The sequence below is a fragment of the Streptomyces sp. WI03-4A genome (assembly GCF_033792105.1).
In the GTDB taxonomy this organism is placed as follows: Bacteria; Actinomycetota; Actinomycetes; order Streptomycetales; family Streptomycetaceae; genus Streptomyces; species Streptomyces collinus_A.
In genome coordinates, this window is record NZ_JARAUO010000045.1 from 1 (window position 1) to 57,168 (window position 57,168).

Consider the following 57,168-nt stretch of genomic DNA (forward strand, 5'->3'; position numbering starts at 1 on the left):
GTGCATTCGCCATGCCGGGGCGGGCGTCGCCGGTGGGCGGCCCCCGGAGCATCCGCCACCCGCAGGCCCTGCCGCGCACGCCGCCGCAGGACGGCCCCCGGGACGTTCACCGCCTCCCCGGGCCACCAGCACACGCCGCCGCCGCGATGCCGCCACCGCTCGAGCCGCCCGCACGGGCCGCATACGGCCGTCGCCCGGTCCGCTGGGCGGGCCGGGCGACGGGTGGGGTGGGGGCGGGGTCAGCCCTGGGGGCCGGCTCCCGTCATGCCGTGGACTGCCGGGACGGTGCCCAGGCGGCCCTTCTGGAAGTCCTCGAAGGCCTGCATCAGCTCGTCCTTGGTGTTCATGACGAACGGGCCGTAGTGGGCCATCGGCTCGCGGATCGGCTGTCCGCCGAGGAGGACGACCTCCAGGTCCGGGGTGTGCGAGTCCTGCTTCTCGTCCGCGCGGACGGTCAGCGAGGAGCCGGCGCCGAAGACGGCGGTCTGGCCCAGCCGGATCGGCCGGCGCTCGGCGCCGACGCTGCCGCGGCCCGCCATGACGTACGCGAGGCCGTTGAAGTCCTCGCGCCAGGGCAGGGTCAGTTCGGCGCCCGGGGCGAGGGTCGCGTGGATCATGGTGATCGGGGTGTGCGTGATGCCGGGGCCCTCGTGACCGTCCAGCTCACCGGCGATGACACGCAGCAGGGCGCCGCCGTCGGGGGTCGTCAGCAGCTGCACGTTGCCGCCGCGGATGTCCTGGTAGCGCGGGGCCATCATCTTGTCCCTGGCCGGGAGGTTCACCCACAGCTGGAGGCCGTGGAAGAGCCCGCCGGACACCACCAGCGACTCCGGCGGCGCCTCGATGTGCAGCAGGCCGGAGCCCGCCGTCATCCACTGGGTGTCGCCGTTGGTGATGGTGCCGCCACCGCCGTTGGAGTCCTGGTGGTCGAAGGTCCCGTCGATGATGTAGGTGACGGTCTCGAAGCCACGGTGCGGGTGCCAGGGGGTGCCCTTGGGCTCGCCCGGCGCGTAGTCCACCTCGCCCATCTGGTCCATCATGATGAACGGGTCGAGGTGGCGGTAGTTGATCCCGGCGAACGCGCGGCGCACCGGGAAACCCTCGCCCTCGAAGCCGCTCGGAGCGGTCGTCACGGTCAGCACGGGGCGGGCCACGGCGTCGGCGGGAGCGGTCACGCGGGGCAGCGTCAACGGGTTCTCGACGGTCACTGCAGGCATGGTGGGACCTCCTTGTACGCCCAGTTTAGTTGAGCGTTGAACTTTCTGCTACCCCACAACAGAGAGAGCCCGGAGGGCATTCCCTCCGGGCTCTCCATCGAGCGGGGCGGCCGGTCAGCCGTACATGCGGCGCATCGCGAAGTCGACCATCTGCTCGACCGCCTTGGCGTCGAACACCATCCGGTGCTCGCCCTCCATGTCCACGACGAAGCCGTAGCCGGTCGGCAGCAGGTCGATCACCTCGGCACCGGTGATCACGAAGTACTTGGACTCCTTGCCCGCGTACCGCCGCAGCTCCTTCAGCGAGGTGAACATGGGGATCACCGGCTGCTGGGTGTTGTGCAGGGCGAGGAAGCCCGGGGTGTCACCGCGCGGACAGTACACCTTCGACGTGGCGAAGATCTGCTGGAAGTCCTCGGCGGACATCTGCCCGGTGGTGAAGGCGCGCACCGCGTCCGCGAGCGAGGGCGGGGACGGCTCGGGATACAGCGGCGGCTGCTGCCCGTAGCCGCCGGCCATCGGCTGCTGGGGGGCGGCGTACTGCTGCTGAGCGCCGGCGTTCTGGTCGTAGCCGTACATGCGCAGAAGAGTACTCAGTCACAGATGACCGGATCGGGCTTGCGTCTTATTACCGACGGGTAGCATCATCGGAGAAACTTGTTGGTACGTGAACCAGATGCGAGGAGACAGTGCCTCGCCGAGTCCTAACGGAGCCGTCACCATGGGGCACTACAAGTCCAATCTCCGCGACATCGAGTTCAACCTCTTCGAAGTACTCGGCCGCGACAAGCTCTACGGCACCGGTCCGTTCGAGGAGATGGACACGGAGACCGCCAAGAGCGTCCTGGAGGAGCTGACCCGGCTCGCCGAGAACGAGCTGGCCGAGTCCTTCGCCGACGCGGACCGCAACCCGCCGGTCTTCGACCCCGAGACGAACACCGCTCCGGTCCCCGCGTCCTTCAAGAAGAGCTACAAGGCCTTCATGGACTCCGAGTACTGGCGGCTCGGCCTGCCCGAGGGCATCGGCGGCACGACGGCTCCCCCGTCCCTGATCTGGGCGTACGCGGAGCTGATCCTCGGCTCGAACCCGGCCGTGTGGATGTACTCCTCCGGCCCGGCGTTCGCCGGCATCCTCTACGACGAGGGCAACGACGTCCAGAAGAAGATCGCCCAGATCGCCGTCGAGCGCACCTGGGGCTCCACCATGGTGCTCACCGAGCCCGACGCCGGTTCCGACGTCGGCGCCGGCCGCACCAAGGCCGTCCAGCAGGAGGACGGTTCCTGGCACATCGAGGGCGTCAAGCGCTTCATCACGTCCGGTGAGCACGACATGGAGGAGAACATCCTCCACTACGTCCTCGCCCGCCCCGAGGGCGCGGGGCCCGGCACCAAGGGCCTGTCCCTCTTCCTCGTCCCGAAGTACCTCTTCGACTTCGAGACCGGCGAGCTGGGCGAGCGCAACGGCGTCTACGCCACCAACGTCGAGCACAAGATGGGCCTGAAGGCCTCCAACACCTGCGAGATGACCTTCGGCGACCGCCACCCCGCCAAGGGCTGGCTGATCGGCGACAAGCACGACGGCATCCGCCAGATGTTCCGCATCATCGAGTTCGCCCGCATGATGGTCGGCACGAAGGCGATCTCCACGCTCTCCACCGGCTACCTGAACGCCCTGGAGTACGCCAAGGAGCGCGTCCAGGGCCCCGACCTGGCGAACTTCATGGACAAGGCCGCGCCCAAGGTCACCATCACCCACCACCCCGACGTCCGCCGCTCGCTGATGACGCAGAAGGCGTACGCCGAGGGCATGCGCGCCCTCGTCCTCCACACCGCCTCGGTCCAGGACGCGATCGCCGTCAAGGAGGCGAACGGCGAGGACGCCAAGGCCGAGCACGCGCTGAACGACCTGCTCCTGCCGATCGTCAAGGGCTACGGCTCCGAGAAGGGCTACGAGCAGCTCGCCCAGTCGCTGCAGACCTTCGGCGGCTCGGGCTTCCTGCAGGAGTACCCGATCGAGCAGTACATCCGCGACGCCAAGATCGACACCCTCTACGAGGGCACCACCGCCATCCAGGGCCAGGACTTCTTCTTCCGGAAGATCGTCCGCAACCAGGGCGCGGCGCTGAACTCCCTCGCCGAGGACATCAAGAAGTTCCTGGCGCTCGGCACCGGCGGCGAGGAGCTGGCCGGCGCCCGCGAGCACCTCGCCAAGGCCGCCGTCGAGCTGGAGGCCATCGTCGGCCTGATGCTGACCGACCTCGCCGCCACCGAGCAGGACGTCAAGAACATCTACAAGGTGGGCCTGAACACCACCCGCCTGCTGCTCGCCTCCGGTGACGTGATCGTCGGCTACCTGCTGCTGCGGGGCGCCGCCATCGCCGCCGAGAAGCTCCAGACGGCCTCCTCCAAGGACAAGGCCTTCTACACCGGCAAGATCGCGGCGGCGAAGTTCTTCGCGGCCAACGTCCTTCCGGGCGTCACCCTGGCCCGCAAGGTGTCCGAGGGCGTCGACCTCGACCTGATGGAGCTGGACGAGGCCGCGTTCTAAGGATTCCGCTTCTTCCAGAAGGACCGGATCCGCCCCCCTCCACCGTCGCCGTGGGCCCGCTCCCGTACCGGGAGCGGGCCCTCGCACGTCGTTAAGGTAAGCCCCATGAGCGCACCAGCCCGCTTCGACCGCGGCCACACCGACGACCTGATGTCCTTCCTGGCGGCGAGCCCGTCGCCGTACCACGCCGTGGCGAACACCGCCGAGCGGCTGGAGAAGGCGGGTTTCCGGCAGGTCGCAGAGACGGACGCCTGGGACGGGACGAGCGGCGGCCGGTACGTGCTGCGCGGCGGGGCGATCATCGCCTGGTACGTCCCCGACGGCGCCGCCCCCCACACCCCCTTCCACATCGTCGGCGCGCACACCGACTCGCCCAACCTGCGCGTCAAGCCGCAGCCCGACAGCGGCGCCCACGGCTGGCGGCAGGTCGCCGTCGAGATCTACGGCGGCCCGCTGCTGAACTCCTGGCTCGACCGCGACCTCGGCCTGGCCGGCCGGCTCACCCTGCGCGACGGCTCCACCGTCCTCGTCGACGTGGCCCGGCCGCTGCTGCGCGTCCCCCAGCTCGCCATCCACCTGGACCGCACCGTCACCTCCGACGGCCTCAAGCTCGACAAGCAGCGCCACCTCCAGCCCGTCTGGGGCCTCGGCGACGACCCCCGCGAGGGCGACCTCATCGCCTTCCTGGAGGCCGAGGCCGGTGTCACGCCCGGCTCGGTGGCCGGCTGGGACCTGATGACCCACCCGGTGGAACAGCCCGCCTACCTCGGTCGCGACCAGGAACTCGTCGCGGGCCCCCGGATGGACAACCTGCTCTCCGTGCACGCCGGGGCCGCCGCCCTCGCCGCCGCCGCGACCTCCGGCGCCGCGCTCGGCCACATCCCGGTGCTGGCCGCCTTCGACCACGAGGAGAACGGCTCCCAGTCCGACACCGGCGCCGACGGCCCGCTGCTCGGCACCGTGCTGGAACGCTCGGTGTTCGCCCGCGGCGGCACCTTCGAGGACCGGGCCCGCGCCTTCGCCGGCACGGTCTGCCTGTCCTCCGACACCGGCCACGCCGTCCACCCCAACTACGCCGAGCGCCACGACCCCACGCACCACCCGCGGGTCAACGGCGGCCCGATCCTCAAGGTCAACGTCAACAACCGCTACGCCACGGACGGTTCGGGCCGGGCGGTGTTCGCCGCCGCCTGCGAGCAGGCGGGCGTGCCGCTGCAGACCTTCGTCTCCAACAACTCCATGCCCTGCGGCACCACCATCGGCCCGATCACCGCAGCCCGGCACGGCATCCGGACGGTCGACATCGGCGTCGCCATCCTGTCCATGCACAGCGCCCGCGAACTGTGCGGCGCGGACGACCCGTTCCTGCTGGCCAACGCGCTCACGACGTTCCTGGAGAGCTGAGCTCCCAGGCCAGCCGTCCCCCTCCGTTCCGGCCGCGAGGACTACGTCGACGTGATCTGAGCGCCCGTCAATACCGCCCCGAGCATGCTCGGGGCGGCACCGGGTACCCGGACGGCACCGGAAATCCCGGAACCGGAAGGGGAGGCGACGACTTATGGGCCTCGGCGGGTGCATCATCCTCATCGCCGTGGGAGCCATCCTCACGTTCGCGACCGACTGGCACATGCAGGGGGTCAACCTCGACCTCGTCGGCATCATCCTGATGGCAGTCGGTCTCATCGGCGTCGCCACGTTCAGCGGCATCGCCCGGCGCAGGCGGGTCGTCGTCCCGCCGACGACGCCGGTGGTCGAGGAGGAACCCCACCACCACCATCACCACGACGGCTACACCAACGGCTACGGCGTCTGAGACACCCCGGCTACCGCTCGTCCATCCCGGCGAGGACGAGCGGCAGCCGGTCGGTGCCGCCCTCGACGAGGCGCACCGGAACACCCCAGTCCTGCTGGTGCACATGGCAGGCGGGGTACTCGTTCGCCGGGTCGTCGTCGCACGAGGCCGCCATGGCCGACACGTGCAGCACGCCCTCCGCGACGGCCGGGTCCAGCTCCAGCTCGCGCGCCAGATCAGTGCCCGCGCCTTCGCCCCCGCTCAGCAGCCCGGGCGGCGTCGCGGAGACCAGCAACCGGGTCGAGGGACCGTGGCGGTCGTCCAGCTTCTGCCCGGCGGGCGCCCGGAAGACCACGTCGAGGCGCAATCGGCCCGGGGCGACCTCGGTCGCCTCGCGCGCGGTGCGGTGCGCGACCGCCTCCACCCGCACCGCCTCCTCGGGCAGCCGCAGCCGGGTCAGCCGGTGCCGGGCCGACTCCACGACCACGATGTCCTCACCGGCCACCACCGCGTCGCTGGGCTCGCGCAGATCCGTGGCCAGCGTGCTGACCTCGCCGGTGGCCGGGTCGTAGCGGCGCAGCGCGTGGTTGTAGGTGTCCGCGACCGCCACCGAGCCGTCCGGGAGCACGGTGACGCCCAGTGGGTGCTGCAACAGGGCCTGCCCGGCGGCGCCGTCGCGGTGCCCGAAGTCGAACAGGCCGGTACCGACGGCCGTGTGGACGACTCCGTCCAGGTCCACCCAGCGCAGGGCGGAGGTCTCGGAGTCGGCCAGCCAGAGCCGGTCCGCGGTGGCCGCGAGACCTGAGGGCTGCGCGAACCACGCCTCGGCTCCCGGGCCGTCCACCAGACCCTCGTTGGTGGTGCCGGCCGCCACCGCGACGGTCCCCGCCACCGGGTCGTACGTCCACAGCTGGTGGACGCCCGCCATGGCGATCCACACCCGGCCGCCGAAGACGGCCACGTCCCACGGCGAGGACAGGTCCACCTCACGGGCCGGCCCCGAGGTGGCGGAGCCCCGCCACCACTGCCGGCCGGTGCCGGCCGCCGTGGTCACCTCGCCGGTGGCCAGGTCGAGCCGGCGCAGCGCGTGGTTGACGGTGTCCGCGACGACCACTGCCGCCCCGTCCTCGGTCAGCGCGAGCCCCTGCGGCTCGCTGAAGGAGGCCCGCCCCGGACCGCCGTCGGCGAACCCGCGCGCCCCGTTGCCGATCCGCCGCACGACCGTCTCGGCGTCCGCGGCCAGCTCCACCAGCTGGTGCCGGGTGGTGTCGCTGACCAGGAACGTCCCGCCGGGCAGCAGCAGCGCCTTGCCGGGAAAGCGCAGCACCGTCGGCTCGGGCTCCGGCGGCACGTAGGGCCCGTCGCCGCGGCGCAGGGTGCCCTTGGCCGCGTGCTCGGCCTCCAGCTCCCCGACCAGCCGCTCGATGGCGTGCGCATGCCCCTCACCGGCGTGCTGGGCGACCACGTACCCCTCGGGATCGACGACGACGAGCGTCGGCCACGCCCGGACCGCGTACTGCTTCCAGGTGGCCAGCTCGGGATCGTCCAGCACAGGGTGCTCCACCCCGTACCGCTCCACCGCGTCCACGACCGCCTCGTGCTCGGCCTCGTGCACGAACTTCGGCGAGTGCACCCCGACCACCACGACCGTGTCCCGGTGCTTCTCCTCCAGCTCCCGCAACTCGTCCAGGACGTGCAGGCAGTTGATGCAGCAGAAGGTCCAAAAATCCAGTACGACGATGCGACCGCGCAGGTCGGACAGGGTGTACGGGGTGCCGCCCGTGTTCAGCCAGCCGCCCTTGCCGACCAGCTCGGGGGCGCGGACGCGGACGCGTCGGGGTGCGGAGTCGGTCATGGCTCCCAGGGTGCCACCCGGTGCCGGCAGCAGGGCCGGGCCGTGGCAGCGCGGGTCGCCCCGGGTCAGCCCTGGTGGACGACGTCCCTGCCGGGGCCGCCGGACAGGGTGTCACGGCCGGGGCCGCCGTAGAGCCGGTCGTCTCCGCTGTTGCCGTACAGGTGGTCGTCCCCGCCGTTGCCGTACAGGACGTCGTCGCCCCGGCCGCCGTGCAGCGTGTCGGTGCCCGCGCCGCCGAGGATCCCGTCGTCGCCGTCGTCGCCCCACAGGTCCTGCCCGGCCGCGCCGCCACGCAGCACGTCGTCGCCCTTGCCGCCGTGGGCGATGACCAGGTCGCCGGTCGCGTCGATCGTGTCGTCGCCGTCACCGCCCGAGGCCAGCCCCAGCTTGCCCACCGTGAGGGTGTCGTTCCCTGCGTCGCCCGCGACGGCGTTGCCGTCCAGGCGCCCGGTGTCGGTGAGCCGGTCGTCGCCGGGGCCCAGGGAGATCCGGGCGAAGCAGTACACCTGGCCGGTGGCGTTGGCGTAGGTGACGGTGTCCGCGCGGTCGCCGAGGTCCATCGTCAGGGCCGGGTAGGGGTCCTGGCTGTCCTCGGCGGTGACGGCGCAGGAGACCTTGGTGGCGTCGGAGCCGTCGGGGTGGACGCAGCCGCGGCCCGCCACGATCGGGACGACGTCGTCGATCAGGTAGGTGATGCCGGGGCCGCTTCCGCCGGTCAGGGACGCGGTGACGGCGACCTTGTTGGTCTGGCCGGCGGCGGCCCGGTAGGCGAGCTGCCAGCCGTACCGGTTGACCTCGGCCGTGGCCGGCCGCGTCGCAGCGCCGGCGGGTACCGCCGTGGTGAGCGGTACGGCCAGGGCGGTGCCGAGGGCGAGGGCCAGCGCCGGAAGGGCGCGGGCCGGCCCGCGGCGGGCGGGACGAGAGGACATGGGGGAACCTCCGGAAGAGCCGTACGTGTGCCGCCGTGTTCGGCGCGGTCGTCTCGTTCGACCCGAGGGTTTGGCCCATGGTTGGCCGGCCGGCGCGCGGGCACGGGAAGTTCACCGCGGGGCCACCCGGAGTCCCGGTGGACGGTGGCGGACGGTCAGCTCCGGCGGCGCGGGAACGTGTGACGATCACGCCTCGCCGGGGAAGCGCTATGGACATGAGATTCCTCGTGCGCGACCGGCTCCTCGGCATCGGTGACGACTACTGGATCGAGGACGAGCACGGCCGGAAGGTCTTCCTCGTCGACGGCAAGGCGATGCGGCTGCGGGACACCTTCGAGCTGAAGGACGCCCAGGGGCGCGTCCTGATCGACATCCACCAGAAGATGTTCGCCCTGCGCGACACGATGGTGATCGAGCGGGACGGCGAGGGGCTGGCCACCATCAGGCGCAAGCGGCTGTCCCTGCTGCGCCACCACTACCGGGTCTCCCTGGTCGACGGCACCGACCTGGACGTCAGCGGCCGGATCCTCGACCACGAGTTCGCCATCGAGTACGACGGGGAGCTGCTCGCCGTCGTCTCCCGCCGCTGGCTGACCGTGCGGGACACCTACGGCGTCGACATCGTGCGCGACGACGCGGACCCGGCGCTGCTGATCGCGGTGGCGGTGTGCGTGATCCACCTGGCGCAGAGGGAGCGGGACGACGACGACTGACCGCGCCCGGCGGCGGCGGACGAGGCCCGACGGCGGCTGAGGGTGCCTGACCGCGCGTCAGCGGCGCGGGGGTGCCAGGCCCAGGACCCGGTCCTTCAGGGCCGGGAACTGCTCGCGGGTGGCGGCCGGCTTCGCCGGGTCCAGGTCGACGGTGAGGACCTCCTCGCCGGCGCCCGCCTCGGCCAGCACCTCACCCCAGGGGTCCACCACGATCGAGTGACCCGCCTGGGGAACTCCGGCGTGCGTCCCGGCCGTTCCACACGCGAGCACGAACGCCTGGTTCTCCACCGCCCGTGCCTGGGCCAGCAGCGTCCAGTGCGCGCGTCGCCGCTCGGGCCAGCCCGCCGGGATCACCAGCGTCTCGGCGCCGGCGTCGACGAGGGAGCGGAAGAGTTCGGGGAAGCGGAGGTCGTAGCAGGTGGCCAGGCCGACGGTGGTGTCCGGCAGACGGACCGTCACCGGCCCGCGTCCGGCGCCCATCAGCACGGCCTCGCCCTTGTCGAAGCCGAACCGGTGGATCTTCCGGTAGGCGGCGGCGAGGTCACCGGAGGGCGAGAAGACGAGGGAGGTGTTGTAGAGCGGGCCTTCGGGGTCGCGTTCGGGGATCGAGCCCGCGTGCAGCCACACGCCCGCGTCGCTCGCGGCCTTGGCCATGACCTCGTAGGTGGGGCCTTCGAGCGGCTCGGCCTCGGTGGCGAACTCCTCGTAGGCGAAGGCTCCGGTGGTCCACAGTTCGGGCAGGACCACGAGGTCGGACCCGGCCTGGTCACGCACGAGCGAGGCCGCCCGCTGCCGCCGGGAGGCAACCGATTCGTCCTCGTCCACGGCGATCTGGATCAGCGAGGCGCGCACACTACCACCGTCCTGGCATTCGAGTTGTCCACACGGGCCTACGATCGTCACACGAAAGCACTGCCGGGGTGCCTCACAGCAGCGTAACTTGGGGGTCCCCCCGGTTCGAGCCCAGCCGAGAACTGGGGGAGTCCCAAGACACCGCCGAGTGCAGCCACCTCCCGCTGGCAACGCTGCCACAACCTGCCCGTGTACCGACCGCCGAGGGGTCCTGTTCCGTGAGTCTGCATCCCACCCTCCAGCCCTACGCCGACGCCTGGACCCACTCCATCGAAGCGATATCCGAGCTCGTGGTCCCGCTCGCGGAGGGGGAGTGGAACCGGCGGACGCCGTGCCCGGGCTGGTCGGTCCGTGACGTCGTGTCGCATGTGATCGGCCTGGACTGCGAGATGCTCGGCGACCCGCGGCCGATCCACACGCTGCCCCGCGACCTCTTCCACGTCACCAACGAGCACCAGCGGTACAACGAGATGCAGGTCGACGTCCGGCGCCACCACACGGCGCCGGAGATGACGTCCGAGCTGGAGTACACGGTCATCCGCCGCAACCGCCAGCTGCGCAACGAGTCGCGCGACCCCGGCACCAAGGTGCGCGGCCCGATGGGTTCCGACATCACCCTGGAACAGGCCATGCGGGCCCGCGCCTTCGACGTGTGGGTGCACGAGCAGGACCTGCGCACGGCCCTCGGCCGCCCCGGCAACCTCGACTCCCCGGGCGCGCTCGTCACCCGTGACGTGCTGCTGGCCGCGCTCCCCGACGTGGTCGCCAAGGACGCGGACGCGCCGCGCAGCTCGGCGGTCGTCTTCGACGTGCACGGGCCCGTCGAGTTCCTGCGCACCATCCGGGTCGACATCCAGGGCCGGGGCACCCTGGAGACCGCTCCCGCGCTCGGCCCGGCCGCGGCGCTCACCCTCGACTGGGAGACCTACGTCCGGCTGGCCTGCGGCCGGGTCACCCCGGAGGCGGTCGCGGACCGGATCAAGACGGAGGGCGACCCGGATCTGGCGGCGGCGATCCTGCGGAACTTCACGGTGACGCCGTAGGGCGGCGGTCCGGTGTGCCGCCACGGGCCCGCCCCCGGCGGAAACCGGGAGCCGGGGCCCCGGCCCGGCGCTCGGGTGCCACGCGCCCCCGCGGGGCCGTCCGCGGCGGAAAGCCGGTGCCGGCGCTCGGACCCGGCGCCCGGGCGCCACGTGCCGCCACAGGGCCGTCCGGGGTGCAGATCCAGTGCCGACGCCCCGGCCCGGCGCCCGGGTGCCACGTGCCGCCACGGGCCCGCCCCCGGCGGAAATCCGGTACCGGCGCCCCGGTGCCGGAACTAGCGTGCCCGGCATGACCGACAGCGCGGCGCTCCCGCCCACCGACGACCTCCCGCCCCGGCTGACCCGCCTCAGCTTCCACGGCCCGCTCTCGGAGGCCCGCGCGGGCGCCATGGTCCGGCGCCTCGCCGCCACCGGGCCCGGCCGGGTGCTGGACGTCGGCTGCGGCTGGGGCGAGCTGATGCTGCGCCTGCTGGAGGCGGTGCCGGGAGCGCGCGGGGTCGGCGTCGACCTGGGCGGCCAGGACCTGGAGCGGGGCCGGCGGAACGCGGCGGCGCGAGGTCTGGCGGATCGCGTGGAGTTCGTCCAGGAGTCCGCCACGGGCACCCGGCGGGGCCCGGCGGACCTGGTGCTCTGCCTGGGTGCGAGCCAGGCGCTGAGCACGGCCGAGCCGCCCACCGCGGAGGCGCTGCGGGAGCTGCGGCGGCTGGTGGCCGACGGTGGGCGGGTGCTGCTCGGCGAGGGGTTCTGGCAGCGGCCACCGACGGAGGCGGAGCTGGCCGGGATGTGGCCTGGCGCGTCCGCCGGCGACCACCACGACCTGGGCACCCTGCTCGATCTCGCGGTCGCGGCCGGTTTCCGGCCCGAGTGGACCGAGACGGCGGGCCCGGACGAGTGGGAGGAGTTCGAGTCGGCGTACCAGGCGGACGCGGAGGTATGGCTCGCCGGGCACCCGGACCATCCCCTGGCCACGACGACCCGCGAACGCCTCGACCGGCACCGGCAGCAGTGGATGACCTACCGGGGTGTCCTCGGCCTCGCCTACCTCACCCTCGTACCGGTGGCCGCCTGAGGCGTGGCGGCTGGGGGCGGCAGCAGGCCGCGAGGCGGCGGCCACGGGCCGGCAGCGGCTGAGCGGCTGGGTCACGCCGGCACCGCCCGCACCCGGCCGGCCACCGGACGCTCCCGCTCCCGCGCGGCACACCGCCCACCCGCGAGCCGGGAGAGCCGACTCAGCCCGGCACTGCGGGCCGGGAAGGCCAGACCATGCCGATACGGCGGGCCGGGAAGGCCGACCCACGCCGGCAGGCGCAACGCCTCCGCCCGGCGCTCTCACCTCCCCCGCGCGGCATTCCGTCCGCCCGCGCGCGGGGAGAGCCGACTCAGCCCGGCACTGCGGGCCGGGAAGACCAGACCATGCCGATACGGCGGGCCGGGAAGGCCGACCCACGCCGGCAGGCGCAACGCCTCCGCCCGGCGCTCTCACCTCCCCCGCGCGGCACACCGCCCACCCGCGCGCGGGGAGAGCCGACTCAGGTTGTACAGCGGGCCAGGGAAGGCCGGCTCACGCCGGCAGGCGCATCACCTCCACGCGCCGACGGCCCGGCACGCCCTCCTCCCGCTCGGGGCAGACCGCCCGCGGGCCGGGAGGGCCCGGCTCACGCCGGTACGTGTACCGCCTCCACCCGGCTGGCCACCAGGCGCTCCCGCTCGCGGCGGGCCGCGCGGCCGCGCAGGCGGAGGATCTGGCTGACGCCCAGCGCCTGGAGGAGGAACACGGCCGAGAAGGCCACCGTGTAGTCGTCGCCCGTGGCGTCGAGCAGGACGCCGATCGCGAACAGGGTCGTCATCGAGGCGATGAACCCGCCCATGTTGGTGATCCCGGAGGCGGTGCCCTGCCGCTCGGGCGGGTTGGCGGGGCGGGCGAAGTCGAAGCCGAGCATCGAGGCCGGGCCACACGCGCCGAGGACCACGCACAAGGTCAGCAGCAGCCCCATCGGGGCGTGGGCGCCGGGCCAGGCCAGGGTGAGCGCCCACAGCGCCGCGGTCGCCGCGACGGTGCCGAGGGCCAGCGGCAGCCGGGCCCGGTGGTGCCTGGCGACGATCTGGCCGTAGACCAGGCCGATCACCATGTTGGACAGCACGACCAGGGTCAGCAGGTCGCCGGCCTTGGCCCGGCTCAGGCCCTGTGCCTGGACCAGGAACGGCAGGCCCCACAGCAGCAGGAACACCATCGCCGGGAACTGGGTGGTGAAGTGCACCCACAGACCGAGCCGGGTGCCGGGCTCCCGCCAGGACGCCGCGATCTGCCGGCGCACGTAGGCGGAGCCCCGGTGCGGGAACGGCTCGGGCTCGTGCCCCTCGGGGTGGTCCTTGAGGAACAGCAGGGTCAGCACCAGGACGACCGCACCGGCCACCGCGCTGCCCGCGAAGGCGGGGGTCCAGCCGATGCCGTGCAGCAGCCGGGCGATGACGAGGGTGGAGACGAGGTTGCCCGCCATGCCGACCAGACCGGCGAGCTGCGCGACCAGCGGGCCGCGCCGGGCGGGGAACCAGCGGGTGCCGAGGCGCAGCACGCTGATGAAGGTCATGGCGTCGCCGCAGCCGAGCAGCGCGCGCGAGGCCAGGGCCGTGCCGTAGGAGGCGGAGAAGGCGAAGCCGAGCTGGCCCGCGGTGAACAGCACCGCGCCGATGCTCAGCACCCGCTTGGTGCCGAGCCGGTCCACCAGCAGGCCCACGGGTATCTGCATGCCCGCGTAGACCAGCAGCTGGAGGATCGAGAAGGTGGAGAGTGCGGAGGCGCCCACGTGGAAGCGGTCGGCGGCGTCCAGGCCGGCCACGCCCAGGGAGGTGCGGAAGATGACGGCGACGAAGTAGACGGCGACGCCTATGGACCACACCGCGACGGCGCGCCGGCCGCCCTCGGGGTCACCCGGCAGGGTGGCGTTGCTCATCGGACCTCACCCCGCGCGAGGTGCGAGAACCAGCCCACGTGCCGGTGCACGACGCCCACGGCGGCCTCCGCGTCCCCGGAGCGCAGCGCGTCCAGGATCTCCTCGTGCTCGGCGAGGGTCTTGGCGATCCGGTCGGGGTGGGAGTGCATGACCGCGACGCCCATCCGCAGCTGGCGGTCGCGCAGCTGGTCGTAGAGGCGGGAGAGGATCTCGTTGCCGCCGCTGCGCACGATCTCGGCGTGGAAGCAGCGGTCGGTCTTCGCGGCGGCAGCGAAGTCGCCGGCCGCGGCTTCACCCTTCTGCCGCTCCAGCAGTTCCGCCAGCCGTTCCAGCAGCGCGGGCGGGGCGGGTACGGCCTTGCGGGCCGCGTGCTCCTCCACCAGCAGCCGGGTCTCCACCACGTCGGCGATCTCCTGCGCGGAGACCGGCAGGACCAGGGCGCCCTTCTTGGGGTACAGCCGGATCAGGCCCTCCACCTCGAGCCGCAGCAGCGCCTCGCGGACGGGCGTGCGGGAGACCCCCACGGCGTCGGCCAGCTCCCCCTCGGTGAGCAGCGTGCCGCCCTCGTAGCGACGGTCCAGTACGGCCTGCTTGACGTGGGTGTAGACGCGGTCGGCGGCGGGGGGTTGTTTCACTGGCGTGGCCATGCCCACAGGATAGATACAACGCGTACGCATGCGTGAGGCCGGTCCGGCATGTGGACGTGACGCAGATCTCACCCAGCGCCCGTACAACCTTCTGTGCTACTTACGTGTCGCACACGTGCGGCCCCACTCGCTTGGCAGTCCAACTCGGCCGCATACCAGGGGCATTCGAAGACAATCGGGGTATTTCACTTTGATTACCGGCATCAAGGGCACCCGCCGTATCCGCCGAGCCACCGCCGTCGCCGTCACCTCGGCCGCGATGCTCGCCACCGGGGCCCTCACCGCGGCGCCCGCGCAGGCCGTCACCGCGCCCTCGATCGTGGCCAAGGGTGGCTACGTCATGAACAACTCGAGCGGCTCCAGCCTGTTCACCAAGGCGGCGGACACCAAGCGCTCCACGGGCTCCACCACCAAGATCATGACCGCGAAGGTCGTGCTCGCGCAGTCGAACCTGAACCTCGACTCGAAGGTGACGATCCAGAAGGCGTACAGCGACTACATCGTCTCGAAGGGCGCCTCGTCCGCGCACCTGATCGTCGGCGACAAGGTCACCGTCCGCCAGCTGCTGTACGGGCTGATGCTGCCGTCCGGCTGCGACGCGGCCTACGCGCTGGCCGACAAGTACGGCACCGGCTCGACCCGCGCCAAGCGCGTGGCCAACTTCATCGGCAAGATGAACACCGCCGCCAAGAACCTGGGTCTGAAGAACACCCACTTCGACTCGTTCGACGGCATCGGCAGCGGTGCCAACTACTCGACGCCGCGCGACCTGACGAAGATCGCCAGCAGCGCGATGAAGAGCTCCACGTTCCGCACGATCGTCAAGACGAAGTCGTACACGGCGAAGACGATCACCAAGACGGGCAGCACCCGCACCATGGGCACGTGGACCAACACCAACGGCCTGCTCAGCAGCTACAGCGGCACCATCGGCGTGAAGACCGGCTCCGGCCCCGAGGCGAAGTACTGCCTCGTCTTCGCCGCGACCCGCAACGGCAAGACGGTCATCGGCACCGTCCTCGCCTCCACGTCCATCCCGCAGCGCGAGTCGGACGCCAAGAAGCTCCTCAGCTACGGCTTCGCCAAGCTCGGCTGACACCCACCCAGCACACCCCGACGGGCCCGCCGCAACTCCGCGGCAGGCCCGTCGCGTTGCGGAACGCCAGCGGAATCGGCGATCTTCCCTCGGCCGGGTCTGACGACCCGGAGAAAAAGCCGGAGGGGGCGGTCGCAACTGGAACTTGCGGCCGTCCCCTCCAGGGCTTCGCTACTCCTCCTGGGGTATCAGGCCCAGGAGATCAGTCGCTTCGGCTGCTCCAGGATCGCCGCCACGTCGGCGAGGACCTTGGAGCCCAGTTCGCCGTCGACCAGGCGGTGGTCGAAGCTGAGGGCGAGGGTGGTGACCTGGCGCGGCTTCACCTTGCCCTTGTGGACCCACGGCTGGAGCTTGATCGCACCGACCGCGAGGATCGCGGACTCGCCGGGGTTGAGGATCGGCGTACCGGTGTCGACGCCGAAGACGCCGACGTTGGTGATGGTCACCGTGCCGCCCTGCATCGCCGCCGGGGACGTCCTGCCCTCGCGGGCCGTGCCGACCAGCTCGCCCAGCGACTCCGCGAGCTGCGGGAGCGTCTTGTCGTGCGCGTCCTTGATGTTGGGGACGATCAGGCCACGGGGGGTGGCCGCCGCGATGCCCAGGTTGACGTAGTGCTTGAGCACGATCTCCTGGTTCGCCTCGTCCCAGGACGCGTTGATGTCCGGGTTGCGCTTGATGGCGACCAGCAGGGCCTTGGCGATCAGCAGCAGCGGGTTGACCCGCAGCCCCTGGAACTCCTTGTCCTGCTTCAGCTCCTCGACCAGCTTCATCGTGCGCGTCACGTCCACCGTCACGAACTCCGTGACGTGCGGGGCCGTGAAGGCCGAGCCGATCATGGCCTGCGCCGTCGCCTTGCGGACGCCCTTGACCGGGATGCGGGTCTCCCGGGCGCCGTCGTGCGACACGACCGGCGCGGCGGCCGCGGGGGCCGCCACGGGCGCGGGGGCCGTCACGGCCGGCTCGGCGGCCTTGGGGGCCGCCGCCGCGTGGACGTCCTCGCGGGTGATGACGCCGTCGGGGCCGGAGGGGGTGACCGTGGCGAGGTCGACGCCGAGGTCCTTCGCCAGCTTGCGCACCGGCGGCTTGGCCAACGGCCGGGACTCGGCGGGGACGGCGGCGGGGGCGCCGTGGCCGTTCAGCTCGGTCTGGACGGCCTGGGCGGCCGCCGGGACCTTCACCTCGGGACCCTTGCGCGGCCGGCGCTTGGTCGAGGTGGTCGCCACGCCGTAACCGACCAGCACGGGCTGGCGGGCCGGCGGCTTGGCCTCCTCCTCGGCCTTCACGCTCTCCGCGGCGGCCGCGGGAGCCGCCTGCGCCTGCTCGGCGGGGGCCTCGGCCGGGGCGCCGCCCGACACGTCCACCGCGATGATGGCGGTGCCAACGTCGACCGTGGTGCCCTCGGGGAAGCGCAGCTCGCGCACCACACCGTCGTAGGGGATGGGCAGTTCGACGGCCGCCTTGGCCGTCTCGACCTCGCACACCACCTGGCCGTCGGTGACCGTGTCACCCGGCTGGACGTACCACTTGAGGATCTCGGCCTCGGTGAGTCCCTCGCCCACGTCGGGCATCTTGAACTCGCGTACGGATGCTTCCGTCATCGTCGTCACGAACCCTCTCCTCAGTACGCCAGGGCACGGTCGACGGCGTCGAGCACCCGGTCCAGGCCCGGCAGGTACTCCTCCTCCAGGCGCGCCGGCGGGTACGGGGCGTGGTAGCCGCCGACCCGGAGCACCGGGGCCTCCAGGTGGTAGAAGCAGCGCTCGGTGATCCGGGCGGCGATCTCCGCGCCGGAGCCGAGGAACACCGGCGCCTCGTGGACGACGACCAGGCGGCGGGTCTTCTCCACCGACGCCTGGACGGTGTCGAAGTCGAGGGGGCTGACCGAGCGCAGGTCCACGACCTCCAGGGACTTGCCCTCCTCGGCGGCCGCGGCGGCGACCTCCTGGCAGAGCTTCACCATCGGGCCGTAGGCGACCAGGGTGAGGTCGGTGCCCTCGCGGACGACCTGCGCCTTGTGCAGCGGGGCGGGGATGGCCTCGGTGTCGACCTCGCCCTTGTCCCAGTAGCGGCGCTTGGGCTCGAAGTAGATCACCGGGTCGTCGCTCTGGATGGCCTGCTGCATCATCCAGTACGCGTCCGAGGCGTTGGAGGGGCTGACCACCTTCAGGCCGGCCACGTGCGCGAACAGCGCCTCGGGGGACTCGGAGTGGTGCTCGACCGCGCCGATGCCGCCGCCGTAGGGGATGCGGATGACGACCGGCATCTTGACCTTGCCGAGCGCGCGGGCGTGCATCTTCGCGAGCTGGGTGACGATCTGGTCGTAGGCCGGGAAGACGAAGCCGTCGAACTGGATCTCCACGACCGGGCGGTAGCCACGCAGGGCCAGGCCGATCGCGGCGCCGACGATGCCGGACTCGGCGAGCGGGGTGTCGATGACCCGGCTCTCGCCGAAGTCCTTCTGCAGGCCGTCGGTGACCCGGAAGACACCGCCGAGCTTGCCGACGTCCTCGCCCATGACGAGGACCTTGGGGTCCGTCTCCAGGGCGCGGCGCAGCGACTCGTTGATCGCCTTGGCCAGTGCCAGGTTCTTGGTCTCGGCTGCCATGATCAGACCCCCTCTGCGTCCGCGAACGACGCCTGGTAGGCGGCGAACTGGGCTCGCTCCTCGTCGACGAGCGCGTGCCCGTCCGCGTACACGTTCTCGAAGATGGCGAATCGGTCCGGGTCCGGCATGGCACGGACCGCTTCGCGCACTCGCCTGCCCAACGCCTCGGACTCGGTCTCGAGTTCCGCGAAGAATCCCTCGTCCGCGTGGTTTGCGGCCTCCAGGTACCGGCGCAGGCGCAGGATCGGGTCCTTCGCCTCCCAGGCCAGGCGCTCCTCGTCGCCCCGGTAGCGGGTGGGGTCGTCGGAGGTGGTGTGGGCGCCCATGCGGTAGGTGTACGCCTCGACCAGGGTCGGGCCCTCGCCGTTGCGGGCGCGCTCCAGCGCCCACTTGGTGACCGCGAGGCAGGCCAGCACATCGTTGCCGTCCACCCGCACGCCCGGGAAGCCGAAGCCCTGGGCGCGCTGGTACAGCGGGACGCGGCTCTGCTTCTCGGTGGGCTCGGAGATGGCCCACTGGTTGTTCTGGCAGAAGAACACCACGGGGGCGTTGTAGACCGCGGAGAAGGTGAACGCCTCCGCCACGTCGCCCTGGCTGGAGGCGCCGTCGCCGAAGTAGGCGATGACCGCCGAGTCCGCGCCGTCCTTGGTCACGCCCATCGCGTAGCCGGTGGCGTGCAGCGTCTGCGAGCCGATGACGATCGTGTAGAGGTGGAAGTTGTTGCTGTTGGGGTCCCAGCCGCCGTTGTTCACACCCCGGAACATCCCGAGCAGGTTGGTCGGGTCGACCCCGCGGCACCAGGCGACGCCGTGCTCGCGGTAGGTCGGGAAGACGTAGTCGTCCTCGCGGGTGGCCCGGCCGGAGCCGATCTGCGCGGCCTCCTGGCCCAGCAGCGAGGCCCACAGGCCCAGCTCGCCCTGGCGCTGCAGCGCGGTGGCCTCGGCGTCGAAGCGGCGGGTGAGCACCATGTCGCGGTACAGGCCGCGCAGCTCGTCGGGGGTGATCCCGGCGACGTACGCGTCGTACTCGGCGTTCGCGACCCGCTCGCCCTCGGGCGTCAGGAGCTGCACGAGTTCCGGGTCGGTGCTCTTCTTCGCGGTGCGGGTCGTCCGCTTGGTGCCGGTGGCTCCGGTCCTGCTGCCGGTGGTGCCGGCCTTGCCTGCGGCGCTGCGTCGCGGCTTGCGCGCGGCACTGCTCTCCACGGTCACGTGTGCTCCTCCGTCGTTCCGGCCCCCGGGGTTGCCGGTAGGCCAGTGCGGCTCACCTGTTTTCGACCACCGGGCACGGGGTGGGTGCCACTCGGCCGGGAACAGGCGTGACAGGTGCCCCGGCGAGCGCCCTGCGACTTTTACGTTACCCAGTGCTCCACATTTCTGTGAAACCCCTCCTGACCTGCGTTTTTGCTTGGATTTCCAAGTAAATCCGCGAGGACCGGAAGGCCGCTGGTCACAGCCTTGCAGGAGGCCGGAGCTACGGCACGTTATCCCGGCGACCCCGGACACGGGAAGAGCCTTCTTGTGACACTCGCCTCGCACACCAAGAAGGACATGTATGGATATTCCCGTCGGGAGGGACGGGGAGCGCGGCGCCCGTCCCCGGCGCCCGTAGCGGCGCGGGGGCGCTTTTTCGGCCCGTTGCGCCGCGTGACCGAATGCGATCGGCGATGACTGCCTGTGACAAGGCCCAGCTCACAGGCCCTTGAGGTGCCCTAACATCTGGCGCGTGCCGCGCTCATCTGTCTTACCCCTTTCCTCCCACGCGCTCCCTCTGGGCGCCCTGCTGCGCCTGTACGCCGCCGGTTCCGCCCTCGCCTGTGAACCCGTCGACCAGGGCCTGCTCAACCGGGGCTACCGGGTCAGCACCACCCGCGGCCGGTACTTCCTGAAACACCACTTCGACCCGGACACCGCCGACCCGGCCGCGATCGAGCGCCGGCACCGCGCCACCCAGCGCCTGGCAGACCTGGGGGTGCCGGTGGCCCCGCCGCTCGCCGACCGCGAGGGCCGCACGGTCGCCGTGGTCGGCGGCCACGCGTACGCCCTGCACCCCTGGATCGACGGCAGGCACCGCCACGGCGGCCAGCTCACCCGGGCGGAGAGCGCGCGCCTGGGGGCGCTCCTGGGCGCCGTACACGCCTGTCTGGAGCGGGTGATGCCCCCCAAGGGGCGCACCCGCCCCGCGACGAGCCCGCACCCCGTGGAGAGCGCCGACCCGGCCGACACCTTCACGCTCATCGACGACCTGCTCGGGCACGTCCGCCGGCACCGCCCCGCCGACGCCTTCGACACCCTGGCCCGCCACCGGTTACTGGAACGGCGCGCTCTCCTGGAGCAGCACGCGCACCGGCGCCCGCCGCGCGGCGGCCCGGTGGGATGGGTGCACGGGGACTTCCACCCGTTCAACCTGCTCTACAAGGACGACGCCCCGGCCGCCATCGTCGACTGGGACCGGCTCGGTGTGCAGCCACGCGCCGAGGAGGCCGTGCGCGCCGCGGTGATCTTCTTCGTACGGCCCGTGGGCGCGCTGGATCTGCGCAAGGTGCGGGCGTACGCGCGCGCGTACCGGCGCGCGGCCGGGGCGACCCCCTCGGAGCTGGCCGCGGCCGTGCACCGGGTGTGGTGGGAACGCCTGAACGACTTCTGGATGCTGCGCTGGCACTACGAGCGCGGCGACACCCGCGCGGACTGCCAGTTCCCGGCCGCCTCGGCGCTCCCGGTGTGGTGGACCCGGGAGTACGACGCGGTGTCCGACGCCTTCGTGGAGTGACCGCAGGGCCTCCCGCCCCCGCTCAGGGCGACGGCGGGGGCGTCGGCGTCGGTGGCCTTCAAGTGCCGTCGCCGCCGGCCGCGCCGTCGGTGGCGCCGCCGTCCGTGCCCCCGACCGTGGCGCCGCCGTCGGTGCCGCCGGCCGCCGGGTCCGTCGACTGGGTCGGACTGGTCTGCGGGTCCGTCTCCTCCTGCGAGGTCTGCGGGTCCGTCGGCTCGTCGGTCGGGTCGGAGGTGGCGGTGCGGGACGGGGTCGACGACGGCGTGTAGGACGGCGACCAGTCGGAGCCGGTGCCGGTGCCCGTGCCGGTGTTCGTGGACGTGTCCGTGGGCCGGTCGGTGGAGTCGTCGGACGGCGTCGCGGAGTCCGTCTCGTCCTTGGTGGACTTCGAGTGCGACGTCCGGGGCTTGACGTCGTCGCCGGGGCTGCCGGCGTTGCCGTTGTTGTGGTTGAGCGCGATCGCGACGCCCGCCGCGATCGCGATCACCGCCAGGACGGCCAGGATCCACAGCTTGCCGCGGCCGCTGCCCTTGTTGCCGTGCCCCTCGAAACCGCCGTCGTCGCCATACCCGGTGGGCAGGATCGGCTGCGGGATCTGCGTGGTGCCCGCGCCGAACTCGCCGGGGTGCTGCATCGCGGTGGTGCCCGCGAAGCCCGCCGCCGGGGTGTGCCGGCCGTCGTGCGCCGCCACCGGGCCGGTGTTCCAGGTGCCGGTGTGGCCGCCCTGGTCGTACAGCATCTGCAGGCCGTACTGGACCAGGCCGCGCATCTCCTCGGCCGTCTGGAACCGGTCGTCGGGCTCCTTGGCGAGCGAGCGCATGACCAGGCCGTCCAGCTCCGGCGGGCAGGCGTCGGAGGCCTCGGACGGCGGGGTCGGGATGTCCTGGACGTGCTGGTAGACCACCGACAGCGGGGTCTCACCGGTGAAGGGGGGTCGCAGCGCGAGCAGCTCGTACAGCAGGCAGCCGGTCGCGTACAGGTCGGAGCGGTGGTCCACGGCCTTGCCGAGCGCCTGCTCCGGGGAGAGGTACTGCGGGGTGCCCATGACCATGCCGGTCTGCGTCATCGTCGTCGACGCGCCGTGCAGGGCGCGGGCGATGCCGAAGTCCATGACCTTGACGGCGCCGTTGTCCGTGATGATCACGTTGGCGGGCTTGATGTCGCGGTGCACGATGCCGTGCTGGTGCGAGTAGGCGAGCGCCTCCAGCACCCCGGAGACGATGATCAGGGCCTGCTCGGGGCCCGGCGCCTCGGCGTTCAGCAGCAGGTCGCGGATGGTACGGCCCTCGACCAGTTCCATCACGATGTACGGCACGGACTGGCCGCCGACGAAGTCCTCGCCGGAGTCGTACACGGCGACGATCGCGTGGTGGTTGAGACCGGCCACCGACTGGGCCTCGCGCGTGAAGCGGGCCTTGGAGGTCGGGTCCTCGGCGAGGTCGGCGCGCAGCAGCTTGACGGCGACCGTGCGGCCGAGCCGGACGTCCTCGGCGGCGAACACCTCGGCCATGCCGCCGCGGCCCAGCCGGTGGGTCAGCCGGTACCGGCCGTCGCCGACGAGCCCGCCGTTGCCCCACATCTCCGGCGTCTCGGACATGCCGCCGCCAGTCGCCTCGGGGTCGGACGGGCCCTGGGCGCTGTGCGTCTGTGCCATCGGTCCTCGCCGTCGTTTCTGCCCGCGGTGCGCGCGGTGTTGTCACGGTCTCCGTCGGCCACGCTACAGCCTCCGCGGGGGCCGCCGGTCCGGATCCGCTACCGGGATACGCCCCGGACGGATCGGTCATGAAACCTGTAGCACGCGCTCTCGTGCAAATTCTGTGTACCGGTCGTACGGGCGCTGTAACGCTTGCGCGACGCTTCTTGCGCGTACGGTCACGGAACGGGCACCGCGCTTGACGTGTCACTGCCCTGGGGCAGACTTGGCCGGGAATGAGACATTCGATCAAGGCATGTTCCGCTCAGTGACGGCGCCGGACGGCCAATGGGGGACACGGAGAGATGAGCCAGGACGGCGCACAGGGCAGATACACGGGGCGCGCGCTGGCGGGCGGCCGCTACCAGCTGCGTGACCTGCTCGGTGAGGGCGGCATGGCCTCGGTGCACCTGGCGTACGACGCCGTGCTCGACCGCCAGGTCGCGATCAAGACGCTGCACACGGAGCTGGGCCGGGAGCAGGCCTTCCGCGAGCGCTTCCGCCGCGAGGCCCAGGCCGTGGCCAAGCTCACGCACACCAACATCGTCTCCGTCTTCGACACCGGCGAGGACGACGTGGACGGCATGACGACGCCGTACATCGTCATGGAGTACGTCGAGGGCCGCCCGCTGGGCTCGGTCCTGGACGAGGACGTCCGGCAGTTCGGCGCGATGCCCGCCGACAAGGCGCTGAAGATCACCGCCGATGTGCTGGCGGCGCTGGAGATCAGCCACGAGAAGGGCCTGGTCCACCGCGACATCAAGCCGGGCAACGTGATGATGACCAGGCGCGGCGTGGTCAAGGTCATGGACTTCGGCATCGCCCGCGCCATGCAGTCCGGGGTCACCTCCATGACCCAGACCGGCATGGTCGTCGGCACCCCGCAGTACCTCTCGCCCGAGCAGGCCCTCGGCCGCGGGGTGGACGCCCGCTCCGACCTCTACTCGGTCGGCATCATGCTGTTCCAGCTGGTCACCGGGCGGCTGCCGTTCGACGCCGACTCGCCGCTGGCGATCGCCTACGCACACGTGCAGGAGGAGCCGGTGGCTCCTTCGTCGGTCAACCGCGCGCTGCCGCCGGCCGTGGACGCGCTGGTCGCGCGGGCGCTGAAGAAGAACCCGAACGAGCGCTTCCCGACCGCCGAGTCCATGCGGGACGAGTGCCTGCGCGTCGCCGGCTCCTTCCAGGCGGCGGCGCCGAGCATCGTGCCGGGCTCCGGGCCGACGCAGAGCGGCTCGGGCGTCGGCTCCGCCGTCTTCCCGCCGGTCGACCAGGCGACCCCGGCGCCCACCGGCCCGGTGCAGACGCCGTACCAGCCGGCCCCGGCCCCGCACGGCTACGGCACCCCGCCGCCCGCCCCCGCCTACGGCTATCCGCAGCAGGGCGGCTACCAGACGCCGCCCGTCGCGTTCGGGCAGCAGGGCCACGCGACCCCGCCGCCGTACTCCGGTACGGCCCCGACCGCGGTCCAGGGCCCGCAGGGCGGCGGCAAGGGCAACAAGCCGGTGATCATCGGGTCCATCGCCGTGTCGCTCGTCGCGGTCGTCGGCCTGGTCGTCGCGCTGAGACTGAACAGCGGCGGCGAGGACGACAAGGGCGGCGGCCGCACCAGTGCCTCGCCGTCGACGCACGCGTCGGGCTACCGCGGCCCCGAAAAGTCGAGGACGATCGACAAGACGGAGTGCACCGAGCCGCAGGAGTCGTACACCGATCCCAAAAAGGTGCGGCTTCCGAACTTCCAGTACAAGAACATCGACTCGGTGAAGGCGTGCTTCCAGGCCGCCGGCTGGAAGTACGAGATCAAGAAGGTGGACGAGAACACCTGGGGCGACGGCACGGTCATGTCCCAGTTCCCCGCGGAGGGCACCGATTTCGACGCCAGGGGCAGCGAGACCGTGCAGCTGAGCGTCTCGACGGGCAAACCGCAGTAGCGCCCCGGCGCCGGTGAGGCGCGTGCGAAAGGGCCCGGCGGTCGTCCGCCGGGCCCTTTCGCTCGTACGCCTTCCGATACGGCCCGCGGGTACGGGCTCCGGTACGGCCCGGAGGTACGTCCTACAGGTACGGCCCGCCCGAGCGGCCGCCGGCCCGGGGGTCCTCGGCGCCCTCGGGGCCTCCCACACCCGGCGGGAGGGCGCGGCGCATCTGCTCGAGCTGCGCCCGCGCGGCCATCTGCTGGGCGAACAGCGTCGTCTGGATGCCGTGGAACAGGCCCTCCAGCCATCCCACCAACTGGGCCTGCGCGATCCGCAGTTCCGCGTCGCTCGGGGTCGCCTCGTCGGTGAACGGCAGGGACAGCCGCTCCAGCTCCTCGACCAGCTCCGGCGCCAGGCCGTCCTCCAGCTCCTTGACCGAGCTGGCGTGGATCTCCTTCAGCCGGACCCGGCTGGCCTCGTCCAGAGGGGCGACCCGCACCTCCTCCAGGAGCTGCTTGATCATGCTGCCGATCCGCATGACCTTGGCCGGCTGCTCGACCTGCTCCGTCACCGGAATCTCGCGGGAGTCCTCGTCCCCGCCGCCACCGATCGCCAAGCCGTCCTGGCCCACGACCAAAATCTGGGGATTCTCCGGCGACCGTTCGTTCCTCGGCATCTCCATGCCGCCATTCTCTCGCACGACTCCACCTCATCACCGTGCTGCCCCCTCATGGGGCTGATCCACCCTTTAGACCTGTCGGCCCAATATGAAATGCCCTGTACATCCCGGAATGTGAGGCTGGCTTTCTGTCGGAGTTCGACGACCGGGCTACGGGAGGTCACCGACGTGACGCCATGGCTGCGCCTCACGCTGCGCCTCGTACGACTGCTGCTCGTCCTCGTGACGGCCACGCCGGTCTCCGGCGCGGCCCTCGCCTACGGCGCGGAGAGCACCCCGCCGGACGCGTCCGCGCCCCCGGGCCGGCCCCCCGTGTCCGTCTCCCCGGCCGCGCACGCCTCCGGCCTGCGCGCGTCCGCGTCCGCCGCCGAGCCCTCGCGGGCCGGGAGCCGCGCCGGTGAGGGCAGGATGCGGCCGGGCCGGCCGGAGGGTCCGGCCGCCGTGGAGGAGGGCGACGACGATCCCGGCAGGATCACCGGGTCCCCCGCCCTCGCGGACCCGCAGGACGGCTACCCGGAGGAGCCGGAGCAGGCCGAGCCGCCCGGCGGCACCCCGGCCGCCTCCGACACCCCGGAGGAGGCCGGGCTCGACCCCGCCCGGCAGCCGCTGACCCCCACCGCCCAGGACACGGTGCCCCAGGCCGGCGCCTCCACCGAACCGGCCCTGCGCATCCTGCCCCTGGGCTCCGGCCTGGTCCTCATCGGCCTCGGCCTGGGCCTGGCCTTCCTGGGCCTGCGGGTACGGCGGAGCTGATCGGGGCCACCGCGGCCGGCGGGCCGACCCGCCGGCCCTTACGGCGCGACCAGCAGCACCTTGCCGATGTGCCCGCTCGCCTCCACCACCCGGTGGGCCTCGGCCGCCTGCTGCATCGGCAGCTCGCGGTCGACCACCGGGCGCACGTGGCGGGCCACGAGCAGCGGCCACACGTGCTCGCGCACGGCGGCCACGATAGCCGCCTTCTCGCTCAGCGGGCGGGCCCGCAGCGAGGTCGCGGTGACCGCGGCCCGCTTGGTCAGCAGGGTGCCGATGTTCAGCTCGCCCTTGGTGCCGCCCTGCATGCCGATGATCGCGAGCCGGCCGTTGACGGCGAGCGCCTGGACGTTGCGGTCCAGGTACTTGGCGCCCATGTTGTCGAGGATGACGTCGGCTCCCGCGCCCTCGGTGGCCCGCCGCACCTCGGCGACGAAGTCCTGCTCGCGGTAGTTGACGAGGATGTCCGCGCCCAGCTCGGCGCAGAAGTCCAACTTCTCCTTCGTCCCGGCGGTCACCGCGACCCTGGCGCCGATGGCCTTGGCGAGCTGGATCGCCATGGTGCCGATGCCGCTGGAGCCGCCGTGCACCAGCAGGGTCTCGGCCGGGCGCAGGTGGGCGACCATGAAGACGTTGGACCAGACCGTGCAGGCCACCTCGGGCAGCGCGGCCGCCTGCTTCAGGTCGATGCCCTCGGGCACGGGCAGCAGCTGCCCGACCGGGACGGCGACCTTCTGGGCGTAGCCGCCGCCCGCGAGCAGCGCGCACACCTCGTCGCCCACGGCCCAGCCGGAGACGCCGGGGCCGAGCGCGGCGATCCTGCCGGAGCACTCGAGGCCGGGGTAGGGGGAGGCGCCGGGCGGCGGGTCGTAGAAGCCCTGCCGCTGCATGATGTCGGCGCGGTTGACGGCGCTGGACACCACCTCGACCAGCACCTCGCCCTCGCCGGGCACCGGGTCGGGGACCTCGCTCCACACCAGCGCCTCGGGCCCACCAGGTTCGGGAATCGTGATCGCATGCATGGTGGCGACGCTACTCCCCGCCGGCGCCGCTGCCGGGGCAGGCCCGCGTGATCTTCCTCGGGCCCGCTCGTCCTCGGATCCGCTAGTCCTCGGGGAGCGGGCGGGTGTGCGGGGCGACCCGGGCGCCGGGGGTCACCCGGACGATGGTGATCAGGCGGTCGGTCAGCTGGAGGCTGCCGATGGAGGAGTCGTCGTAGCCGAGCACCCGGTGTCCGCGCACGACGCTCACCACCAGGTCGTCCGTCTCGCGCGGAGAGCGGCCCACCTCGGCCCGGACCACGGGGCGTTCGACGATGTCCAGGCCGCTGCCCTGCTGGATCAGGTCCTCCATGACCATGCCGGCCGCCGGGCTGAGCACGGACAGGCCGAGCAGCCGGCCGGCCGCGCCGGAACTGGTGATGACGGCGTCGGCGCCGGACTGCTTGAGCAGCGGGGCGTTCTCCTCCTCACGCACGGCCGCCACGATCTTCGCGCCCCGGTTGAGCTGGCGGGCCGTCAGGGTGACGAGCACGGCGGTGTCGTCGCGCTGCGGGGCGATGATGATCTGCCGGGCCTTGTGCACCTCGGCCCGCCTGAGCACCTCACTGCGGGTGGCGTCACCTATGACGCCCGCGAATCCTTCGGAGGTTGCCGCGTCGATCACCTTGTTGCTGGGGTCGACCACGACGACCTGCTCCTTCTTCAGCCCCGTGGTGCAGACGGTCTGGACGGCCGACCGGCCCTTGGTGCCGAACCCGATGACGACGGTGTGATCGCGCAAGGTGGACCTCCAGCGGTTCAGGCGCCATTCCTCCCGGGTGCGTTCGGTGAGGACCTCCAGCGTGGTGCCGACCAGGATGATCAGGAACAGCACGCGCAGGGGTGTGATGACGAAGATGTTGGTGAGCCGGGCGCTGTCGCTGACCGGGGTGATGTCGCCGTAGCCGGTGGTGGAGAGGGTGACGGTCGCGTAGTAGAACGCGTCGAGGAAGTCGACCGAGCTGTCCGAGTTGTCGTTGTAGCCGGCACGGTCGGCGTAGACGACCAGCGCGGTGACCACCAGCACCGCGAAGGCCATGAGCAGCCGTTTGGCGACCTGGCGGATCGGACGCTCCACCACTTTCCGCGGCAGCCTCACCCGACGGGTCACCAGATGTTCGCCCGCCTGGCGGGCAATGGCGTCATGGCCCGGAAGTTTCACGTGAAACACACCCCGATTCCGGCCGCCGCCCACGGCAGGTCGAGCAGCTCCGTCTCCTCCCCCTGCCGGGCGCCGCCCGGTGGTACGACGGCCAGTGCGTCGGCGGCGGCGATGCCGCGCAGCATGGCGGGGCCGTTGTAGTGCAACGGGACGGCGTGGTCGCCGCGCAGCACCACCGGAATGAGCCGGGTGTCGTACGGGTGCCCGTGTACGGCCTCCCTGAGCGCGAGCGTGTACGGCTCCGGGGCGGGACGGGCGGCGAGGGTGCGCAGCAGCGGCTCGGCGAGCGTGAGCAGGCCGGAGACGGCCGCGAGGGGGTTGCCGGGCAGGCCGACGAGGTGCTGGTCCTCCTTGGTGCGGGCGAGCAGCATGGGGTGGCCGGGCCGCACCTTGACGCCGTCGACGAGGAGTTCGGCGCCCATGCGCTCCAGGGTGGGGTGCACGTGGTCGACCGGTCCGGCCGCGGTGCCGCCGGTGGTGACGACGAGGTCGGCGGTGGATCCGGTGAGCGCCTTGCGCAAGGCCCGTGCGTCGTCGCCCAGTCGGCGTACGGCGGTGACCTCGGCGCCGAGCGCGCGCAGCCAGGGCGGCAGCATCGGGCCGAGCGCGTCCCGGATCAGTCCGTCGTGCGGGCGCCCCTCGGTCAGCAGCTCGTCGCCGAGGACCAGGACTTCGACGCGGGGTCGGGGGACGGCGGTGACGGTGTCGTATCCGGCCGCCGCGGCCAGGCCCAGAACGGCGGGGGTGACGAGGGTGCCGACGGGCAAGAGCTGGTCGCCGCTGCGGCATTCCTGACCGCGGGGGCGGATGTCCTGGCCATGGACGACCTCCCGGGTGGCGTGCAGCCGTCCCTGGACGTCCGTGCGGCCGTGTTCGGTGCGCAGGACCGCGGTGGTGTCGACGGGGACGCGGGCGCCGGTCGCGATGCGGACCGCCTCGCCATCGGTCAGCGGATCGGGCTGGGCGTGTCCGGCGAGCACGCCCTCGTCCCTGACCTCCCAGGGGCCGGGTCCGGCGACCGCCCAGCCGTCCATCGCGGAGGTGTCGAAGGAGGGCAGGTCGGTGAGCGCGTCGAGGGGGGACGCGAGGACCAGGCCGAGGGCGTCGGCGAGGGGGACGGAGACGGGGGTGCGGCGGCTGCCCGAGCGGGCGGCGCGGGCCGCGATGTCGCGGGCCCGCGGCCAGGGCGTGGCCCGGTGCCGCTCGTGCCGCTCGGCGCGGGGGGGCGTGGGCACGGGTGCGTCGCCGTCGTCCTTCGGTTCCCTCACGAGGGCCAGGGCCTCCTCGACGTCCAGGTCGTCGGCGTCCGCCGCGGGCGCCCCCGCCCGGGTACCCGGGGCGGTCATCCGGCGTCCGGACCGGAGGTGTCCGCGTCGTCGGCGGCGTTCTCCCGCTCCCAGCGCAGGGCCAGCGCGGCGGCCTTGCGGGCGGCCTCGGCGACCGCCTCCGGGCCGCCTCCGCCCTGGGCCGCGGCGTAGCCGACGAGAAAGGTGGTCAGGGGCGCGGCAGGCCGGTCCACGCCGTGGGCGGCGTCACGGGCCAGGTCGAGCAGACCGCGGATGTCGACGTCCAGGTCGATGCCCAGTTCGTCCTTGACTGCGGAGATCCATTCATCCAACACGTGCCCATGCTCCCTGATGCGTGCCCTGGCGTTGACGAGGTCGTCCCAGGTGTCGCAGTCGAAGGACGCGAGCGGGTCCGGGACGCGGGTGAGTCGGAGGGCGCCCGTCAGCCGGCGCAGCGGCAGGCCGGTGAGGCCGTCGGGCGCGGTGGCGAGGGCTGCCAGTTCGCGGCGCAGCGCGGCGGTGCGGTAGGCGGCGACGAGCGGCTGGTCGCGGCCGTCGGCGTCGGTGAGCAGCGCCCCGTCGGCGCCCGTGTCCCGCAGCGTGGTCAACAGCCGGTCCAGTGTGGCCGGTTCGAGGAAGGGCAGGTCGGCGGAGAGGACGACCGTCTGCGCGGCGGTGGTGAGCCGCAGGCCGGCCTCCAGCGCGGCGACGGGCCCGGCGCCGGGCGGGTCCTCGCGGGTCCAGCGCACCGGGCGGGAGGCCGGCCGGGGGGCGGCGACGACGACAGTGGTGGCCGCGCCGGCGCAGGCGGCGAGCACCCGGTCGAGGAGGGCCCGGCCGCCGACCCGCAGTCCGGGCTTGTCGGCCCCGCCGAGCCGCCGGGCGGCCCCGCCGGCCAGCACGACGGCGTCGTACGGCGCGACGGCCCCGACGGCGGCGGGAGCGTTCTCGGTCACCCCCCGAGTATGCGTGCCCCGCTGATCACAGGGAACCGAGGAGTGCTCACGCGCGGCGCGGGGGACGCCCGGGTGCGGCGTCCCCCGCGGTCCCGCGTCGGGTCACAGGGTGCGCAGCAGCACCGCCGGCTGTTCGACGCAGTCCGCGACGTACCGCAGGAAGCCGCCCGCGGTGCCGCCGTCGCACACCCGGTGGTCGAAGGTGAGCGAGAGCTGGACGACCTGGCGCACGGCCAGTTCGCCCTCGTGCACCCACGGCTTGGGGACGATGCGGCCGACGCCGAGCATGGCCGCCTCGGGGTGGTTGATGATCGGGGTGGAGCCGTCGACGCCGAAGACGCCGTAGTTGTTCAACGTGAAGGTGCCGCCGGTGAGTTCCGCCGGGGTCAGCGTGCCGGTCCGGGCCGCCTCGGTGAGCCGGGCGAACTCGGCGGTCAGCGACTCGGCGTCGCGGGCGTGGGCGTCCCGGACGACCGGCACGACCAGGCCGCGCTCGGTCTGCGCGGCGAACCCGAGGTGCACCTGGTCGAGCCGGACGACCTCACGGGCCTCGGTGTCGACGTAGGAGTTCAGCTCCGGGTGGCGTGCCAGGGCGGCGGCGCAGATCCGGGCGAGCAGGGCGATGAGGGAGATCTTCGGTGCTCCGGCGGCGTTCATCGCGGCCCGCGCGCGCATGAGTTCCGTCGCGTCGGCGTCGACCCAGCAGGTGGCGTCGGGGATCTCCCGGCGGCTGCGGGAGAGCTTGTCGGCGACGGCGCCCCGTACGCCCTTGAGCGGGATGCGGATGCCGTCGCGGGCCGGGGAGCCCGGGGCGACACGGGCGGCCGGTTCCTGCGCCGCGGGGGCGGGCGCGGTCCTGGCCCGCAGCGCGCCCTCGACGTCGGCCCGCAGGATCAGCCCGTCGGGTCCGGATCCGGCGAGCTGGCGCAGGTCCAGGTCGTTGTCCCGGGCGAGCCGGCGCACCAGCGGGGAGATCACCGGGACCGGTCCCGTGCCGTGCGCGGTCGTGAGGGCGGGCGCGGCGACCGGGGTGGGCGCGGGGGCGGGCACTGCCGGAGCGGGCTGCTTCGCCGGCCCGCCGGTGGCCGCGGTGCGCACCCTGCGGCGCCGGGCGGGCGCCTCGGAGGTGCCGTACCCGACGAGGACGTTGCCCGATCCCCCGCCGTCGCTCTCCGGGTCCGGGGCCGTCCCGGAACCCACCGCGACCGTCAGCAGCGGTGCGCCGACGGGCAGTTCGGCGCCCTCCTCGCCGAAGCGCGCGGTGACCACACCGCCGTAGGGGCAGGGGACCTCGACCATGGCCTTGGCCGTCTCCACCTCGACGACCGGCTGGTCGATGGCGACGACGTCGCCGACGTTCACCAGCCAGCGGACGATCTCCGCCTCGGTGAGCCCCTCACCGAGGTCGGGCAGCTTGAACTCCAGCACCTGTGCCATCAGCCCTCGGCCTCCCACTGCAGGCGCGCCACGGCGTCCAGGATGCGGTCGACACCGGGCAGGTGGTGCCGCTCCAGCATCGGCGGCGGGTAGGGGATGTCGAAGCCGGCCACGCGCAGCACCGGTGCCTCCAGGTGGTGGAAGCAGCGCTCGGTGACGCGGGCGGCGATCTCGCCGCCGGGGCCGCCGAATCCGGTCGACTCGTGCACGACGACCGCGCGCCCGGTGCGCCGCACGGAGGCGCAGACCGTCTCGTCGTCGAACGGCACCAGGGAGCGCAGGTCGACCACTTCGAGGTCCCAGCCCTCGGCCCGGGCGGCCTCGGCGGCCTCCATGCAGACCGGCACGGAGGGGCCGTAGGTGAGCAGCGTGGCGCTGCTGCCGGGCCGCCTGACCACCGCGCGCCCGATCGGTTCCACGTCCGTCGGCTGCTCGGGGTTCCAGGAGTCCTTCGACCAGTACAGGCGCTTGGGCTCCAGGAAGACGACCGGGTCGTCGGAGGCGATGGCCTGGCGCAGCAGCCCGTAGGCGTCGGCGACGGTCGCGGGCGTGACGACGTGCAGACCCGGGGTGGCCATGTAGTAGGCCTCGGAGGAGTCGCTGTGGTGCTCGACGCCGCCGATGCCGCCGCCGTAGGGGATGCGGACGGTGATCGGCAGCGGCATCCTGCCGCGGGTGCGGTTGCGCATCCGGGAGACATGGCTGATCAGCTGCTCGAACGCCGGGTAGGCGAACGCGTCGAACTGCATCTCGACGACCGGGCGCAGGCCGTACATGGCCATGCCGACGGCGGTGCCGAGGATGCCCGCCTCGGCGAGCGGGGTGTCGGTGCAGCGGTCCTCGCCGAACTCCTTGGCGAGCCCGTCGGTGACCCGGAAGACACCGCCGAGGGTGCCGACGTCCTCGCCCATGACGTGCACGGAGGGGTCGGCGGCCATCGCGTCGCGCATCGCGCGGGTGAGGGCCTGCGCCATGGTGGCGGGCTTGACGGCGACGGTGGTCATCGCAGGCCGCCTTCCTGGTCGCCCTGCTCCGCCTCGAGCTCGGCGCGCAGCAGGGCGCGCTGCTCGCACAGCTGTGCGGTGTTCTCGGCGTAGACGTGGTCGAAGAGGTCCATGGGGTTCAGTTCGGGGTCCCGGTTCATGCGCTCTCGCAGGTCGGCGGCCATCCGCTCGGCGTCCTGCCGGGCGGCGGCGAGGCCGTCCTCGTCGAGCAGGCCGCGCCCGGTCAGCTCCCGCTCCAGCAGCTGGATCGGGTCGTGGGCGCGCCAGGCCTCGACCTCGGCGTCGCCGCGGTAGCGGGTGGCGTCGTCGGCGTTGGTGTGGGCGTCGACGCGGTAGGTCACCGCCTCGACGAGGGTGGGGCCGCCGCCGGCGCGGGCGCGGCGTACGGCGTCACCGAGGACCTCGTGCACGGCGACCGCGTCGTTGCCGTCGACCAGCCGGCCCGGCATGCCGTAGCCGACGGCCTTGTGGGCCAGGGAGGGCGCGGCGGTCTGCTTGGCGAGCGGGACGGAGATGGCGAAGCCGTTGTTCTGCACCAGGAAGACGACCGGTGCCTGCCAGACGGCGGCGAAGTTCAGGGCCTCGTGGAAGTCGCCCTCGCTGGTGCCCCCGTCGCCGACCATGGCGAGCGCGACCACGTCGTCACCCTTGATGCGGGCGGCGTGCGCGAGGCCGACGGCGTGCGGGAGCTGGGTGGCGAGCGGGGTGCTCAGCGGGGCCACCCGGTGCTCGTAGGGGTCGTAGCCGGTGTGCCAGTCGCCGCGCAGCAGGGTGAGCGCCTCGACGGGGTCGACGCCCCGGGCGACCACGGCGAGGGTGTCGCGGTAGCTGGGGAAGAGCCAGTCGCGCTCTTCGAGGGCCAGCGCGGCGGCGACCTCGCACGCCTCCTGGCCGGTGCTGGAGGGGTAGACGGCCAGACGGCCCTGCTTGGTCAGCGCGGTGGCCTGCGCGTTGTAGCGGCGGCCGCGCACGAGCTGCGCGTGCAGCCGGCGCAGCAGGTCCGGGTCGGCCTCCGCCGCCGCCTCGGTGCCGAGGACGCGGTAGGGCTCGGCGTCGGGCAGCAGCGGCGCGGGGTCCATACGGGGCTGCCAGGCGGGCGGCGGCGAGGGCTGGTAAGCGCCTCGCTGCTCCATGACCGTCATGACGGCACCTCCTCGTGGGAGCGGCTACGGAGGCGCGTCGGCTGTGACGCGTCCCACCAACCGATTGTTCGGTCGTCGGCACATTTTGGCTACAGGCCCCGGCAGGCTGTGGACAAACGGTTCTCCACAACCTGCAATGAACGCAGGACGTCCACGGCGATGAAGCGGGGGGACATGGCAGCTGAACAAATGGCCGACGGGCCGCAGGACGGGGCCGGCCTGCCGGCGCCGCGTCCACTGGACGCGATCGACCAGGACATCCTGAAGATCCTCCAGGCGGACGGACGGGCCTCGATACGGTCCGTGGCCGAACGGGTGCACGTCTCGCGCGCGAACGCCTACGCGCGCATCAACCGTCTGGTCGAGGACGGGGTGATCCGCGGGTTCAGCGCACGCGTCGACCACGAGCGGGCGGGGCACGGGACGTCGGCGTACGTCACGCTCAAGATCGTCCAGAACACCTGGCGCACGGTCCGCGAGCAGCTCAGGCAGCTCCCGGGCGCCTCCCACATCGCGCTGGTGGGCGGCGACTTCGACGTGCTGCTGCTGGTGCACACGCCCGACAACAGGGCGCTGCGCGAACTGGTGCTCACCCGGCTGCAGGCCATCCCCGAGGTGCTCAGCACCCGCACGCTGCTGGTGTTCGAGGAGGAGGACCTGGAGCCGGAGGCGTGAGCGGTGCCGCTCCCGCGCGAAAGCAGGCGCGGACCCTCCGCCCCCTCCCGCGACCGCGGGCCTCAGTCCTGCCGCAGGCCCGAGAAGACCAGGCGGACCACCGCGTCGGCCACCTCGCGGCCGCTGGCGCCCCGGGTGTCCGGCCGGTACCACTCCACCACCGAGTTGATCATGCCGAAGACCAGCCGGGTGGCCAGGCGCACCTCGACGTCGCCCCGTATGTCGCCGTCGGCGGCCGCGGCCTTCAGCAGCTCCGCCACCCGGTGGTCGAAGTCGCGGCGCCGCTCCAGCGCCCAGCGTTCGGTCTCGGTGTTGCCGCGCACGCGCAGCAGCAGCGTCACGTAGGGCAGCTCGGCTATGAGCACCTCGACCATGCGCCGTACGACGTGCTCCAGCCGGTCGGCGGCGCGCCCCACGCGCGCGTGCTCCTCGTCCAGGATGCCGAACAGGCCGTCGAGGGCCCGGCTGACCGCCCGGCGCAGCAGCTCCTCCTTGCCGCTGACGTGGTGGTAGATCGAGGACTTGGAGATGCCGGCCGCCCTGGACAGGTGCTCCATGGAAGTGCCGTCGTAGCCACGCTCGTTGAAGACCTGCACCGCGACCGAGAGCAGGGTCTCGGGGGTGTACGTGTCACGCTTGGCGGTGGTCATGGGGTGCTCTCCCGCTTGTCGGTGGCGTACGCGTGACGGTAGAGCGCGAGGGACGGTGCGTACCGGCCGGAGGGATCGCGCAGGTGCAGGTCGTCCAGCAGGTCGTAGGCCCAGCCGCGGCCGAGCCTGCGGCTCCACTCGAAGGGGCCGAGCGGGTGGTTGACGCCGAGGAGCATCGCGGTGTCCACGTCCTCCTCGGTGGCGACGCCCTTGGCGACGGCGTCGTGCGCGAGGTCGACGATCCGGGCGACCGTGCGGGCGACGATCATGCCGGGGACGTCGCCGATGACGCTGACGTCCTTGCCGAGCGCCTGGAACAGGCCGATGGCCTCGGCGAGGGTCTGCGACGAGGTGTCCTGGGAGGCCGACAGGGCGATGCGGGTCGCCTTGCGGTAGTCGAGGGCCAGGTCGAAGTAGACGACGTCACGGAACTCCACGGACGTCTGGCCGTCGGCTAGGGCCAGCTGGCCGCCGCCGGGCAGCACCAGCCGGGTGCCGTTGTCCTCGTCGTCCTCGCGGACCTGGATGCCCGCCTCGCGGAGCATCGGGAGCAGCTCGGCGGCGGGCCCGAGGTCGCCCTCGACGGTGACGAAGGCGGGCGGCCGCTCCTTGTCCGCGGTGTGCGGCTCGGGACGCTCGGCGCCCTCGGCGTAGTCGTACCAGCCGTGCCCGCTCTTGCGGCCGTGCCGCCCGGACTCCACCAGCCGGCGCTGGGCGAGCGAGGGCGTGAAGCGGACGTCCTGGAAGAAGGACTGCCACACCGAGTGGGTGACGGACTCGTTGACGTCCTGCCCGATGAGGTCGGTGAGCTCGAAGGCGCCCATCCGGAAGCCGCCGCACTCGCGCAGCACCGCGTCGATGGTGGCCGGGTCGGCGGCCTGGGCCTCGTAGACCGCGAAGGCCTCGGCGTAGAACGGCCGGGCGATCCGGTTGACGATGAAGCCTGGGGTGTCCGCACAGGCCACCGGGGTCTTGCCCCAGACACGGGCGGTCTCGTACGCGCGCGTGGCCGACGTGACGTCGGTGGCGAAGCCGGAGACGACCTCGACCAGCGGCAGCAGCGGGGCCGGGTTGAAGAAGTGCAGGCCCACGAAGCGGCCCGGGTTGCCCAGCGCGCCGCCGATGGCCGTCACCGACAGGGACGAGGTGTTCGTGGCGAGCAGGCAGTCGTCGGCGACGACCTCCTCCAGCTCGCGGAAGAGCTGCTGCTTGACGTCGAGCCGCTCCAGTACGGCCTCGACGACCAGGGCGCAGTCGGCCAGGTCGGCCAGTTCGGCGGCGGGCGTGAGCCGGTCGCGGGCGGCGTCGCGCTCGGCGGCGGTGAGGCGGTCCTTGGCCACGAGCCGGTCCAGGCGGGCGCCGATCGCTTCGGCCGCCGCCTCGGCCCGTCCGGGGACGGCGTCGTAGAGCCGCACGGGATGGCCGGCCACCAGCGCGACCTGGGCGATGCCCTGGCCCATGGTGCCGGTGCCGACGACGGCCACGGGGCTGCTGAGGTCGAGTGCTGTCATGTGCGCGATCCTCCCGCACGGCGTTGTCCACAGATGCGGCGGACCCCCTTGTCCCGACCGATCGTTCGGTTACTCTAGCTCTGACCGTCCCATCACGCTGCTCTTTACGCCAGGTCGTGAACTCGAGGAAGAGTTCTCCAGACGAGGAGTTGGTCCCGCATGGCCGCCGAACTGACCGCGCACGAGCTCATCGCGAAGCACCGGCCCACTCTCGACCAGGCGCTCGAAGCGATCCGCACGCGCGCGTACTGGTCCCCGCATCCCGAGCACCCCAAGGCCTACGGCGAGAACGGCAGCCTGGACGCGGCGGCGGGCAAGGCCGCCTTCGACGCCGTGCTCGGCACCCGCCTCGACCTCGGCCAGCCCGGCACCGACGACTGGGTGGGCGGCGAGGTCTCGCCGTACGGGATCGAGCTGGGCGTGACCTACCCGCACGCGGACGTCGACGTGCTGCTGCCCGCCATGAAGGCCGGCCAGCACGCCTGGCGGGACGCGGGCGCCGAGGTGCGCGCGGTGGTCTGCCTGGAGATCCTCAAGCGGATCAACGACCGGACGCACGAGTTCGCGCACGCCGTCATGCACACCAGCGGCCAGGCCTTCATGATGGCGCTCCAGGCGGGCGGCCCGCACGCCCAGGACCGCGGCCTGGAGGCGGTGGCGTACGCGTACGTGGAGCAGGTCCGTACCCCCGACGCGGCGGAGTGGACCAAGCCGCAGGGCAAGCGCGACCCGCTGGCCCTCACCAAGGCGTTCACGCCGGTCCCCCGCGGCATCGGCCTGGTCATCGGCTGCAACACCTTCCCGACCTGGAACGGCTACCCGGGCCTGTTCGCCTCCCTCGCGACCGGCAACGCGGTCCTGGTCAAGCCCCACCCGCGCGCCGTGCTGCCGCTCGCCCTGACCGTGCAGGTCGCCCGCCAGGTGCTCACCGAGGCCGGCTTCGACCCGAACCTGGTCGCGCTGGCCGCCGAGCGCCCCGGCGAGGGCGTCGCCAAGACGCTCGCCACCCGGCCCGAGATCGGGATCATCGACTACACCGGCTCGACGTCCTTCGGCGACTGGCTGGAGGCCAACGCCCGCCAGGCGCAGGTGTACACCGAGAAGGCCGGCGTCAACACGGTCGTCGTGGAGTCGACGGACGACTACAAGGGGATGCTCTCCAACCTGGCCTTCTCGCTGTCCCTGTACAGCGGCCAGATGTGCACCACCCCGCAGAACCTGCTGATCCCCCGCGACGGCATCCGCACCGAGGCGGGCCCCAAGACCTTCGACGAGGTGACCGCCGACCTCGCGCGCGCGGTCGACGGCCTGCTCGGCGACGACGCCCGCGCCAACGCCCTGCTCGGCGCGATCGTCAACCCGGACGTGAAGGCGCGCCTCGAGGCGGCGGCCGGCCTGGGCGAGGTCGCCCTCGCCTCCCGGGAGATCACCAACCCCGAGTTCCCGGGCGCGGTCGTCCGCACCCCGGTGATCGTCAAGCTGGACGGCGCCAAGCCGGACGCCGAGGCCGCCTACATGAGCGAGTGCTTCGGCCCCGTCTCTTTCGCCGTCGCCGTCGACTCGGTGACCGACGCGCTGGAGCTGCTGCGCCGCACGGTCCGCGAGAAGGGCGCCATGACCGTCGGCGCCTACACCACGGACGCCGAGGTCGAGCGGGCCGTCGAGGAGGTCTGCCTGGAGGAGGCCGCCCAGCTGTCGCTCAACCTGACCGGCGGGGTGTACGTGAACCAGACCGCGGCCTTCTCCGACTTCCATGGCTCCGGCGGCAACCCGGCGGCGAACGCGGCCCTCACCGACGGCGCGTTCGTGGCCAACCGCTTCCGGGTGGTGGAGGTCCGCCGCCAGGCCTAGGTCCGGCACGGCCTGCGCCGGACACGGCCTAGGCCGGCGTGGGTGCGCCCCCGGCGGTGACACTCCAGTGGTACAGCGTCATGGCCACGCTGGTGGCCAGGTTGTAGCTGGAGACCTGGGGGCGCATCGGCAGCCGCAGCAGGCGGTCGGCACGCGCGCGCAGCTCGTCCGACAGGCCGGTGCGCTCCGAGCCGAAGGCCAGCACGGCGTCGTCCGGAAGGACGGTGCCCCGGATGTCCTCGCCCTCCGGGTCGAGGGCGAACAGCGGCCCGGCGGGCAGCTCCGCGACGTCGAGCCGTTCCACCGCGGTCGCGAAGTGCAGCCCGGCCCCACCGCGCACCACCGTGGGGTGCCACGGGTCGAGCGTGCCCGTGGTGACCACCCCGGTCGCCCCGAAGCCCGCCGCCAGCCGGATCACCGCCCCGGCGTTGCCGAGGTTGCGCGGGTTGTCGAGGACCACGACCGGCGTGCTGCGGGGCGTACGGCCGAGCACCCGGAGCTGCGCCTCCCGGGAGGGCCGTACGGCCAGCGCGGCGACGCCCGTCGGGTGCGGGCGCGGCACGAGCGTGGCGTACGTCCGACTCGGCACCTCCGTCAGCAACGCCTCCAGCCGGTCCCTGACGTCGTCGGCCAGTTCCCCGGCGAGGGCCAGCGTCGCCCGCCGGTCGGTGGTGACCGCCACCGGGACCCGCGCGCCGAAGCGCAGCGCGTGCTTGAGCGCGTGGAAGCCGTCGAGCAGCACGGCGCCGTCGGCATGCTCGCGCCAGCGGCTCACGGGGTCGGTCATGCGGTGAACCCTACGTGGCCCCGCTCGCTCTCCTCCGGCGAGCGCGGCGCCGGCAACGTCCCGTCGCCGTCGGTCCCGCCGTCGGTCCCGCGGACCTGGTCACCGCCTCCGGTCAGCCGGCCGCGCGCCCGTCCCACCAGGCCGCCGAGCAGGAGCAGGAAGGACGTCGGCAGGAAGACGGCGTCGGCGGTGATCATCGCCAGCGAGAAGAACGGCAGGCCGAGGACGACCGCGATCACGGCGTGCTCGGTCATCATCAGCACCAGCAGGACGTTCTTGACCCGCCGGTTGAACAGGGTGAACGGGAAGGCGACCTGCACCATGACGGTTCCGTACGTCACGACCATCATGATCGTGCCGCTGGACGACATCAGGTCGGCCAGGCCGGGCCACGGCGAGAAGTAGTCCAGGTGCAGCGGGTAGTACACGGCCGTGCCGTCCTGCCAGCGAGACCCCTGGATCTTGTACCAGCCGGCCGTGGCGTAGATCAGGCACGCCTCCGCCATGATCACGCACAGGGCGCCGTTGTGCAGGACGTTGGCGATCACGTCCAGCAGGATCCGCGGCTCCCGGGCCCGCTCCAGGCGCTGCGCCGCCCCCCAGAGGCCGAGGCCGGCCCACGCCGTCCACAGCAGCACCGGCACCAGCCCGCCGTCGGACCGGCCCGCCAGCGTCACACCGCCCAGCACCAGGCCGAGCACCGCCCACAGCACGGGGCCCACCCGGTCGCCGTGCACCCGCTCCCCGCGCTCGCGCGCCGCCTCCCGGCGGGCGGCCCGCCGCGCGTCCAGCGACCACACCCCGCCGCACCGCGTGAACACCAAGTAGATCGACATCAGGTGCAGGACGTTGTCGCCGCCGTCGCCCACGAAGACGCTGCGGTTCTGCAGCGACAGCACGCCCACCATGAACAGCAGGGACGCGGTCCGGGTGCGCCAGCCCAGCATCAGCGCCGCGCCGGAGAGGATCGCCAGCAGGTAGAAGACCTCGAACCAGACCTGCCCGCCGGACCACATCAGGGCGGTGAAGGCGTGGTTGTCGGCGGTGAGCTGCTGGGCGAGGTCCCAGCTCCACGGGCCGTCGGGACCGTACAGCTCCTGGCGGTGCGGGAACTCACGCAGCAGGAACAGCAGCCAGGTCCCGGCGAAGCCGATGCGGATCACGGCGCTCTGGTACCGGCCGAGCGGCGACTCGGTCACGCGGACGATGGCCCGCGACAGGGTCAGGGAGAGGCGGTTCACCGCACACCTCCCGCGGCCTCGTCGGCGCTCACCGTCCACCAGGGGAGCACACGGTAGACGGGCTTGTCGGAGATCTTCTCCTGGCTCCACGCGGGCGGCTGCACGTTCGTGGTGCTGGAGCGGACCTGCACGCGCCGGACGACGCCCTCGCGGTGGATCGTGTCCTCCCTGTTCAGGCGCATCACGACTATCCGGCGCACGTACTGCTCGGACAGCGAGCCCCGCATGCCGATGGGCCGGTTGTCGGCGCCGTGCGTGGCGACGAAGAAGTCCCAGCCGCGCCGCAGCTCGTTCTGTTGGGTGTGGCTGGGCACCAGGTTGCCGTCGATGTCGGCACCGTCCCGGGCGGAGAGGTCGTACCAGCCGGTGGTGAACAGACCGCCCTCCTTCGTCCGCAGCTCGGCGCGCACCTGGACGGCGATGTTCTGCTGCAGCGGGTTCGGGGCGAACAGCTTCCAGTTCTGCTCGAACTCCGGGAAGACCCACTGCTCTATCGCCTTGCCGTGCTGCTTGGTCACCGTGTTCGCCGGCGCGACGCTCAGGAACACCATGGCCAGGTGCACACACGCGGTGACGGCCACCACGGCGAGCGCCACCGCGGCGCCGATCTGGTAGCGGGGGGAGAGGGCGGCGACACCGGTCCGGGGGGCCGCCGCGGCGGTCACCGGCCCGGCGGGCGGGGAGTCCCCAGGGCCCCCGGGATCACCGGGACCAGCAGGATCAGCGGGATCAGCGGCACCAGCGGGATCGCCGGGGGCAGGGAGGTCACCCGACCCGTCCGGCTCGGCCGGGGCCTGTGAGTCCTCGTCGTACGCGTCCATTCCGCCCCGTCCCCCGCTCCAGTCGGTCGTCCCGGCCCCGTCACCGGTGCCCCGCTCGTCCCGGGCGCCGCTCCTCGGCGCCCGCACGGAACGGTACTCAGCCCCGGCCGCCCGGCGCAGCCCCGGGTACGGCCCCGTGGCGGTGGTCCTCGCCACGCCGCACCGCCCGTGGCGGTGGGCCGGCTCGAACGTACTCGATACGGCCCGCGCCGCCCTTCCCGTTCCCTTCTTCTAGAACCTGTTCTATCTTGACGGCCCGTCAGACGAACCGTCAGACGACCGGACCGCCGGGAGGACATCGCCGTGGACTTCACCTTCAGTGAGGAGCAGTTGGCGGCGGCCGAGGCGGCACGGGGGGTGTTCGCCGGGGTGGCACCTGACGCGGTGCCCAGTCCCGCGCTCACCACCGGCGCCGTGGCCGAGGGCTTCGACCGGGACCTGTGGTCCCGGCTGGCCGGCGCGGACCTGCTCGGCCTGCTGCTCGACGAGCGGTACGGCGGCGCGGGTCTCGACGCCATCGCGCTGTGCCAGGTGCTGCGCGAGTCCGCACGGGTGCTGGCCCGGGTGCCGCTGCTGGAGCACAGCGCGGCCCTCGCGACCCTGCAGACCTACGGCGGTGCGGAGCTGCGGGAACGGCTGCTGGCCCCGGCGGGGCGCGGCGAGCCGGTGCTGACGGTCGCCGCGCACGGCCGCACCGGGCACGATCCGGCGGGGCTCGCCGTCACCGCGCGGCGGGACGGCCCGGACTGGGTGCTGGACGGGACGCAGACGGCGGTGCCCTGGGCCTTCGACGCGGACCTCGTCCTCGTGCCGGCGCACACCGACGCCGACCGGACCCTGCTCGCGCTGATCGCCCGCGGACAGGCCGGACTGGAGCTCGCCGAGCAGATCTCCACCAGCGGAGAGCGGCTGGCCGAGCTGCGGCTGCGGTCGGCGCGGATCGGGGCGGACCAGGTGATCGAGGCCGCGGGCGCCTGGGAGTGGCTGCACGCGCTGCTGGCCACCGGCACCTGCGCGCTGGCCCTCGGCCTCGGGGAGCAGGTGCTGCGGATGACCGGGGACTACACCGGCAAGCGGGAGCAGTTCGGGTATCCGATCGCGACCTTCCAGGCGGTGGCCGTCCAGGCCGCCGACCGGTACATCGACCTGCGCGCCATGGAGGCCACCCTCTGGCAGGCCGCCTGGCGGATCGCCTCCGGTGCACCGGGGGCGCTGCCCGCCGCCGGGGACGTCGCCGTGGCGAAGATCTGGGCGGCGGAGGGCGTGCGCCGCGTGGTGCAGACGGCACAGCACCTGCACGGCGGGTTCGGCGCGGACACCGACTACCCGCTGCACCGGTACCACGCCTGGGCCAAGCACCTGGAGCTGTCGCTCGGCCCCGCGGCGGCGTACGAGGAGACCCTGGGGGACCTGCTGGCGGCCCACGCCCTCAGCTGACAGCAGACTCCGCAGACCGCTGTCCCAGACCGCTGTCCGCGGACCGCTGTCCGGCACCGAGGTGAAAAGGTGGAGGGGCCGGCCCCGGTGCCGCCTAGACGACCGCGCCCGGTGCCCCGCCGTCGGTGATCACCGGCCGGCCCGCGGCCTGCCAGACCTGCATGCCGCCGTCGACGTTCACGGCGTCGATGCCCTGCTGGACCAGGTACATGGTGACCTGCGCCGAGCGGCCGCCGGAGCGGCAGATGACGTTGACCCGGCCGTCCTGCGGGGCGGCCTCGGTCAGCTCGCCGTAGCGGGCCACGAACTCGCTCATGGGGATGTGCAGCGCCCCTTCGGCATGGCCCGCGTCCCACTCCTCGTCCTCGCGGACGTCCAGCAGGAAGTCGCCGTCCTTGAGGTCCGTGACCTCGACCGTGGGCACACCAGCTCCGAAACTCATGCCCCCGACGCTACCCGAAGCGCGGCCGGTCTCAGCCCTGCTCCAGCAGGCCCGCCAGCTCGGCCTCCCGCTGCTCGATGTCGCCGAACAGCCGGCCGGCGATCTCCTCGAGCAGGCCGTCGGGGTCGTCCGGGGCGAGTCGCAGCATGCCCGCGACCGGGCCGTCCTCCAGCTCGCGGGCGACCAGGGTGAGCAGCTCCTTGCGCTGGTCGAGCCACTCCAGCCGGGCGTACAGCTCCTCGGCGCGGCTCGGGCGCCGCTCGGGCGGCACGGGGCCCGCGGCCCACTCGTCGGCCAGTTCCCGGAGCAGCTTCTCGTCGCCGCGGGCGTAGGCGTCGTTGACCCGGGTGATGAACTCCTCACGCCGCTCCCGCTCCGCTTCCTCCTGGGCGAGGTCGGGGTGGACCTTGCGGGCCAGCTCGCGGTAGAGCCGGCGGGCCTCCTCGCTGGGCCGCACCCGCTGGGGCGGCCGCACCGGCTGGTCGGTGAGCATGGCGGCGGCCTCCGGGAACAGGCCGTGCCCGTCCATCCAGCCGTGCATCAGTTCCTCGACGCCGGGGATCGGCAGGACATGGGCGCGGGCCTCCTCGGCCCGGCGGATGTCCTCCGGGTCGCCGGTGCGGGCGGCCCTGGCCTCGGCGATCCGCGCGTCCAGCTCCTCGATCCGGGAGTACAGCGGACCGAGTCTCTGATCGTGCAGCCGGGAGAAGTTCTCGACCTCGACGCGGAAGGTCTCCACGGCGATCTCGTACTCGATCAACGCCTGCTCGGCTGCCCGCACGGCCTGTTCCAGCCGTTCCTCGGGCCGCGGTGCCTGGGACTGCTCAGCTTCCGGGGTGGTCACCCGCCCAGCGTAGGCCACGGCCGAAACCGGTCGGCCGGAGACGGCCCGCTCACCCGGCCGGGGAGCCGGCCCCCGCGCCCGCCGCCACCACGCTCCCCGTCACCGCTGCCCTCACCGCGCTCCCCGTCTCACACCCCCATCTCGGCCGCGATCCGTCCCGAGCGCACCGCGGCGACCAGCTCCGCGTGGTCCGCCTCGGTGCGGTCCGCGTAGGCCACGGCGAAGTCGGCCATCGCCTCGTCCAGCTCCTCGTTCTTGCCGCAGTAGCCGGCGATCAGACGCGGGTCGGCGCTGTGCGCGTGGGCGCGGGCCAGCAGGGCCCCGGTCATCCGGCCGTAGTCGTCGACCTGGTCGGCGGCGAGCGCGGCCGGGTCGACGCTGCCCTTGCGGTTGCGGAACTGGCGGACCTGGTAGGGCCGCCCGTCGACCGTGGTCCAGCCCAGCAGGATGTCGCTGACCACCTGCATCCGCTTCTGGCCGAGGACGACCCGGCGCCCCTCGTGCTCCGCCGGCGCTGTGGCGAACCCGGCCGTGGCCAGGTGCGGGACGAGTGCGGAGGGCCGGGCCTCCTTCACCTGGAGCACCAGCGGCTCGCCCCGGTGGTCGAGGAGCAGCACCACGTAGGACCGGGTGCCGACACTGCCGGTGCCGACGACCCGGAAGGCCACGTCGTGCACCGCGTGCCGGGCCAGCAGCGGCGGGCGGTCCTCGGAGAGGGTGGCCACGTACGGCTCCAGGGACGCGGCCACCGCCGCGGCCTCGGCGTCGGGTACGCGACGCAGGACCGGGGACGCGTCGACGAAGCGGCGGCCGCCGTCCGCGGTCTCCTCCGTGGACTTCGCCGCGAAGCGGCCGCTGGTGTTGGCCCGGGCCTTCTCCGAGACCCGCTCCAGCGTGCCCAGCAGGTCGTGGGCGTCGGCGTGGGAGACCAGCCGCTCGTCCGCGATGGCGTTCCAGGCGTCCAGGACCGGCAGCTTGGCCAGCAGCCGCATGGTGCGGCGGTAGGCGCCCACGGCGTCCTGGGCCGCCTGACGGCAGGTGTCCTCGTCGGCGCCCGCCTCCCGCCCGGACAGCACCAGCGAGGCGGCGAGCCGCTTCAGGTCCCACTCCCAGGGGCCGTGCACGGTCTCGTCGAAGTCGTTGAGGTCGATGACCAGGCCGCCGCGCGCGTCGCCGTACAGACCGAAGTTGGCCGCGTGCGCGTCGCCGCAGATCTGGGTGGTGATCCCGGTGGCCGGGGTGCGCGCCAGGTCATGGGCCATGAGGCCGGCCGAGCCGCGCAGGAAGGCGAAGGGGGTGGCCGCCATCCGGCCCACCCGTATCGGCGTCAGCTCGGGGATGCGGCCGGCGTTGGACTCCTCCACCGCGGCGACGGCGCCCGGACGGGAGCCGTCCGCGTCGAGCGTGCGGTGGGCGTCGCGCGGCACGCTCGTCCGGAGCGCCTTGCCCTCCTTCTTCGGCGACCCCTGCGGCGGCCACGCGGCGAACCCCCGCACCCGGGGCAGGCGAGGAGCCCCCGTCCGCTCGCCCGACTCCGCCACTTCCACCACACCGGCTCCGGTCATCACGACCGCCTCCCCCGAACACGTACTGGTACGAACGCCGGGCCGAAGCCCAACTCGTGCAGACCGTACAGCCGGTGACCGAAACCCGTCAGACCCTGTGGACAACTCGGCGCCTGGGGAGAAGCCGGTGCCCCGGATCCTCTTCACCGCTCCCGCACCATGGAGCGTGATCGCCGTCACAGCGACCGCCCGCGCGAGCTCGCCGTGACAACCGCCACGATGCGGACGGCGACCCGCGCCCCGTGCCACCGGGGGCCTTGAGAGCTTCCTCACGTGACGAACGCACCAAAACGGCTACGGGCCCATCGTCTTCACGATGGGCCCGTAGCCACTGTGTGCGCGAGGGGGGAGTTGAACCCCCACGCCCTTGCGGGCACTGGAACCTGAATCCAGCGCGTCTGCCTATTCCGCCACCCGCGCATTGGGTGTGTCTTCCGCTTCCGGCCCTCGCGGGCTGGCCCCTTCCGACATCCAGAACATTAGCACGTCGTACGGGGTGGGTTCACATCCCTTACGGGCCACCCGCCCCCGCCCCTCGCGGCCACCGGCGTATCAAGCAGTGCCTGTTCACGTATCAACCTCGTACCGGTCACGGCCATCTCTCCCTACAGCGGGCCGGGTGCACAGCCGGGTGCGGGACACTGGTCGTGAGGCGCCTCTACGATCCATGTGCCGGAGGAGTTCGAAGGGGAGCCGCTGGGGGAACCGGCTGATTGCCGGGCGCGTAGATACGATCAGTGAGCAGTACCGGCCGCACGACGGCACGGAGCAGGGCAAGACAGAGCGGGAACGACGGAGGAGGTGCCCCATGGGAGTCCTGAAGAAGTTCGAGCAGCGTCTCGAAGGTCTGGTCAACGGCACCTTCGCCAAGGTCTTCAAGTCCGAGGTCCAGCCCGTGGAGATCGCCGGAGCGCTCCAGCGGGAGTGCGACAACAACGCCACCATCTGGAACCGCGACCGCACGGTCGTGCCCAACGACTTCATCGTGGAGCTGAGCGCGCCGGACTTCGAGCGCCTCAGCCCCTACTCCGGGCAGCTCGGCGACGAGCTGGCCGGCATGGTGCGCGACTACGCCAAGCAGCAGCGCTACACCTTCATGGGGCCGATCAAGGTCAACCTGGAGAAGGCCGAGGACCTCGACACCGGTCTGTACCGGGTGCGCTCGCGCACCCTCGCCTCCTCCGCCAGCCAGCAGGGCGCCCCCGCGGCACCCCCCGCCGGCCGGCCCGGCCAGGGCGGCGGTCCGGGCTACCCGCCCGCCGCGCCCACCGGAGCGCCCCCCATGCCGGCCGCGCCGCCCCCCGGCGCCCGGCCCGGCGGCTACGGCTACCCGCAGCCCGCCACCCAGCGGCCCGCCGCCGCTCCGATGAGCGGCGGCCGCACCCGCTACTGGATCGAGATCAACGGCACCCGCCACCAGATCTCCCGCGCGACGCTGGTGCTGGGCCGCAGCACCGAGGCCGACGTGCGGATCGACGACCCCGGCGTCTCCCGCCGGCACTGCGAGATCCGGACCGGCACGCCCTCGACGATCCAGGATCTCGGCTCCACCAACGGCATCGTGGTGGACGGGCAGCACACCACCCGCGCTACGCTCCGCGACGGCTCGCGGATCGTCGTGGGCAGCACCACCATCATTTACCGGCAAGCCGAAGGGTGAAGCGGGGGCAATGTCAGAGCTGACCCTCACGGTCATGCGGCTGGGTTTCCTGGCCGTACTGTGGCTGTTCGTGATCGTGGCCGTGCAGGTCATCCGGAGCGACCTGTTCGGTACGCGCGTCACCCAGCGCGGAGCGCGCAGGGAGGCGGCACGGCCGCAGCAGGCCGCACGGCAGCAGCAGGCCGCGCCTCCGCCCCAGCGCGGTCAGCAGGGCGGCGGGCGGCAGCGCCGCAACGCCCCCAGCAAGCTCGTGGTGACCGAAGGCACACTGACCGGCACCACCGTCGCGCTGCAGGGCCAGACCGTCACACTGGGCCGGGCCCACGACTCCACGATCGTGCTGGACGACGACTACGCCTCCAGCCGGCATGCCAGGATCTACCCGGACCGCGACGGTCAGTGGATCGTCGAGGACCTCGGCTCCACCAACGGCACCTACCTGGACCGGTCCCGGCTGACGACCCCCACACCGATCCCGCTGGGCGCGCCGATCCGCATCGGCAAAACCGTCATCGAGCTGCGGAAGTAGTGCTACGTCATGAGTGAGCGCGAGCGGAGCGAGCACGCAGCGGCAGGCCGCACCCCGGTCTGCGGCGCGCTCCCGACCGGAGGGTGGGCAGTGTGGCTCGACACGACCGGCTGTACCCGGAGCCGACGGGCGAGGTGCGCATGAGTCTGTCACTGCGCTTCGCCGCCGGATCGCACAAGGGCATGATCCGGGAGGGCAACGAGGACTCCGGTTACGCCGGTCCGCGCCTGCTCGCCATCGCCGACGGCATGGGCGGCCAGGCGGCCGGCGAGGTCGCCTCCTCCGAGGTCATCTCCACCCTGGTCACGCTCGACGACGACGTGCCCGGCTCCGACATCCTGACCTCGCTCGGCGTCGCCGTGCAGCGCGCCAACGACCAGCTGCGCTCCATGGTCGAGGAGGACCCCCAGCTCGAGGGCATGGGCACCACGCTCACCGCCCTGCTGTGGACCGGGCAGCGGCTCGGCCTCGTACACGTCGGCGACTCCCGCGCCTACCTGCTGCGCGACGGGGTGCTGACCCAGATCACCCAGGACCACACCTGGGTGCAGCGGCTCGTGGACGAGGGCCGGATCACCGAGGAAGAGGCCACCACTCACCCGCAGCGCTCGCTGCTGATGCGCGCGCTCGGCAGCGGCGACCACGTCGAGCCCGACCTGTCGATCCGCGAGGTGCGGGCCGGCGACCGGTACCTGATCTGCTCCGACGGCCTGTCCGGCGTCGTCTCCCACCAGACGATGGAGGAGACCCTCGCCAGCTACCAGGGCCCCCAGGAGACCGTGCAGGAGCTGATCCAGCTCGCGCTGCGCGGCGGCGGCCCGGACAACATCACCGTGATCGTCGCCGACGTGCTCGACCTGGACACCGGTGACACCCTCGCCGGGCAGCTGTCCGACACCCCGGTCGTGGTCGGCGCCGTCGCCGAGAACCAGCACCACCTGCACGACAACGGCATCATGCAGACGCCGGCCGGCCGCGCCTCCCACCTCGGCCGCCAGGGCCACGGGCAGGGCGGCGGCGAGTTCGGCCCGCCCGGCTCCGGCGACAGCACCGGCTACGTGCCCGCCGGCGGCTTCGGCGACTACACCGACGAGGACTTCACCAAGCCCCGCAAGAACCGCAGGTGGCTGAAGAGATCGGTGTTCGGCGTCCTCGCCCTTGCGGTGATCGGCGGCGGACTGTACGGCGGTTACCGCTGGACGCAGACGCAGTACTACGTCGGCACCAACGGCGAGCACGTCGCGCTGTACCGCGGCATCAGCCAGGACCTGGCCTGGGTGTCGCTGTCGAAGGTGCAGCAGGACCACCCCGAGATCGAACTCAAGTACCTGCCGCCCTACCAGCAGAAGCAGGTCAAGAACACGATCGCGGCGGGCGGCCTGCAGCAGGCGCAGACGAAGATCCAGGCGCTGACCGTGCAGGCCTCCGCGTGCCGCAAGCAGGCGGAACGCACCGCCGCGCAGAGCGAGCGCAACGCCAAGACGGGCCAGGGCGAGGCCGGAGGCACCACGGGAACCACCCGTACCTCCCTCACGTCCAAGGCATCACCGACGCCGAACCCGTCGGCCTCGGGCTCCTCGAAGTCCCCTTCGAAGTCCCCGAGCCCGTCCGCGACCGCCACTCCCAACCCCGGCCCGAGCCTCTCCGAGGATGAGCAGAAGGTCGTCGATCAGTGCGGCAAGCAGTGAGCACGCCGTGAGGGGCCCTGTCACACGATGAGCAGTACTTCGAATTCGCCGACGCACCACACCTCCACGATCGGCGCGATCGGCGCACCGAGCCGGCGCAACACCGAGCTGGCTCTGCTGGTGTTCGCCGTGGTCATCCCGGTGTTCGCCTACGCCAACGTGGGTCTGGCCATCGACGACTCGGTGCCCACCGGTCTGCTGAGCTACGGCCTCGGCCTCGCGCTGCTGGCGGGCGTCGCCCACCTCGCGGTGCGCAAGTTCGCGCCGTACGCCGACCCGCTGCTGCTGCCGCTGGCGACCCTGCTCAACGGGCTCGGCCTGGTGGTCATCTGGCGGCTCGACCAGTCGAAGCTGCTCCAGTCACTGCCCAACTTCACTCAGGCCGCGCCTCGGCAGCTGCTGTACACCGCCCTGGCCATCGCCGTGTTCACCGTGGTGCTGATCTTCCTGAAAGACCACCGCGTCCTGCAGCGCTACACCTACATCTCGATGTTCGGCGCGCTGGTCCTGCTGATCCTGCCCCTGGTGCCGGGCCTCGGCGCCAACATCTACGGCGCGAAGATCTGGATCAACATCCCGGGCCTCGGCTCCCTTCAGCCGGGTGAGTTCGCGAAGATCGTTCTCGCGATCTTCTTCGCCGGTTACCTGATGGTGAAGCGCGACGCCCTGGCCTTGGCCAGCCGCCGCTTCATGGGCATCTATCTGCCGCGCGGCCGTGACCTCGGTCCCATCCTGGTCGTCTGGGCGATCTCGATCCTCATCCTGGTCTTCGAGACCGACCTCGGTACGTCGCTGCTGTTCTTCGGCATGTTCGTGATCATGCTGTACGTCGCCACCGAGCGGACCAGCTGGATCGTCTTCGGCCTGCTGATGTCCGCGGTAGGCGCGGTCGGCGTGGCGAGCTTCGAGCCGCACGTGAAGAGCCGTGTCAGCTCCTGGCTCGACCCGATGAAGGAGTTCGCCCTCAGCCGTCAGGGCGTCGCCGGCCACTCCGAGCAGCTGCAGCAGGCACTCTGGGCGTTCGGTTCCGGCGGTACCCTCGGCACCGGCCTCGGCCAGGGCCACTCCGACCTGATCCGGTTCGCCGCCAACTCGGACTTCATCCTCGCCACCTTCGGCGAGGAGCTGGGCCTCGCAGGCATCATGGCGATCCTGCTGATCTACGGCCTGATCGTGGAGCGCGGTGTGCGCACCGCCCTCGCCGCCCGGGACCCGTTCGGCAAGCTGCTCGCCGTCGGCCTGTCCGGCGCCTTCGCGCTGCAGGTGTTCGTCGTGGCCGGCGGTGTGATGGGCCTCATCCCGCTGACCGGTATGACGATGCCGTTCCTCGCGTACGGCGGTTCGTCCGTGCTGGCCAACTGGGCGCTGATCGGCATCCTGATCCGCATCAGCGACACCGCCCGCCGCCCGGCGCCCACCCCCGCGACCAACCCCGACGCCGAGATGACCCAGGTGGTCCGACCGTCATGAACAAGCCCCTGCGCCGGATCGCGATCTTCTGCGGTCTGCTCGTCCTCGCCCTGCTGATCCGTGACAACTACCTGCAGTACGTCAGGGCCGATCAGCTGAGCAGCGACAAGGACAACCGCCGGGTCGCCATCGAGCGCTACGCGAACCCGCGCGGCGACATCATCGTCGACGGCAACCCGATAACCGGTTCCGTCGAGTCCAAGAGCGGCGACTTCAAGTACAAGCGCACCTACAAGAACGGGCCCATGTGGGCCCCGGTCACCGGGTACTCCTCGCAGGCCTTCGACGGCAGCCAGCTGGAGAAGCTCAACGACGGCATCCTCACCGGCAACGACGACCGGCTGTTCTTCCGCAACACGCTCGACATGATCACGGGCAAGCCGAAGCAGGGCGGCAACGTCGTCACCACGCTCAACGCGGCCGCGCAGAAGGCGGCGTTCGACGGTCTGAGGTCCCGGGGCGGCAAGGGCGCGGTGGTCGCGCTCGAGCCCTCCACCGGCAAGATCCTCGCGCTGGCCTCCTACCCGTCGTACAACCCCTCGTCGTTCGCGGGCAACACCAACGACGACGCCAAGGCCTGGAACAAGCTCCAGAAGAAGAACAACCCGTCCGACCCGATGCTGAACCGGGCGCTGCGCGAGACCTATCCGCCGGGCTCGACCTTCAAGGTCGTCACGGCCGCGGCCGCGCTGGAGAACGGCAAGTACAGCTCGGCGGACGAGCCGACCCAGTCGCCGCTGCCGTGGGTCATGCCGGGCACGCACACGGAGCTGAAGAACGAGGGCAGCATCCCCTGCAAGAACGCGACCATGCGGGTCGCGCTCCAGTACTCGTGCAACACCGTCTTCGGCAAGATCGGCGCCGACCTCGGCAACGACAAGATGCTCGCCGAGGCGAAGAAGTTCGGCTTCGACTCCGAGCAGTTCACGCCGGTCCGCTCCAACGCGTCGGTGTTCTCCGACCACATGAACGACTCGCAGACCGCGCTGTCCTCGATCGGCCAGTACAACACCGCGGCCACCCCGCTGCAGATGGCCATGGTCGCCTCGGCGGTCGCCAACGACGGCCGGCTGATGAAGCCGTACATGATCGACGAGCTGCAGTCCTCCAACGTCGACCCGGTCTCCACGACCGATCCGCAGGAGATGAGCCGGCCGCTCTCGCCGAAGAACGCGCAGGTCCTGCAGCAGATGATGGAGACCGTCGTCAAGGACGGCACGGGCAAGAACGCGCAGATCGGCGGCGGTGTCACCGTCGGCGGCAAGACGGGTACCGCCCAGCACGGCGTGGCGAACAGCGCGAACCCCTACGCGTGGTTCATCTCCTACGCCAAGCTCAGCGACGGCAGCTCGCCGGTCGCGGTGGCCGTGGTGGTCGAGGACGAGAACGCCAACCGCGACGACATCTCCGGCGGCGGCCTGGCCGCGCCGATCGCCAAGAAGGTCATGGAGGCCGTCATCAATTCCAAGAAGTGACCCCCATCACGCCCCCTTCACATCGTCGCACGTTGCGATACCGGTCCTGTATCGGGTTACGGGCTTGGCCAGGTCACACAGAGCGAGCCGGGTACGGTAGGCCCGGACGGCAGCCTCCGGCCGCGCACGGACGTGTGCGGCCGGGACCGACGGAGAGGGCTGGTAGGTAGCTATGGAAGAGCCGCGTCGCCTCGGCGGCCGGTACGAGCTGGGCCAGGTGCTCGGCCGTGGTGGCATGGCGGAGGTCTACCTCGCGCATGACACCCGCCTCGGCCGCACCGTGGCGGTGAAGACGCTGCGCGCGGACCTCGCGCGCGATCCGTCCTTCCAGGCCCGCTTCCGCCGGGAGGCCCAGTCGGCCGCCTCGCTCAACCATCCCGCGATCGTCGCGGTCTACGACACGGGTGAGGACTACATCGACGGGGTCTCGATCCCGTACATCGTGATGGAGTACGTCGACGGCTCCACGCTCCGTGAGCTGCTGCACTCGGGCCGCAAGCTGCTGCCCGAGCGCGCGATGGAGATGACGATCGGCATCCTCCAGGGTCTGGAGTACGCCCACCGCAGTGGCATCGTCCACCGCGACATCAAGCCGGCCAACGTCATGCTGACCCGCAACGGTCAGGTCAAGGTGATGGACTTCGGCATCGCCCGGGCCATGGGCGACTCGGGCATGACCATGACCCAGACCGCCGCGGTGATCGGTACGGCCCAGTACCTGTCGCCGGAGCAGGCGAAGGGCGAGCAGGTCGACGCCCGCTCGGACCTGTATTCGACGGGTTGCCTGCTCTACGAGCTGCTGACGGTACGGCCGCCCTTCGTGGGCGACTCCCCGGTGGCCGTGGCCTACCAGCACGTCCGCGAGGAGCCGCAGGCGCCCAGCGTCTTCGACCCCGAGATCACCCCCGAGATGGACGCCATCGTCCTGAAGGCGCTGGTCAAGGACCCGAACTACCGCTACCAGTCGGCCGACGAGATGCGCGCCGACATCGAGGCCTGTCTCGACGGCCAGCCGGTCGCGGCGACGGCCGCGATGGGCGCGGTCGGCTACGGCGGCTACCCCGACGACCAGCCGACGACGGCCCTGCGCTCGGACGCCGGAGCGGGCGCGACCTCGATGCTCCCGCCGATGAACCCGGACGACGGCGGCTACGGCTACGACGACCGCCCCGACCGGCGCCGTCAGCAGAAGAAGAACAACACCTCGACGATCCTCCTGGTGGTCGCCGGTGTCCTCGTCCTGATCGGCGCGATCCTGATCGGGAAGTGGGCGTTCACCGGCAAGAACGACGACGGGACCTTCAAGGCCCCGAACTTCGTCGGCAACAGCTACGGCGTCGCCCAGAAGATGGCCGTCAACTCGGACCTGAAGCTGGCGCCGCCCACCCACAAGCCCTGCGCGAACCAGCCCAAGGGCAACGTCTGCTCGCAGAACCCGGCGGCCGGCTCCGACGTCAAGAAGAACGACACGATCAACATCGTGGTGTCCACGGGCGCCCCGAAGGTCGACGTGCCGGACGTGCGCGGCACCCAGTTCGACAAGGCCAAGTCCCTGCTCGAGGGCAAGGGCTTCACGGTCGACAAGAAGACCGAGGTGTCCTCCCAGCCCCCGGGCGTCGTGATCTCCCAGGACCCGGAGTACGGCGCCTCCAAGGAGAAGGGCAGCACGATCACGCTGACGGTGGCCAAGGCGGAGGAGAAGGTCTCCGTCCCGGACGTCACCGGCAAGTCCTGCGACGAGGCGAAGGCCATCCTCCAGTCGAAGGGCCTGGCGCCCAACGCGAACTGCAACGACGTCGCCGTCACCGACCCCGGTCAGGACGGCAAGGTCCAGAACACCACCCCGGCGGCCGGCCAGCAGGTCAGCAAGAACACGCCGGTCGCGATCAACGTCGGCAAGGCGCAGGGCCAGCAGCAGGTCCAGGTCCCGCAGGTGCAGAACCGCTCGCTGAAGGACGCCCGCAAGATGCTGGAGCAGCTGGGCCTCCAGGTCAACGTCCAGGGCTCGCAGGACGACAACGCGGTGGTTCTCACCTCCAACCCGGCCCCGGGCAGCAACGTGAACCAGGGCGACACGGTGACCCTGTTCACCGTCGACCAGGGCGGCGGGAACAACGGCAACAACGACAACGGCGGGCCGAACATCTTCGGTGGCGTCGGGGGCTGAGGCCCCGCGCTCACGAGGGGGCCCCTGCCGGCAGCGTCCGGCAGGGGCCCCCTCGTCTCGTCCGTCAGCCCAGTTCCCTGGGCGGGGTCCGCTTGCTGTCGACCTTCTGCACGCGGACCAGTTCGCCCCACACCACGTACCGGTAGCGGGAGGTGTAGACGGGGGTGCACGTCGTCAGGGTGATGTAGTGGCCCGGCCGCTTCCTGCCGGACTCCTCCGGGACCGCGGACAGGACCTTGACGTCGAACTTCGAGGTCTCCGGCAGGATCGAGAAGACCTTGTAGACGTACCAGTCGTCCTTCGTCTCGAAGACGATCGGGTCGCCGTCGCGCAGCTTGTCGATGTTGTGGAACTTCGCGCCGTGGCCGTCGCGGTGGGCGGCGAGCGCGAAGTTGCCCTTCTTGCCGGTCATGGGCAGGGCCGCCTTGACGGGGTCCGTGTAGTAGCCGGCCACGCCGTCGTTCAGGACGTCCGTGTCCGTGCCCTTCTCCACCAGGACCTCGCCGTTGCGCATCGCCGGGACGTGCAGGAAGCCGATGCCGTCCTTGGTGTCGAGCGCGCCGGGTCCCGAGTCGGTGGCCTGCGCCCAGTGGTCGCGGACCTTGCCGGCCTCCCGGTCGGCCTTGCGGTCCGCTATCACGTTGGTCCACCACAGCGAGTAGACGACGAAGAGGGCGAGCAACACCCCCGCCGTGATCAGGAGTTCTCCGAGAAAGCTGATCGCGAGGGCGATCCGTCCGGGGCTCCGGGGGCGCGGGGCGGGTTCCGCGTCGGAGGCGTCCGTGTGCTCTTCGGTGTCGTCGGCGGTCCCTGCCACAGTTCCTTCTAGCCCCTAGTCGATGAGCGCGTCCGGCTTGCCCTTGTCGCGCGGGCGTTCCTCGACCATCTTGCCCCAGACGATCAGCCGGTACTTGCTGGTGAACTCCGGTGTACAGGTGGTGAGGGTGATGTACCGGCCCGGCCCGGTGAAGCCCGAGCCCCGGGGGACCGGGTTCAGCACGCTCGTGTTGGACGGCGGTGTCACCGGCAGCGTCGAGGTCACCTTGTACACGAAGTACGTGTCCTGCGTCTCGACCACGACCGGGTCGCCGGGCCTGAGCCGGTTGATGTACCGGAACGGTTCACCGTGCGTGTTGCGGTGCGCGGCGAGACCGAAATTGCCGGTCTTCGCGCTCGGCATCGCCGTCTTCAGCGCGCCCGCGCCGTAGTGGCCGACCATGCCCTTGTCGAGCACCTTCTTGTTGTCGACGCCCTCGGCGATCGGCGCCACCACGTCCAGCTTGGGGATGTGCAGGATGGCGAAGCCCTGGCCCGGCTCGAACACCCCCGGGGCCCGCTTGCCGCTCGCCCAGTCGTCCTGGAGCTGGTGCGTCTCGCTGCCGGCCTGCGCGTGCGCGCGGACGTTGGTCCACCACAGCTGGTAGGTGACGAACAGCAGCATCAGCACGCCGGTGGTGATGAACACCTCACCGATCGCCCGGCTGGCGAGCACGGCCGGACCCGGCTTGCGCAGTCGCGCCTGGCGCCGGGCCTCCACCCGCGACAGCGGCGGCTGCGCCCCGGACCGCGGAGCGTCGGCCGCACCCGCCGCCTCCCGGGTGCCGCCATGACGCCCACCGCGCCGCTTGGCGGCCTTCCTGCGGGCCGCGCGCCCTCCCGATGAGGTTCCGGTGGCGGATGATGCGGAAGCGGCGCGAGAGGGCCTCGGAGGCTCTCCGTCGGGGCCGGTCGGCGGACCGGGGATCCGCAGCGCCATGGTCTCGTCGTCCAGGGACGGCCGGTACGGCTCCCCGGGCACCGCCCCCGCCACGGTCCAGTCGCCCTGCGCACCGGAAGCCCCGTACGACTGATCCCCGTACGAGGTATCGGTCTCGCGCTCCGGGCGCAGCGCGGTCACGCCGTGGCCCTGCCCACCACCGGGGCGAGCCCCGCCGACCTCGCCACGGCGTCCTGGTAGCCGCATTCCACCAGCCAGTTGGCCAGCATTCGGTGCCCGTGCTCGGTCAGCACCGACTCGGGGTGGAACTGCACGCCCTCGACCGGGAGTTCCCGGTGGCGCAGGCCCATGATGATGCCGTCGTGGGTACGGGCCGTGACCCGCAGCTCGGGCGGGACGGTGGCCGGCTCGGCGGCCAGCGAGTGGTAGCGCGTGGCCGTGAAAGGCGAAGGCAGACCGGCGAAGACGCCCTCGCCCTCGTGCTCCACCAGCGAGGTCTTGCCGTGCAGCAGCTCGGGCGCGCGGTCCACGACACCGCCGTAGGCCACCTGCATCGACTGCA

General features: G+C 72.2%; 49 protein-coding genes and 1 tRNA gene (1 of these 50 only partly in view). 19 read left to right on the top strand and 31 right to left on the bottom strand.

Annotated elements, in window-relative coordinates; genetic code table 11:
• Window positions 1-239 precede the first annotated feature (239 nt).
• Both PV343_RS33110 and PV343_RS33115 read right to left on the bottom strand, forming a co-directional pair.
• Window positions 240-1,217, bottom strand: coding sequence for a pirin family protein (locus tag PV343_RS33110; RefSeq protein WP_319150742.1), 978 nt, complete (start codon window positions 1,215-1,217; stop codon window positions 240-242).
• Between the two features lie 114 nt (window positions 1,218-1,331).
• Complete coding sequence (locus PV343_RS33115; protein WP_020941181.1) at window positions 1,332-1,796, bottom strand: SseB family protein; 465 nt, start codon at window positions 1,794-1,796, stop codon at window positions 1,332-1,334.
• Window positions 1,797-1,938: 142 nt separating this feature from the next.
• On the opposite strand from PV343_RS33115, the gene PV343_RS33120 reads away from it, so the two are divergent.
• The 3 genes from PV343_RS33120 (at window position 1,939) to PV343_RS33130 (ending at window position 5,578) form a co-directional block, all read left to right on the top strand.
• Window positions 1,939-3,765: an acyl-CoA dehydrogenase gene (locus tag PV343_RS33120; protein WP_319150743.1), complete on the top strand. Its 1,827-nt coding sequence runs from the start codon at window positions 1,939-1,941 to the stop codon at window positions 3,763-3,765.
• A gap of 105 nt (window positions 3,766-3,870) precedes the next feature.
• Window positions 3,871-5,169 carry a M18 family aminopeptidase gene (locus PV343_RS33125; RefSeq protein ID WP_319150744.1) on the top strand — a complete coding sequence of 433 codons (1,299 nt, stop codon included), beginning with the start codon at window positions 3,871-3,873 and terminating at the stop codon, window positions 5,167-5,169.
• A 154-nt stretch (window positions 5,170-5,323) separates the two neighbouring features.
• Complete coding sequence (locus PV343_RS33130) at window positions 5,324-5,578, top strand: DUF6458 family protein (RefSeq protein ID WP_317444449.1); 255 nt, start codon at window positions 5,324-5,326, stop codon at window positions 5,576-5,578.
• A gap of 10 nt (window positions 5,579-5,588) precedes the next feature.
• Here PV343_RS33130 and PV343_RS33135 read toward each other — a convergent pair whose 3' ends face one another.
• Window positions 5,589-7,412: an NHL domain-containing thioredoxin family protein gene (locus PV343_RS33135; RefSeq protein WP_319150745.1), complete on the bottom strand. Its 1,824-nt coding sequence runs from the start codon at window positions 7,410-7,412 to the stop codon at window positions 5,589-5,591.
• 65 nt (window positions 7,413-7,477) lie between these two features.
• The gene (locus PV343_RS33140) at window positions 7,478-8,341 is read right to left on the bottom strand and encodes a calcium-binding protein (protein WP_319150746.1); all 864 of its coding nucleotides are present in this window, start codon (window positions 8,339-8,341) and stop codon (window positions 7,478-7,480) included.
• Between the two features lie 215 nt (window positions 8,342-8,556).
• Between PV343_RS33140 and PV343_RS33145 the strand changes: the two genes are divergently transcribed.
• Window positions 8,557-9,054: an LURP-one-related/scramblase family protein gene (locus PV343_RS33145; RefSeq protein WP_319150747.1), complete on the top strand. Its 498-nt coding sequence runs from the start codon at window positions 8,557-8,559 to the stop codon at window positions 9,052-9,054.
• A 57-nt stretch (window positions 9,055-9,111) separates the two neighbouring features.
• On the opposite strand, the gene PV343_RS33150 is transcribed toward PV343_RS33145, so the two are convergent.
• Window positions 9,112-9,906 (bottom strand): carbon-nitrogen family hydrolase, encoded by a 795-nt coding sequence (locus PV343_RS33150; protein WP_319150749.1) that lies wholly within the window; start codon window positions 9,904-9,906, stop codon window positions 9,112-9,114.
• Between the two features lie 218 nt (window positions 9,907-10,124).
• Here PV343_RS33150 and PV343_RS33155 point away from each other — a divergent pair, with 218 nt between their 5' ends.
• The gene (locus PV343_RS33155; RefSeq protein ID WP_319150750.1) at window positions 10,125-10,949 is read left to right on the top strand and encodes a maleylpyruvate isomerase family mycothiol-dependent enzyme; all 825 of its coding nucleotides are present in this window, start codon (window positions 10,125-10,127) and stop codon (window positions 10,947-10,949) included.
• 289 nt (window positions 10,950-11,238) lie between these two features.
• A complete protein-coding gene (locus tag PV343_RS33160; RefSeq protein ID WP_319150751.1) occupies window positions 11,239-12,018 on the top strand; it encodes an SAM-dependent methyltransferase in 780 nt (259 codons plus the stop codon).
• A gap of 586 nt (window positions 12,019-12,604) precedes the next feature.
• On the opposite strand, the gene PV343_RS33165 is transcribed toward PV343_RS33160, so the two are convergent.
• Both PV343_RS33165 and PV343_RS33170 read right to left on the bottom strand, forming a co-directional pair.
• Window positions 12,605-13,900 carry an MFS transporter gene (locus PV343_RS33165; RefSeq protein WP_319150752.1) on the bottom strand — a complete coding sequence of 432 codons (1,296 nt, stop codon included), beginning with the start codon at window positions 13,898-13,900 and terminating at the stop codon, window positions 12,605-12,607.
• Window positions 13,897-14,547 carry a GntR family transcriptional regulator gene (locus PV343_RS33170; RefSeq protein ID WP_319150753.1) on the bottom strand — a complete coding sequence of 217 codons (651 nt, stop codon included), beginning with the start codon at window positions 14,545-14,547 and terminating at the stop codon, window positions 13,897-13,899. Before PV343_RS33170 ends, PV343_RS33165 begins: the two co-directional genes overlap by 4 nt.
• Before the next feature lie 190 nt (window positions 14,548-14,737).
• On the opposite strand from PV343_RS33170, the gene PV343_RS33175 reads away from it, so the two are divergent.
• Entirely contained in the window at window positions 14,738-15,643 is a 906-nt protein-coding gene (locus tag PV343_RS33175) for a D-alanyl-D-alanine carboxypeptidase family protein (protein ID WP_319150754.1), read from the top strand.
• Between the two features lie 188 nt (window positions 15,644-15,831).
• Here PV343_RS33175 and PV343_RS33180 read toward each other — a convergent pair whose 3' ends face one another.
• From PV343_RS33180 to pdhA (PV343_RS33190), 3 genes are read right to left on the bottom strand one after another with little or no spacing between them, the layout of a single operon-like run.
• Window positions 15,832-17,250: a dihydrolipoamide acetyltransferase family protein gene (locus PV343_RS33180; protein ID WP_319150755.1), complete on the bottom strand. Its 1,419-nt coding sequence runs from the start codon at window positions 17,248-17,250 to the stop codon at window positions 15,832-15,834.
• A gap of 11 nt (window positions 17,251-17,261) precedes the next feature.
• Window positions 17,262-18,248, bottom strand: coding sequence for an alpha-ketoacid dehydrogenase subunit beta (locus PV343_RS33185; protein WP_317444437.1), 987 nt, complete (start codon window positions 18,246-18,248; stop codon window positions 17,262-17,264).
• A 2-nt stretch (window positions 18,249-18,250) separates the two neighbouring features.
• Window positions 18,251-19,456 (bottom strand): pyruvate dehydrogenase (acetyl-transferring) E1 component subunit alpha, encoded by a 1,206-nt coding sequence (gene pdhA, locus PV343_RS33190; protein ID WP_319150756.1) that lies wholly within the window; start codon window positions 19,454-19,456, stop codon window positions 18,251-18,253.
• Between the two features lie 514 nt (window positions 19,457-19,970).
• On the opposite strand from pdhA (PV343_RS33190), the gene PV343_RS33195 reads away from it, so the two are divergent.
• Complete coding sequence (locus PV343_RS33195) at window positions 19,971-21,014, top strand: phosphotransferase (protein WP_319150757.1); 1,044 nt, start codon at window positions 19,971-19,973, stop codon at window positions 21,012-21,014.
• 58 nt (window positions 21,015-21,072) lie between these two features.
• On the opposite strand, the gene PV343_RS33200 is transcribed toward PV343_RS33195, so the two are convergent.
• Window positions 21,073-22,668, bottom strand: coding sequence for a protein kinase domain-containing protein (locus PV343_RS33200; RefSeq protein WP_319150758.1), 1,596 nt, complete (start codon window positions 22,666-22,668; stop codon window positions 21,073-21,075).
• 344 nt (window positions 22,669-23,012) lie between these two features.
• Here PV343_RS33200 and PV343_RS33205 point away from each other — a divergent pair, with 344 nt between their 5' ends.
• Window positions 23,013-24,638 (top strand): Stk1 family PASTA domain-containing Ser/Thr kinase, encoded by a 1,626-nt coding sequence (locus tag PV343_RS33205; RefSeq protein WP_319150759.1) that lies wholly within the window; start codon window positions 23,013-23,015, stop codon window positions 24,636-24,638.
• A 121-nt stretch (window positions 24,639-24,759) separates the two neighbouring features.
• On the opposite strand, the gene PV343_RS33210 is transcribed toward PV343_RS33205, so the two are convergent.
• Window positions 24,760-25,302, bottom strand: coding sequence for a bacterial proteasome activator family protein (locus PV343_RS33210; protein WP_319150760.1), 543 nt, complete (start codon window positions 25,300-25,302; stop codon window positions 24,760-24,762).
• Between the two features lie 165 nt (window positions 25,303-25,467).
• Here PV343_RS33210 and PV343_RS33215 point away from each other — a divergent pair, with 165 nt between their 5' ends.
• Complete coding sequence (locus tag PV343_RS33215; protein WP_319150761.1) at window positions 25,468-26,052, top strand: hypothetical protein; 585 nt, start codon at window positions 25,468-25,470, stop codon at window positions 26,050-26,052.
• A gap of 38 nt (window positions 26,053-26,090) precedes the next feature.
• Here the strand turns inward: PV343_RS33215 and PV343_RS33220 are convergent, their stop codons facing one another.
• From PV343_RS33220 to pdhA (PV343_RS33250), 7 genes are all read right to left on the bottom strand, one after another.
• Window positions 26,091-27,071, bottom strand: a complete 981-nt coding sequence (locus PV343_RS33220) for an NAD(P)H-quinone oxidoreductase (protein ID WP_319150762.1) — start codon at window positions 27,069-27,071, stop codon at window positions 26,091-26,093.
• Window positions 27,072-27,153: 82 nt separating this feature from the next.
• Window positions 27,154-28,251, bottom strand: a complete 1,098-nt coding sequence (locus tag PV343_RS33225) for a potassium channel family protein (protein ID WP_319150763.1) — start codon at window positions 28,249-28,251, stop codon at window positions 27,154-27,156.
• A complete protein-coding gene (locus PV343_RS33230; RefSeq protein WP_319150764.1) occupies window positions 28,248-29,597 on the bottom strand; it encodes a molybdopterin molybdotransferase MoeA in 1,350 nt (449 codons plus the stop codon). Before PV343_RS33230 ends, PV343_RS33225 begins: the two co-directional genes overlap by 4 nt.
• Entirely contained in the window at window positions 29,594-30,493 is a 900-nt protein-coding gene (locus PV343_RS33235) for an NTP transferase domain-containing protein (protein WP_319150765.1), read from the bottom strand. Before PV343_RS33235 ends, PV343_RS33230 begins: the two co-directional genes overlap by 4 nt.
• A gap of 102 nt (window positions 30,494-30,595) precedes the next feature.
• The gene (locus tag PV343_RS33240) at window positions 30,596-31,930 is read right to left on the bottom strand and encodes a dihydrolipoamide acetyltransferase family protein (protein WP_319150766.1); all 1,335 of its coding nucleotides are present in this window, start codon (window positions 31,928-31,930) and stop codon (window positions 30,596-30,598) included.
• Window positions 31,930-32,934, bottom strand: a complete 1,005-nt coding sequence (locus PV343_RS33245) for an alpha-ketoacid dehydrogenase subunit beta (protein ID WP_319150767.1) — start codon at window positions 32,932-32,934, stop codon at window positions 31,930-31,932. The genes PV343_RS33240 and PV343_RS33245 overlap by 1 nt, the downstream gene beginning before the upstream one ends.
• On the bottom strand, window positions 32,931-34,076 hold the full coding sequence (gene pdhA / locus PV343_RS33250) for a pyruvate dehydrogenase (acetyl-transferring) E1 component subunit alpha (protein ID WP_319150768.1): 1,146 nt from the start codon (window positions 34,074-34,076) through the stop codon (window positions 32,931-32,933). Before pdhA (PV343_RS33250) ends, PV343_RS33245 begins: the two co-directional genes overlap by 4 nt.
• 189 nt (window positions 34,077-34,265) lie before the next feature.
• Between pdhA (PV343_RS33250) and PV343_RS33255 the strand changes: the two genes are divergently transcribed.
• Window positions 34,266-34,751 (top strand): Lrp/AsnC family transcriptional regulator, encoded by a 486-nt coding sequence (locus PV343_RS33255; protein ID WP_317447908.1) that lies wholly within the window; start codon window positions 34,266-34,268, stop codon window positions 34,749-34,751.
• 62 nt (window positions 34,752-34,813) lie between these two features.
• On the opposite strand, the gene PV343_RS33260 is transcribed toward PV343_RS33255, so the two are convergent.
• Together PV343_RS33260 and PV343_RS33265 are read right to left on the bottom strand one after the other, a co-directional pair.
• Window positions 34,814-35,401, bottom strand: a complete 588-nt coding sequence (locus PV343_RS33260; protein WP_319150769.1) for a TetR/AcrR family transcriptional regulator — start codon at window positions 35,399-35,401, stop codon at window positions 34,814-34,816.
• Window positions 35,398-36,912 carry a 3-hydroxyacyl-CoA dehydrogenase gene (locus PV343_RS33265; protein WP_319150770.1) on the bottom strand — a complete coding sequence of 505 codons (1,515 nt, stop codon included), beginning with the start codon at window positions 36,910-36,912 and terminating at the stop codon, window positions 35,398-35,400. Before PV343_RS33265 ends, PV343_RS33260 begins: the two co-directional genes overlap by 4 nt.
• Window positions 36,913-37,071: 159 nt before the next feature.
• On the opposite strand from PV343_RS33265, the gene paaN reads away from it, so the two are divergent.
• Window positions 37,072-38,763 (top strand): phenylacetic acid degradation protein PaaN, encoded by a 1,692-nt coding sequence (gene paaN, locus PV343_RS33270; protein ID WP_319150771.1) that lies wholly within the window; start codon window positions 37,072-37,074, stop codon window positions 38,761-38,763.
• A gap of 28 nt (window positions 38,764-38,791) precedes the next feature.
• Here paaN and PV343_RS33275 read toward each other — a convergent pair whose 3' ends face one another.
• Genes PV343_RS33275 through PV343_RS33285 form a run of 3 tightly spaced genes read right to left on the bottom strand, consistent with a single transcriptional unit; the run spans window position 38,792 to window position 41,456 of the window.
• Window positions 38,792-39,550 carry a TrmH family RNA methyltransferase gene (locus PV343_RS33275; protein ID WP_319150772.1) on the bottom strand — a complete coding sequence of 253 codons (759 nt, stop codon included), beginning with the start codon at window positions 39,548-39,550 and terminating at the stop codon, window positions 38,792-38,794.
• Window positions 39,547-40,791, bottom strand: a complete 1,245-nt coding sequence (locus tag PV343_RS33280) for an HTTM domain-containing protein (RefSeq protein ID WP_319150773.1) — start codon at window positions 40,789-40,791, stop codon at window positions 39,547-39,549. Before PV343_RS33280 ends, PV343_RS33275 begins: the two co-directional genes overlap by 4 nt.
• A complete protein-coding gene (locus PV343_RS33285; RefSeq protein ID WP_387953397.1) occupies window positions 40,788-41,456 on the bottom strand; it encodes a DUF5819 family protein in 669 nt (222 codons plus the stop codon). The genes PV343_RS33280 and PV343_RS33285 overlap by 4 nt, the downstream gene beginning before the upstream one ends.
• Window positions 41,457-41,915: 459 nt before the next feature.
• On the opposite strand from PV343_RS33285, the gene PV343_RS33290 reads away from it, so the two are divergent.
• On the top strand, window positions 41,916-43,049 hold the full coding sequence (locus PV343_RS33290) for an acyl-CoA dehydrogenase family protein (RefSeq protein WP_319150774.1): 1,134 nt from the start codon (window positions 41,916-41,918) through the stop codon (window positions 43,047-43,049).
• A gap of 94 nt (window positions 43,050-43,143) precedes the next feature.
• Here PV343_RS33290 and PV343_RS33295 read toward each other — a convergent pair whose 3' ends face one another.
• From PV343_RS33295 to PV343_RS33310, 4 genes are all read right to left on the bottom strand, one after another.
• Window positions 43,144-43,473, bottom strand: a complete 330-nt coding sequence (locus tag PV343_RS33295; RefSeq protein WP_020941143.1) for a rhodanese-like domain-containing protein — start codon at window positions 43,471-43,473, stop codon at window positions 43,144-43,146.
• 49 nt (window positions 43,474-43,522) lie between these two features.
• On the bottom strand, window positions 43,523-44,335 hold the full coding sequence (locus PV343_RS33300; RefSeq protein ID WP_319150775.1) for a hypothetical protein: 813 nt from the start codon (window positions 44,333-44,335) through the stop codon (window positions 43,523-43,525).
• A 128-nt stretch (window positions 44,336-44,463) separates the two neighbouring features.
• Entirely contained in the window at window positions 44,464-45,900 is a 1,437-nt protein-coding gene (locus tag PV343_RS33305) for a DUF2252 domain-containing protein (RefSeq protein WP_319150776.1), read from the bottom strand.
• Between the two features lie 336 nt (window positions 45,901-46,236).
• Window positions 46,237-46,320: transfer RNA gene (locus PV343_RS33310), tRNA-Leu, on the bottom strand.
• Between the two features lie 388 nt (window positions 46,321-46,708).
• On the opposite strand from PV343_RS33310, the gene PV343_RS33315 reads away from it, so the two are divergent.
• The 6 genes from PV343_RS33315 to pknB all read left to right on the top strand — a co-directional run bounded on the left by PV343_RS33315 (window position 46,709) and on the right by pknB (window position 54,889).
• Window positions 46,709-47,560, top strand: coding sequence for a DUF3662 and FHA domain-containing protein (locus PV343_RS33315; RefSeq protein ID WP_319150777.1), 852 nt, complete (start codon window positions 46,709-46,711; stop codon window positions 47,558-47,560).
• Window positions 47,561-47,570: 10 nt separating this feature from the next.
• A complete protein-coding gene (locus tag PV343_RS33320; RefSeq protein WP_020941139.1) occupies window positions 47,571-48,089 on the top strand; it encodes an FHA domain-containing protein in 519 nt (172 codons plus the stop codon).
• 140 nt (window positions 48,090-48,229) lie between these two features.
• On the top strand, window positions 48,230-49,777 hold the full coding sequence (locus tag PV343_RS33325; RefSeq protein ID WP_319150804.1) for a Stp1/IreP family PP2C-type Ser/Thr phosphatase: 1,548 nt from the start codon (window positions 48,230-48,232) through the stop codon (window positions 49,775-49,777).
• 27 nt (window positions 49,778-49,804) lie between these two features.
• Window positions 49,805-51,247 (top strand): FtsW/RodA/SpoVE family cell cycle protein, encoded by a 1,443-nt coding sequence (locus tag PV343_RS33330; protein WP_319150778.1) that lies wholly within the window; start codon window positions 49,805-49,807, stop codon window positions 51,245-51,247.
• Entirely contained in the window at window positions 51,244-52,722 is a 1,479-nt protein-coding gene (locus PV343_RS33335) for a penicillin-binding transpeptidase domain-containing protein (RefSeq protein WP_319150779.1), read from the top strand. The genes PV343_RS33330 and PV343_RS33335 overlap by 4 nt, the downstream gene beginning before the upstream one ends.
• A gap of 172 nt (window positions 52,723-52,894) precedes the next feature.
• Window positions 52,895-54,889 (top strand): Stk1 family PASTA domain-containing Ser/Thr kinase, encoded by a 1,995-nt coding sequence (pknB, locus tag PV343_RS33340; RefSeq protein ID WP_319150780.1) that lies wholly within the window; start codon window positions 52,895-52,897, stop codon window positions 54,887-54,889.
• Between the two features lie 64 nt (window positions 54,890-54,953).
• Here the strand turns inward: pknB and PV343_RS33345 are convergent, their stop codons facing one another.
• The 3 genes in view from PV343_RS33345 to PV343_RS33355 are tightly spaced (at most 15 nt apart) and all read right to left on the bottom strand, a layout consistent with a single transcriptional unit that may run on beyond the window.
• Window positions 54,954-55,706 (bottom strand): class E sortase, encoded by a 753-nt coding sequence (locus tag PV343_RS33345; RefSeq protein ID WP_319150781.1) that lies wholly within the window; start codon window positions 55,704-55,706, stop codon window positions 54,954-54,956.
• Window positions 55,707-55,721: 15 nt separating this feature from the next.
• Window positions 55,722-56,786, bottom strand: coding sequence for a class E sortase (locus tag PV343_RS33350; RefSeq protein WP_319150782.1), 1,065 nt, complete (start codon window positions 56,784-56,786; stop codon window positions 55,722-55,724).
• On the bottom strand, window positions 56,783-57,168 hold the 3' portion of the coding sequence (locus tag PV343_RS33355) for an aminodeoxychorismate/anthranilate synthase component II (RefSeq protein ID WP_020941132.1). Its footprint extends 253 nt past the window's final position; the window shows 386 of its 639 coding nt (coding positions 254-639); its start codon lies off the right edge, out of view; the stop codon is at window positions 56,783-56,785. Before PV343_RS33355 ends, PV343_RS33350 begins: the two co-directional genes overlap by 4 nt.

Coding starts and splice junctions, on each gene's coding strand:
- PV343_RS33240 (WP_319150766.1), bottom strand. CDS start 31,930: ATGGCACAGGTGCTGGAGTTCAAGCTGCCCGACCTCGGTGAGGGGCTC.
- PV343_RS33130 (WP_317444449.1), top strand. CDS start 5,324: ATGGGCCTCGGCGGGTGCATCATCCTCATCGCCGTGGGAGCCATCCTC.
- PV343_RS33330 (WP_319150778.1), top strand. CDS start 49,805: ATGAGCAGTACTTCGAATTCGCCGACGCACCACACCTCCACGATCGGC.
- PV343_RS33275 (WP_319150772.1), bottom strand. CDS start 39,550: ATGACCGACCCCGTGAGCCGCTGGCGCGAGCATGCCGACGGCGCCGTG.
- PV343_RS33320 (WP_020941139.1), top strand. CDS start 47,571: ATGTCAGAGCTGACCCTCACGGTCATGCGGCTGGGTTTCCTGGCCGTA.
- PV343_RS33245 (WP_319150767.1), bottom strand. CDS start 32,934: ATGACCACCGTCGCCGTCAAGCCCGCCACCATGGCGCAGGCCCTCACC.
- PV343_RS33115 (WP_020941181.1), bottom strand. CDS start 1,796: ATGTACGGCTACGACCAGAACGCCGGCGCTCAGCAGCAGTACGCCGCC.
- PV343_RS33220 (WP_319150762.1), bottom strand. CDS start 27,071: ATGCATGCGATCACGATTCCCGAACCTGGTGGGCCCGAGGCGCTGGTG.
- PV343_RS33265 (WP_319150770.1), bottom strand. CDS start 36,912: ATGACAGCACTCGACCTCAGCAGCCCCGTGGCCGTCGTCGGCACCGGC.
- pknB (WP_319150780.1), top strand. CDS start 52,895: ATGGAAGAGCCGCGTCGCCTCGGCGGCCGGTACGAGCTGGGCCAGGTG.
- PV343_RS33140 (WP_319150746.1), bottom strand. CDS start 8,341: ATGTCCTCTCGTCCCGCCCGCCGCGGGCCGGCCCGCGCCCTTCCGGCG.
- PV343_RS33125 (WP_319150744.1), top strand. CDS start 3,871: ATGAGCGCACCAGCCCGCTTCGACCGCGGCCACACCGACGACCTGATG.
- PV343_RS33325 (WP_319150804.1), top strand. CDS start 48,230: ATGAGTCTGTCACTGCGCTTCGCCGCCGGATCGCACAAGGGCATGATC.
- PV343_RS33205 (WP_319150759.1), top strand. CDS start 23,013: ATGAGCCAGGACGGCGCACAGGGCAGATACACGGGGCGCGCGCTGGCG.
- PV343_RS33230 (WP_319150764.1), bottom strand. CDS start 29,597: ATGACCGCCCCGGGTACCCGGGCGGGGGCGCCCGCGGCGGACGCCGAC.
- PV343_RS33315 (WP_319150777.1), top strand. CDS start 46,709: ATGGGAGTCCTGAAGAAGTTCGAGCAGCGTCTCGAAGGTCTGGTCAAC.
- PV343_RS33255 (WP_317447908.1), top strand. CDS start 34,266: ATGGCCGACGGGCCGCAGGACGGGGCCGGCCTGCCGGCGCCGCGTCCA.
- PV343_RS33145 (WP_319150747.1), top strand. CDS start 8,557: ATGAGATTCCTCGTGCGCGACCGGCTCCTCGGCATCGGTGACGACTAC.
- PV343_RS33120 (WP_319150743.1), top strand. CDS start 1,939: ATGGGGCACTACAAGTCCAATCTCCGCGACATCGAGTTCAACCTCTTC.
- PV343_RS33305 (WP_319150776.1), bottom strand. CDS start 45,900: ATGACCGGAGCCGGTGTGGTGGAAGTGGCGGAGTCGGGCGAGCGGACG.
- PV343_RS33110 (WP_319150742.1), bottom strand. CDS start 1,217: ATGCCTGCAGTGACCGTCGAGAACCCGTTGACGCTGCCCCGCGTGACC.
- PV343_RS33210 (WP_319150760.1), bottom strand. CDS start 25,302: ATGGAGATGCCGAGGAACGAACGGTCGCCGGAGAATCCCCAGATTTTG.
- PV343_RS33200 (WP_319150758.1), bottom strand. CDS start 22,668: ATGGCACAGACGCACAGCGCCCAGGGCCCGTCCGACCCCGAGGCGACT.
- PV343_RS33170 (WP_319150753.1), bottom strand. CDS start 14,547: ATGGCCACGCCAGTGAAACAACCCCCCGCCGCCGACCGCGTCTACACC.
- PV343_RS33165 (WP_319150752.1), bottom strand. CDS start 13,900: ATGAGCAACGCCACCCTGCCGGGTGACCCCGAGGGCGGCCGGCGCGCC.
- PV343_RS33335 (WP_319150779.1), top strand. CDS start 51,244: ATGAACAAGCCCCTGCGCCGGATCGCGATCTTCTGCGGTCTGCTCGTC.
- PV343_RS33260 (WP_319150769.1), bottom strand. CDS start 35,401: ATGACCACCGCCAAGCGTGACACGTACACCCCCGAGACCCTGCTCTCG.
- PV343_RS33160 (WP_319150751.1), top strand. CDS start 11,239: ATGACCGACAGCGCGGCGCTCCCGCCCACCGACGACCTCCCGCCCCGG.
- PV343_RS33135 (WP_319150745.1), bottom strand. CDS start 7,412: ATGACCGACTCCGCACCCCGACGCGTCCGCGTCCGCGCCCCCGAGCTG.
- pdhA (WP_319150768.1), bottom strand. CDS start 34,076: ATGACGGTCATGGAGCAGCGAGGCGCTTACCAGCCCTCGCCGCCGCCC.
- paaN (WP_319150771.1), top strand. CDS start 37,072: ATGGCCGCCGAACTGACCGCGCACGAGCTCATCGCGAAGCACCGGCCC.
- PV343_RS33185 (WP_317444437.1), bottom strand. CDS start 18,248: ATGGCAGCCGAGACCAAGAACCTGGCACTGGCCAAGGCGATCAACGAG.